49 protein-coding genes and 5 pseudogenes (1 of these 54 only partly in view) are annotated in these 55,959 nt (G+C 69.3%); 25 read left to right on the top strand and 29 right to left on the bottom strand.

Annotated elements, in window-relative coordinates:
• Positions 1-656 precede the first annotated feature (656 nt).
• Positions 657-1,313 carry a GPP34 family phosphoprotein gene (locus ACI2L1_RS37830; protein WP_404743976.1) on the bottom strand — a complete coding sequence of 219 codons (657 nt, stop codon included), beginning with the start codon at positions 1,311-1,313 and terminating at the stop codon, positions 657-659.
• A gap of 419 nt (positions 1,314-1,732) precedes the next feature.
• Here ACI2L1_RS37830 and ACI2L1_RS37835 point away from each other — a divergent pair, with 419 nt between their 5' ends.
• Complete coding sequence (locus ACI2L1_RS37835) at positions 1,733-3,625, top strand: alpha/beta fold hydrolase (RefSeq protein ID WP_404743977.1); 1,893 nt, start codon at positions 1,733-1,735, stop codon at positions 3,623-3,625.
• Positions 3,626-3,730: 105 nt separating this feature from the next.
• Here the strand turns inward: ACI2L1_RS37835 and ACI2L1_RS37840 are convergent.
• The 3 genes and pseudogenes from ACI2L1_RS37840 to ACI2L1_RS37850 form a co-directional block, all read right to left on the bottom strand.
• A pseudogene (locus tag ACI2L1_RS37840) lies at positions 3,731-4,497 on the bottom strand (MFS transporter); the annotation flags it as partial.
• A 39-nt stretch (positions 4,498-4,536) separates the two neighbouring features.
• Positions 4,537-5,160 carry a TetR/AcrR family transcriptional regulator gene (locus tag ACI2L1_RS37845; RefSeq protein ID WP_404743978.1) on the bottom strand — a complete coding sequence of 208 codons (624 nt, stop codon included), beginning with the start codon at positions 5,158-5,160 and terminating at the stop codon, positions 4,537-4,539.
• 257 nt (positions 5,161-5,417) lie between these two features.
• Positions 5,418-6,095, bottom strand: a complete 678-nt coding sequence (locus ACI2L1_RS37850; protein WP_404744032.1) for a DUF3159 domain-containing protein — start codon at positions 6,093-6,095, stop codon at positions 5,418-5,420.
• 759 nt (positions 6,096-6,854) lie between these two features.
• On the opposite strand from ACI2L1_RS37850, the gene ACI2L1_RS37855 reads away from it, so the two are divergent.
• The 5 genes from ACI2L1_RS37855 to ACI2L1_RS37875 all read left to right on the top strand — a co-directional run bounded on the left by ACI2L1_RS37855 (position 6,855) and on the right by ACI2L1_RS37875 (position 12,163).
• Positions 6,855-8,360, top strand: a complete 1,506-nt coding sequence (locus ACI2L1_RS37855; protein ID WP_404743979.1) for an amidase — start codon at positions 6,855-6,857, stop codon at positions 8,358-8,360.
• Between the two features lie 23 nt (positions 8,361-8,383).
• On the top strand, positions 8,384-8,821 hold the full coding sequence (locus ACI2L1_RS37860) for an HIT family protein (RefSeq protein ID WP_404743980.1): 438 nt from the start codon (positions 8,384-8,386) through the stop codon (positions 8,819-8,821).
• A gap of 171 nt (positions 8,822-8,992) precedes the next feature.
• The gene (locus ACI2L1_RS37865) at positions 8,993-9,745 is read left to right on the top strand and encodes a MerR family transcriptional regulator (RefSeq protein ID WP_404743981.1); all 753 of its coding nucleotides are present in this window, start codon (positions 8,993-8,995) and stop codon (positions 9,743-9,745) included.
• A 70-nt stretch (positions 9,746-9,815) separates the two neighbouring features.
• Positions 9,816-11,318, top strand: coding sequence for an FAD-binding oxidoreductase (locus ACI2L1_RS37870; protein ID WP_404743982.1), 1,503 nt, complete (start codon positions 9,816-9,818; stop codon positions 11,316-11,318).
• A 131-nt stretch (positions 11,319-11,449) separates the two neighbouring features.
• Positions 11,450-12,163: a nucleotidyltransferase domain-containing protein gene (locus tag ACI2L1_RS37875; protein ID WP_404743983.1), complete on the top strand. Its 714-nt coding sequence runs from the start codon at positions 11,450-11,452 to the stop codon at positions 12,161-12,163.
• 347 nt (positions 12,164-12,510) lie between these two features.
• On the opposite strand, the gene ACI2L1_RS37880 is transcribed toward ACI2L1_RS37875, so the two are convergent.
• Positions 12,511-13,227: a TetR/AcrR family transcriptional regulator gene (locus tag ACI2L1_RS37880; RefSeq protein ID WP_404743984.1), complete on the bottom strand. Its 717-nt coding sequence runs from the start codon at positions 13,225-13,227 to the stop codon at positions 12,511-12,513.
• 135 nt (positions 13,228-13,362) lie between these two features.
• Between ACI2L1_RS37880 and ACI2L1_RS37885 the strand changes: the two are divergent.
• The 3 genes and pseudogenes from ACI2L1_RS37885 to ACI2L1_RS37895 form a co-directional block, all read left to right on the top strand.
• Positions 13,363-13,993: pseudogene (locus tag ACI2L1_RS37885) on the top strand (IS982 family transposase); the annotation flags it as partial.
• A 195-nt stretch (positions 13,994-14,188) separates the two neighbouring features.
• Complete coding sequence (locus tag ACI2L1_RS37890; RefSeq protein WP_404743985.1) at positions 14,189-15,949, top strand: CocE/NonD family hydrolase; 1,761 nt, start codon at positions 14,189-14,191, stop codon at positions 15,947-15,949.
• Between the two features lie 133 nt (positions 15,950-16,082).
• Positions 16,083-16,391, top strand: a complete 309-nt coding sequence (locus ACI2L1_RS37895) for a VOC family protein (RefSeq protein WP_404743986.1) — start codon at positions 16,083-16,085, stop codon at positions 16,389-16,391.
• A 127-nt stretch (positions 16,392-16,518) separates the two neighbouring features.
• Here ACI2L1_RS37895 and ACI2L1_RS37900 read toward each other — a convergent pair whose 3' ends face one another.
• The gene (locus ACI2L1_RS37900; RefSeq protein ID WP_404743987.1) at positions 16,519-17,061 is read right to left on the bottom strand and encodes a TetR/AcrR family transcriptional regulator; all 543 of its coding nucleotides are present in this window, start codon (positions 17,059-17,061) and stop codon (positions 16,519-16,521) included.
• Between the two features lie 93 nt (positions 17,062-17,154).
• Here ACI2L1_RS37900 and ACI2L1_RS37905 point away from each other — a divergent pair, with 93 nt between their 5' ends.
• Positions 17,155-17,901 carry an alpha/beta fold hydrolase gene (locus tag ACI2L1_RS37905; RefSeq protein WP_404743988.1) on the top strand — a complete coding sequence of 249 codons (747 nt, stop codon included), beginning with the start codon at positions 17,155-17,157 and terminating at the stop codon, positions 17,899-17,901.
• A 258-nt stretch (positions 17,902-18,159) separates the two neighbouring features.
• On the opposite strand, the gene ACI2L1_RS37910 is transcribed toward ACI2L1_RS37905, so the two are convergent.
• From ACI2L1_RS37910 to ACI2L1_RS37940, 7 genes are read right to left on the bottom strand one after another with little or no spacing between them, the layout of a single operon-like run.
• Entirely contained in the window at positions 18,160-19,191 is a 1,032-nt protein-coding gene (locus tag ACI2L1_RS37910; RefSeq protein ID WP_404743989.1) for an amidohydrolase family protein, read from the bottom strand.
• Between the two features lie 2 nt (positions 19,192-19,193).
• Positions 19,194-19,730 carry a 3-hydroxyanthranilate 3,4-dioxygenase gene (locus tag ACI2L1_RS37915; RefSeq protein ID WP_404743990.1) on the bottom strand — a complete coding sequence of 179 codons (537 nt, stop codon included), beginning with the start codon at positions 19,728-19,730 and terminating at the stop codon, positions 19,194-19,196.
• Complete coding sequence (locus ACI2L1_RS37920) at positions 19,727-20,152, bottom strand: RidA family protein (RefSeq protein WP_404743991.1); 426 nt, start codon at positions 20,150-20,152, stop codon at positions 19,727-19,729. The genes ACI2L1_RS37915 and ACI2L1_RS37920 overlap by 4 nt, the downstream gene beginning before the upstream one ends.
• A gap of 7 nt (positions 20,153-20,159) precedes the next feature.
• Positions 20,160-20,963 carry a 2-keto-4-pentenoate hydratase gene (locus ACI2L1_RS37925; RefSeq protein ID WP_404743992.1) on the bottom strand — a complete coding sequence of 268 codons (804 nt, stop codon included), beginning with the start codon at positions 20,961-20,963 and terminating at the stop codon, positions 20,160-20,162.
• On the bottom strand, positions 20,963-22,417 hold the full coding sequence (locus tag ACI2L1_RS37930) for a 2-hydroxymuconic semialdehyde dehydrogenase (protein ID WP_404743993.1): 1,455 nt from the start codon (positions 22,415-22,417) through the stop codon (positions 20,963-20,965). Before ACI2L1_RS37930 ends, ACI2L1_RS37925 begins: the two co-directional genes overlap by 1 nt.
• A 49-nt stretch (positions 22,418-22,466) precedes the next feature.
• Positions 22,467-24,110, bottom strand: a complete 1,644-nt coding sequence (locus ACI2L1_RS37935) for a thiamine pyrophosphate-binding protein (RefSeq protein WP_404744033.1) — start codon at positions 24,108-24,110, stop codon at positions 22,467-22,469.
• A gap of 55 nt (positions 24,111-24,165) precedes the next feature.
• Positions 24,166-24,963, bottom strand: a complete 798-nt coding sequence (locus tag ACI2L1_RS37940) for a cyclase family protein (protein WP_404743994.1) — start codon at positions 24,961-24,963, stop codon at positions 24,166-24,168.
• A 117-nt stretch (positions 24,964-25,080) separates the two neighbouring features.
• Here ACI2L1_RS37940 and ACI2L1_RS37945 point away from each other — a divergent pair, with 117 nt between their 5' ends.
• The gene (locus tag ACI2L1_RS37945; RefSeq protein WP_404744034.1) at positions 25,081-26,034 is read left to right on the top strand and encodes a LysR substrate-binding domain-containing protein; all 954 of its coding nucleotides are present in this window, start codon (positions 25,081-25,083) and stop codon (positions 26,032-26,034) included.
• Positions 26,035-26,076: 42 nt separating this feature from the next.
• On the opposite strand, the gene ACI2L1_RS37950 is transcribed toward ACI2L1_RS37945, so the two are convergent.
• Positions 26,077-26,802, bottom strand: coding sequence for an IclR family transcriptional regulator (locus ACI2L1_RS37950; protein WP_404744035.1), 726 nt, complete (start codon positions 26,800-26,802; stop codon positions 26,077-26,079).
• Between the two features lie 109 nt (positions 26,803-26,911).
• On the opposite strand from ACI2L1_RS37950, the gene ACI2L1_RS37955 reads away from it, so the two are divergent.
• From ACI2L1_RS37955 to dmpG, 3 genes are read left to right on the top strand one after another with little or no spacing between them, the layout of a single operon-like run.
• Entirely contained in the window at positions 26,912-27,763 is an 852-nt protein-coding gene (locus ACI2L1_RS37955) for a 2-keto-4-pentenoate hydratase (RefSeq protein WP_404743995.1), read from the top strand.
• Positions 27,760-28,722, top strand: a complete 963-nt coding sequence (locus tag ACI2L1_RS37960) for an acetaldehyde dehydrogenase (acetylating) (protein ID WP_404743996.1) — start codon at positions 27,760-27,762, stop codon at positions 28,720-28,722. The genes ACI2L1_RS37955 and ACI2L1_RS37960 overlap by 4 nt, the downstream gene beginning before the upstream one ends.
• Complete coding sequence (gene dmpG / locus ACI2L1_RS37965; RefSeq protein ID WP_404743997.1) at positions 28,719-29,732, top strand: 4-hydroxy-2-oxovalerate aldolase; 1,014 nt, start codon at positions 28,719-28,721, stop codon at positions 29,730-29,732. The genes ACI2L1_RS37960 and dmpG overlap by 4 nt, the downstream gene beginning before the upstream one ends.
• A gap of 105 nt (positions 29,733-29,837) precedes the next feature.
• Here dmpG and ACI2L1_RS37970 read toward each other — a convergent pair whose 3' ends face one another.
• Complete coding sequence (locus tag ACI2L1_RS37970) at positions 29,838-31,316, bottom strand: purine-cytosine permease family protein (protein ID WP_404743998.1); 1,479 nt, start codon at positions 31,314-31,316, stop codon at positions 29,838-29,840.
• Between the two features lie 160 nt (positions 31,317-31,476).
• Between ACI2L1_RS37970 and ACI2L1_RS37975 the strand changes: the two genes are divergently transcribed.
• Positions 31,477-32,013, top strand: a complete 537-nt coding sequence (locus ACI2L1_RS37975; RefSeq protein ID WP_404743999.1) for a VOC family protein — start codon at positions 31,477-31,479, stop codon at positions 32,011-32,013.
• On the opposite strand, the gene ACI2L1_RS37980 is transcribed toward ACI2L1_RS37975, so the two are convergent.
• Positions 31,970-32,944 carry an AraC family transcriptional regulator gene (locus ACI2L1_RS37980; protein WP_404744000.1) on the bottom strand — a complete coding sequence of 325 codons (975 nt, stop codon included), beginning with the start codon at positions 32,942-32,944 and terminating at the stop codon, positions 31,970-31,972. The genes ACI2L1_RS37975 and ACI2L1_RS37980 overlap by 44 nt on opposite strands.
• Positions 32,945-33,545: 601 nt before the next feature.
• Between ACI2L1_RS37980 and ACI2L1_RS37985 the strand changes: the two genes are divergently transcribed.
• A complete protein-coding gene (locus ACI2L1_RS37985; protein ID WP_404744001.1) occupies positions 33,546-35,141 on the top strand; it encodes a phytoene desaturase family protein in 1,596 nt (531 codons plus the stop codon).
• 215 nt (positions 35,142-35,356) lie between these two features.
• Here the strand turns inward: ACI2L1_RS37985 and ACI2L1_RS37990 are convergent, their stop codons facing one another.
• Positions 35,357-36,499 (bottom strand): FAD-dependent oxidoreductase, encoded by a 1,143-nt coding sequence (locus tag ACI2L1_RS37990; protein ID WP_404744002.1) that lies wholly within the window; start codon positions 36,497-36,499, stop codon positions 35,357-35,359.
• Between the two features lie 226 nt (positions 36,500-36,725).
• Between ACI2L1_RS37990 and ACI2L1_RS37995 the strand changes: the two genes are divergently transcribed.
• From ACI2L1_RS37995 to ACI2L1_RS38010, 4 genes are all read left to right on the top strand, one after another.
• Positions 36,726-37,316 carry a TetR/AcrR family transcriptional regulator gene (locus ACI2L1_RS37995; RefSeq protein WP_404744003.1) on the top strand — a complete coding sequence of 197 codons (591 nt, stop codon included), beginning with the start codon at positions 36,726-36,728 and terminating at the stop codon, positions 37,314-37,316.
• A gap of 100 nt (positions 37,317-37,416) precedes the next feature.
• A complete protein-coding gene (locus ACI2L1_RS38000) occupies positions 37,417-38,031 on the top strand; it encodes a TetR/AcrR family transcriptional regulator (protein ID WP_404744004.1) in 615 nt (204 codons plus the stop codon).
• Positions 38,032-38,424: 393 nt separating this feature from the next.
• Positions 38,425-39,936, top strand: a complete 1,512-nt coding sequence (locus ACI2L1_RS38005) for an MFS transporter (protein WP_404744005.1) — start codon at positions 38,425-38,427, stop codon at positions 39,934-39,936.
• Positions 39,933-40,811 (top strand): cation:proton antiporter, encoded by an 879-nt coding sequence (locus tag ACI2L1_RS38010; RefSeq protein WP_404744006.1) that lies wholly within the window; start codon positions 39,933-39,935, stop codon positions 40,809-40,811. The genes ACI2L1_RS38005 and ACI2L1_RS38010 overlap by 4 nt, the downstream gene beginning before the upstream one ends.
• Positions 40,812-41,015: 204 nt before the next feature.
• On the opposite strand, the gene ACI2L1_RS38015 is transcribed toward ACI2L1_RS38010, so the two are convergent.
• Entirely contained in the window at positions 41,016-41,945 is a 930-nt protein-coding gene (locus ACI2L1_RS38015; protein WP_404744007.1) for a LysR substrate-binding domain-containing protein, read from the bottom strand.
• Positions 41,946-42,054: 109 nt separating this feature from the next.
• On the opposite strand from ACI2L1_RS38015, the pseudogene ACI2L1_RS38020 reads away from it, so the two are divergent.
• Together ACI2L1_RS38020 and ACI2L1_RS38025 are read left to right on the top strand one after the other, a co-directional pair.
• Positions 42,055-43,177 (top strand): annotated as a pseudogene (locus tag ACI2L1_RS38020) (diaminopropionate ammonia-lyase).
• Between the two features lie 71 nt (positions 43,178-43,248).
• A pseudogene (locus ACI2L1_RS38025) lies at positions 43,249-44,358 on the top strand (ArgE/DapE family deacylase); the annotation flags it as partial.
• Between the two features lie 34 nt (positions 44,359-44,392).
• Here the strand turns inward: ACI2L1_RS38025 and ACI2L1_RS38030 are convergent.
• On the bottom strand, positions 44,393-45,559 hold the full coding sequence (locus tag ACI2L1_RS38030; protein ID WP_404744008.1) for an MFS transporter: 1,167 nt from the start codon (positions 45,557-45,559) through the stop codon (positions 44,393-44,395).
• Positions 45,556-46,158, bottom strand: a complete 603-nt coding sequence (locus ACI2L1_RS38035) for a helix-turn-helix domain-containing protein (RefSeq protein ID WP_404744009.1) — start codon at positions 46,156-46,158, stop codon at positions 45,556-45,558. The genes ACI2L1_RS38030 and ACI2L1_RS38035 overlap by 4 nt, the downstream gene beginning before the upstream one ends.
• On the opposite strand from ACI2L1_RS38035, the gene ACI2L1_RS38040 reads away from it, so the two are divergent.
• Both ACI2L1_RS38040 and ACI2L1_RS38045 read left to right on the top strand, forming a co-directional pair.
• Positions 46,157-46,675: a GNAT family N-acetyltransferase gene (locus ACI2L1_RS38040; protein ID WP_404744010.1), complete on the top strand. Its 519-nt coding sequence runs from the start codon at positions 46,157-46,159 to the stop codon at positions 46,673-46,675. The genes ACI2L1_RS38035 and ACI2L1_RS38040 overlap by 2 nt on opposite strands.
• A gap of 198 nt (positions 46,676-46,873) precedes the next feature.
• Positions 46,874-47,449, top strand: a complete 576-nt coding sequence (locus tag ACI2L1_RS38045; protein WP_404744011.1) for a CGNR zinc finger domain-containing protein — start codon at positions 46,874-46,876, stop codon at positions 47,447-47,449.
• Between the two features lie 131 nt (positions 47,450-47,580).
• On the opposite strand, the gene ACI2L1_RS38050 is transcribed toward ACI2L1_RS38045, so the two are convergent.
• The 9 genes and pseudogenes from ACI2L1_RS38050 to ACI2L1_RS38090 all read right to left on the bottom strand — a co-directional run bounded on the left by ACI2L1_RS38050 (position 47,581) and on the right by ACI2L1_RS38090 (position 55,252).
• Positions 47,581-48,183, bottom strand: coding sequence for a TetR/AcrR family transcriptional regulator (locus ACI2L1_RS38050; protein ID WP_404744012.1), 603 nt, complete (start codon positions 48,181-48,183; stop codon positions 47,581-47,583).
• Positions 48,184-48,343: 160 nt separating this feature from the next.
• Entirely contained in the window at positions 48,344-48,916 is a 573-nt protein-coding gene (locus ACI2L1_RS38055; RefSeq protein WP_404744013.1) for a hypothetical protein, read from the bottom strand.
• A gap of 122 nt (positions 48,917-49,038) precedes the next feature.
• Positions 49,039-50,409 carry a carotenoid oxygenase family protein gene (locus ACI2L1_RS38060; RefSeq protein ID WP_404744014.1) on the bottom strand — a complete coding sequence of 457 codons (1,371 nt, stop codon included), beginning with the start codon at positions 50,407-50,409 and terminating at the stop codon, positions 49,039-49,041.
• 46 nt (positions 50,410-50,455) lie between these two features.
• On the bottom strand, positions 50,456-50,896 hold the full coding sequence (locus ACI2L1_RS38065) for an SRPBCC family protein (RefSeq protein ID WP_404744015.1): 441 nt from the start codon (positions 50,894-50,896) through the stop codon (positions 50,456-50,458).
• Positions 50,897-50,960: 64 nt separating this feature from the next.
• The gene (locus tag ACI2L1_RS38070) at positions 50,961-52,418 is read right to left on the bottom strand and encodes a DHA2 family efflux MFS transporter permease subunit (protein ID WP_404744016.1); all 1,458 of its coding nucleotides are present in this window, start codon (positions 52,416-52,418) and stop codon (positions 50,961-50,963) included.
• A 103-nt stretch (positions 52,419-52,521) separates the two neighbouring features.
• Entirely contained in the window at positions 52,522-53,088 is a 567-nt protein-coding gene (locus ACI2L1_RS38075; RefSeq protein ID WP_404744017.1) for a TetR/AcrR family transcriptional regulator, read from the bottom strand.
• Between the two features lie 79 nt (positions 53,089-53,167).
• Positions 53,168-53,557: pseudogene (locus ACI2L1_RS38080) on the bottom strand (RidA family protein); the annotation flags it as partial.
• 28 nt (positions 53,558-53,585) lie between these two features.
• A complete protein-coding gene (locus ACI2L1_RS38085; RefSeq protein ID WP_404744018.1) occupies positions 53,586-54,788 on the bottom strand; it encodes a MalY/PatB family protein in 1,203 nt (400 codons plus the stop codon).
• Positions 54,785-55,252 carry a DinB family protein gene (locus ACI2L1_RS38090; protein WP_404744019.1) on the bottom strand — a complete coding sequence of 156 codons (468 nt, stop codon included), beginning with the start codon at positions 55,250-55,252 and terminating at the stop codon, positions 54,785-54,787. Before ACI2L1_RS38090 ends, ACI2L1_RS38085 begins: the two co-directional genes overlap by 4 nt.
• Positions 55,253-55,591: 339 nt before the next feature.
• On the opposite strand from ACI2L1_RS38090, the gene ACI2L1_RS38095 reads away from it, so the two are divergent.
• Positions 55,592-55,959, top strand: partial view of a purine-cytosine permease family protein gene (locus ACI2L1_RS38095; protein ID WP_404744020.1) — the start only. It continues 1,036 nt past the right edge of the window; only the first 368 of its 1,404 coding nucleotides appear in the window; it begins with the start codon at positions 55,592-55,594; its stop codon lies off the right edge, out of view.

Below are 55,959 nucleotides of genomic sequence, written 5' to 3' on the forward strand. Positions count from 1 at the left end.
AGACCCGAAACCCTTCGTATGGACGAAGACCGCGGACGAGATCCTTGAGCGCCTCGCCGGATATCTGAACCGAATTCCAGACTCAGGACACTAGTGGAAACTGACCTACGACAGACGGCGGGTCGCCGAGGCCAAGGGCAACAGCGGTGGTCACGACCGCTGTCAGGCAGGACGATCGCCGACGTGCGCCGCGCACCTCGAAGGCCGGTCATGGCTGCCAGGCCCGCGAACACGGCGTCAGCCGTGGCGCCGTGCGCACCGCTGTGGTCGGCCTCATGCCTGACCACAGCGCGGCCGACCACCAGGCCACATCTGCCACGGAGCAGTTGTCACCCTCGATACGCCGGGCAAGCTCGCCGAATCCTCCGCGCGACCGAGCTGGACGACGCCGAGTGGGCCACACCGCCGCCGCCCCCTGCCGTGCACTGCCGTGCGTTTGACGGCCCCCAGGGCGCCCCGACCGTCTCGGGCGCAGCGCAAGGCCCGCCGGGAGTACGAGACGAACGGTTGCGGTTCCGGTGACGTCGGTCAGGCGGCCATAAAAGCTCGCTGCGGCATGGTGGGTTCCCGCTCACTGGTAGCGAATTCACCGTGGTGTCGCTCGCTTATCCTTAGGCTCACACCCTGAGGACGTGCATTTTTAGGACTTGACCTGCTCAGCTCCATCCGCCGCCGACAGCCCGACTGGAAAGCACCGAGTTTGACAGGGCTTTGCGCAGGCCCGGTATTTCTCGATCGAATTTCTTGGCGAGTTCCTCAAGCGTATTCTTGTGTTTGCGGCGCTCGGAACGGTCCAGTACGACCCCCATGGTCGCGTCGCCCTCCAGGGCAATCACGGGCAGTGCCACTTGTGCCGGGGGCAGCGTGGACGGGTCGGGAGTGGTGGTGACCCGCGTGCGCAACGCTTGCTGCACGGCTCGGGTCTCCTCTTCCCGCCGCAGGACAACCTTGCTCCCTCCAAGCAGACTCAAGGTGCGGCCGGTCTTCCCTTCGATGATCCCAGCAACCTTCAACTGGTTTTCGATCGGTTTCTCCGCCGTGTGCGCGGTGTTGTGCACTAGTGCCATCCACTTTTTCGGCCTCCTCGTATGCAGCTCTTCCCACACAGAGGCAAGAAATGGATCTGTCGGTGATTGGTCTCCAAGTGCGCGAACTCGGCGCCCGTCGGTCTCAGCCTGCCCCGACAGGACTAGCTCGGTCAGGGCGGCAGCGCGCACCCGCTGCCCGCGGAACTGCAGAAGAGTAGCCGGAAACTTATTCTTCTTGAAAGCGTAGGTGCACAGGTAGATTTGCTGCGGAAGTGTGAGATCCATGTGAACTCCTTGAATGCGTGGCAACAGGACCAGTTCCTACTGCATGGCGCGATCCGCAAGGGCCGTTGATGGCATTTTGGGTTCGCTTGCCCCGGCCGTCGGCCTGTCGGCGTAGCGCTTTTCCTGACTCGACGGGACTGCAGTCGCCCGAAGGCGCCAGGGACCCGCGACATGTCACTAACTGTAATAATGACACTTAGTGACGGCACTTGCCACCCTGCGCGCATGTGACCTGCGCCACGAGTCCACCGCGGCGCCCGCCGCACTTGCCGGTACTGTCACTTAGTGACATTGTCATTAAGTGACAGTCTTCGATCGCTGAACAGTGACCGGCTCCAGGCTGCGGCCCCACTCAGAGCCCTTCCCGACATCAGGGCCTCATCACTCGCTGTCCTGGGACAGCCACAGGAAGGACCGACATGGCATTGCCGAAGACCATCAGCGTCGAGGAGCTCTTCGCCCCTCCCGTCCGTTCGAGAGCCTCCCTCTCGCCGGACGGTGCAAAGATCGCGTACCTGGCTCCGTGGGAGAACCACCTGAACCTGTGGATCGAGAGCGTCGACGCGCCCGGGGACGCGCGGCGGGTCTCCTCCGAGGACCGCAACCTGCTGAGCTACCACTGGACCGATGATCCGAGGTGGCTGCTCTATACCCGGGACCAGGGGGGCGACGAGAACCGGCACCTGTACCGCGTCGATCTCGAAGACCCCGACGCAGCGGCTACCGACCTGACCCCCTTTCCCGGCGCACGCATCATGGATCTGCAACTGCCCGCCGCGCGGCCGGGTAAGGCGGTGTTCTCCTCGAACAGCCGGAACCCCGCTGCATTCGACCTCTTCGAACTGGACATCGCCACCGGTGACCTGCGGACCCTCGCGGAGAACACCGGAGGCGCTGCCACCACCCTTATCTATGGCGGCAGCGGAGACCCCTTCATCAACGAGGTAACCGAACAGGGCGACCTACGGCTCTCGCGCTGGAACGAGGCCACGCAGACGTGGCGCCACATCGCGCAGTTCGACGGTGCGGACTATCCGCTGGGCGTCTATCCGCTGGAGGTCACCACCGACGCCGACGGCGTGCTCTTCGGTTCGAACCGGGGCTCGGACAGACTCCGCCTGGCCCGGCTGGATACAGCAACCGGCGAGGAGACGGAGGTCGACTCCCACCCGCAGTACGACCTGGACACACGAGCCCGTGTCTTTCCCGCACTGCCCTCGCCTCTCATCTTCAGCCGGCGTACCGGCGAGCTCATCGGAGTTCGCTACCTCGGGGAACGACTGGTGATCAACGCACTGGACCCGCACTTCGCCGAGGTCTTGGAGAACCTGAGGAATCTGTCCGACGGCGACCTGGCCCACATCTCGTCCGACGAGAGCGAGCAGCGGTGGGTCGTCAGCTTCACCCACGACCGCGATCCCGGGGCCACATACTTCTACGACCACGCCTCGGGCGAGAGTCGCCTACTGTTCCGGCCCCTTGGCCACCTGGATCCCGAGCAGCTGGCACCGATGACACCGATGACGATCACCGCTCGGGACGGTCTCGCGCTCCCCTCCCACCTGACACTGCCGGTCGGGACAGAGCCGCACCGACTGCCGCTGGTCCTGCTCGTGCACGGCGGTCCCTGGGACCGGGACAGCTGGGGATTCAACCCTCTCGTCCAGCTGCTGGCCAACCGGGGCTACGCGGTGCTTCAGGTGAACTTCCGCAGCTCCACGGGGTACGGCAAGTCATTCATGAAGGCCGGCATCGGGGAGTTGGCCGGCAAAATGCACGACGACCTGATCGACGGTGTGAACTGGGCCATCGATCAGGGATACGCGGACCCGGACCGGGTGGCGATCCTGGGCGGCTCCTACGGTGGCTATGCGGCACTGGTCGGAGTCACGTTCACACCCGATGTCTTCGCCGCTGCGGTGGACATCTTCGGGGTCTCTGACCTCGCCAACTTCATGCGCAACCAGCCGGAATTCGTCCGGCCGGCCCTTGCCGCCAACTGGTTCCGCTGGGTCGGCGACCCCGCGGATCCGCAGCAGGAGGCCGACATGCTGGCCCGCTCACCGATCAGCCGGGTGGACCAGGTCCGTACACCGCTGCTCATCGCCCAAGGGGCCAACGACGCCCGGGTAGCGCAGGCAGAATCCGACAACATGGTCCAGGCCCTCCGGGCACGTGGGGTCCCCGTCGAGTACATGCTCATGGCGGACGAAGGGCACTCCATCGAGAACCCGGACAACTTGATCGCTGTGTACCGCGCCGTGGAGCGTTTCTTGGACGAGCATCTCGGACCCGGCCGAGACGCTACGTAACCGCCGTCCGGGCCTTGGCGGTCGGCGGTCGGCACAAAAAGATCCGTGAGGGGTTCCTCCACTGCCTCTGGCCGACGCCTCGGCGAGGTCGGCGCGGGGTGTGCCGGCAGGGGGTGGTAGGGCGCGGCCGCCGGCGGCGATGGCGCTCTCCCCGGCGAGTCGCCCCGTGCTGGTGGTCGTCTTGAGCGGCTTCTCCTCGATGAACAGGACGGCGATCAGCGCCAGCAGGGCGAACGGGGTGGCCCAGAGGAAGAGTTCGGCGGTGGCGACGTACTGGGCGTTCTCCACGAGCGCACGCAAGGGGGCGGGCAGGGTCGTCGCGTCGGGGACACCGTGCCCGACCCCACCTCCCGGCGTGTCACCTGCCGTCGCGCGGCCGGCGGACAGTTCGGTGGCGACGCGGTGGGCGAGGACCGCCCGATGACGCTGGTGCCGACGGTCCCGCCCATGCTGCGCGAGAAGGACAGGACGGAGGTCGCGCTGCCCAAGGTGTTGGCGGGCACGTCGTTCTGTGCGGCGAGGACCAGGTTCTGCGGCAGCATGCCGACGCCGGTCCCCAGGACGGCCATGTAGACGCTCAACAAAACGAAGGGCGTGTGGGATCCGATGGTGGACAGCAGGGCAAGACCGGCTGTCATGAGGACGGTGCCTGCCACGAGGTACCGCTTCCACCTGCCGGTCGCGCTGATCCGGTGTCCGGCGAACGTGGAGGCGGCGAGCGATCCCAGGACCAGCGGCTGGCTCATCAGACCGGCATTCGTAGGGGACTTGCCCATGAACACCTGGAAGAACTGCGAGAGGAAGACGGTGCCACCGAAGAGGCCGACACCGACCAGGAGTGAGGCCAGGGCGGTCAGCGCCACGGTGCGGTTGGTGTTTGTGCGGTCTGACGGTGTCGTCGCGTACGGATCTCAGGTCGTGGCCGCGTCTCCCACGGCGCCTCCCGTGGCGCTGCGGACCGCGTGGGCCAGGAGCTGGTGCGCATGGGCGAACTGGCGCACGTCGGCACCGCCGAGCAGGGCCTCGCTGATTTCCTCGTTGACGACCCGTAGGGCGCCCGAGGCGGCCGCCGCATGCGTCTGCACCCTGATGTCGTCGCCCGGCAGGTCGAGTCGGCCGGCAATGCTCCTGGCCAGTTCGCGTTCTACATGGTCACAGGCCATCAGCCAGGCCGTGCGGAGTGCGGGCTCCCTGGTGCTGAGCGCGATCATCCTCATCGCGAGCGCGTCGTCGGCGCGCTCCGCCCTGTCGGCGCCGCGGCCATGCCTGCTCATCTCATCGGCGAGATGGTCAGCGAGGGAGAGTTCGGGTTTCCAGCGTCGCAGGGCGGCCATCTCCCATTCGACGCCATGCAAGATGATCGGCTCGGCGCAGCTCTCCTTGCTCCGGAAGTGGCGCCAGATGGTACGCGTCGACAGGCCCACTGCTTCGCCGATCTGGTCGCCGCTGGTCGCGGCGACGCCCTGCTCCCAGAAGAGACGCGACGCCTCCCGAGAGATCTCCAACCGGATCCGGCAGCGCCGCTGTTCGCTCATCCCAGGTCCGACGCAACTGCTCACCTGCATGGGTTCACCTCGTCATTCATCCGTGGGACAAAGACGTCGCTCAGGTGCGGCTGCCGACAAAGGGCCAGGAAGTGCCCGGCCGTATGCTCGTAGCGGCGATGCGGGGGTCGGCAACCCCACAAGAGACGACGCCCGAATCGGTCCTGGTCGCTCCGCGGTGCGGACGCGTGTGCCTGGACGGGCTGTGTGGGGCCCGTCCAGCACGGACGAGGAGCGGAAGCCGTCGGTCAGCTGCGCTTGGCGGGCAGCAGCCCTACGGCCTTCAGTCGCTTGTCGGAAGCCCGGGCCGCCCAGGCGACGGCCAGGAAGCCGACGGCGAGGAGCGGGTAACCCATGGCGATCTTGGCGAAGCCCAGCGAGCCGACCTCGTCGGCCTGGTAGAGGTACTGCTGGACGGCGAACCGGGCGCCGAAGATGGCGGCCAGCACCAGGGTGGCGATGTCGTAGTAGATCCGCGAACGCTTGTCCGCCCGCCAGACGGTGCCCTTGCCGGTCGTCGAGTTCCAGATCAGGCCCGCCAGGGGCCAGCGCAGCACCACGGAGAGGACGAAGGCGACGGCGCCGACCAGGCTCGCCCAGATGCCGATGAGGAAGAAGTCCTTGGCGGATCCCGTGTACCAGGAGATGCCGGCGGCGATCGCCACGCCGAACGCGCCGCCGAGCGCGGGCTGGATCGACTCCTTGCGCATCAGCCGCTCTACCGCGATGCCACAGGCGACGAGTAGAGCGGCGAGGATGCCCACCTTCAGTCCACCGGCGTTGTTGGCGACGACGAACACCACGGCAGGCAGCGCCGAGTAGATGACCCCCTTGGTGCCGCCCGCCTGTTCGAGCGCCGACTTCTTCTTCGGATGGTCTTCTGTGTGCATGTCGGTCGCCGCCTCCTGGGGACTGGTGGTCTGCATGGTGATCAGCTCTTCCGGGTTCGTCTTGGGGATCAAGTGGTTCGTCACTAAGTGACATGTTGGCACCAAGTGACGAGCTATGCCACCTCGCGCGACGTGGCCTGAATCACACCTCGGTGAAGTCCCCGCCCAGTGAGTCGCCCGTCATCAGGTATGGCGATCACGGTCCGTACGGCGATTCGGCGATCGCTGTCGACCTGTCACGCGCCGGCGGTCTCGCTCAGTTCGTCGCCGACTTGCCGTAGAGGTTGCGGCCGTCGAGGTGGCGCGGGAGCGGGTCGTCGGACGCCGATGTCCGAGGGCCCGCGCGAGTTCGTCGCGGACGACGGTGAGGGTCAGGCGCAGGTCGGGGGCGACAAATCCGGACCGCGCGAAATGGCGCGCGTCAGCCGCAGCCCTCTGACGACGTCAACTCGGCATAGCAGAAGGCGGAGGGGCCTACGTCGGCCCGGCAGCCGGACATCCCTTCTGCCTCCGTCAGCCCGAGCTCATCGTGTGCCCGCGCCCGTTGCTGCGACCAGAACTCGGCGTGGTGTGATCCCGGTGTCCATGAGCTTGAGTGTGCCGTCGCGGCACAGTGTTGACTCAGATCAGGGCTGATCAACATCGCCACGCAGTGTCCGACACGGTCGTGACCGGTCGGCCGAGACCTGCGCGAGGTCGTGGCCGGGACGCCGATGGCCGAGGCGGCGTGACGTTGACGTGCCTCGGACCGGGCCCCTTATCGCTCTGATGGGAGCATCTGATGGGAGCACTCGTATGGGTATCACTTGGGATGAGTACCGGGAGCACGACGCCGTCGGGTTGGCCGAGCTGGTGAGGACCGGGGCGGTGAGCCCGGTTGAACTGCTCGAGGCGGCGATCGCCCGTGCCGACGCCGTCGAACCGACGATCAACGCGATCCGCCACCGACTCGACGGCGACGCTCGTGCCCGCGCTCGCAGCCCGCTGTCCGGGCCGTTCGCCGGCGTCCCGTTCCTGATCAAAGACTTGGGCCAGCATCTCGCCGGGGTTCCGACCGGCAGTGGGAATCGATCGCTGGCACGCTTCCCGCGCCCGGAGACGTCCACGGTGGTACAGCGTTGGCTCGACGCCGGTCTGGTCGTGTTCGGCCGGACCGCGACCCCCGAGTTCGGCGCCCGCGCGATAACCGAGCCGGTCGCGGGGGGTCCGACCCGCAACCCCTGGGACCCGTCTCGGACGCCCGGTGGCAGCTCCGGCGGGTCCGCGGCCGCCGTCGCGGCCGGAGTCGTCCCGGTCGCGGGCGGGAACGACGGCGGGGGCTCCATCCGGATCCCGGCTGCGGCCTGCGGGCTGTTCGGACTCAAGCCGGGGCGTGGCGTCGTCCCGTCCGGGCCGGACGTCGACGAGGTCTTCCACGGCGCCGCGGTGCAGGGCGTGCTGTCGCGCACGGTCCGTGACTCCGCCGCGATGCTCGACGTCCTGGCCGGCTCCGCACCGGAGGGCCCGTACCGGGTGGCTCCGGCGGAGCGTCCGTACGCCGACGCCGTCGTCGACGACCCACGCCCGCTGCGGATCGGGCTGACCACGGTGTCCTCGCTCGGCGGACCGGTTGACCCGCAGGCCGCCGCAGCGATTCGGGACGCGGGGGAGTTGCTCACCGGACTCGGACACGTCGTGGAGGAATCCGCCCCGGCCATCGACGGGCAGCGCCTGGCCACCGACTTCCTCACGACCTGGTTCGCGATGGTCGCCGCCGAGGTCACGGCCGCACGGGAGTTCACCGGCGGTGCCGAGGACGACTTCGAGATCGAAACCCGGATCATGGCTGCGATCGGCCGGAGCCTTTCGGCGCCGGAGTATCTGGCCACGCAGTCCCGCTGGCACCAGCACACCCGGGCGCTGGCCGCGTTCCACGAGCGCTACGACATGCTGCTCACCCCGACCACCGCCCGGCCGGCCGGGCCGATCGGCGAGTTCGATCTCGCCTTGCCGGTCCGGCTCGCCGCACGGGGGCTGCTGGCTGCCCGGATCGGCGGTGTGCTGGGCCGGATGAACCTCGTCGAGAAACTGGCCGTCGCGAACCTTGAGCCCGCGCCCTTCACCCAGCTGGCGAACGTGACAGGGCGCCCGGCGTCGTCGGTGCCGCTCTACCGGACGTCGAGTGGGCTGCCGCTCGGCATCCAGTTCGTCGGGCGCCCGGGGTCGGAGCCCGAGCTGCTGGCACTGGCCGCGCAGCTGGAGCGGGCGCGACCGTGGGCGCATCTCTGGCCGTCGTTGCCCGATACGCCGTCCGCGGCCTGACGTCTCCGAGGACAGTTACACGTATGACTACTCTGTTTGCACGCATCATCGCCGGCGAGCTGCCCGGACGCTTCGTCTGGCAGGATCCGGAAATCGTCGCGTTTCTGTCCATCGCTCCCTTGCGGCCCGGTCACACTCTTGTTGTGCCGCGGCGTGAGGTCGACCGGTGGACGGACGCTGACGGGCCCCTTCTGACGCGTTGCTTCGAGGTAGCCCAGGCCGTGGGGCAAGGGGTGCAGCGGGCTTGGGACGCTCCGCGCGCCGGCCTCGTCATCGCAGGCTTCGAGGTGCCGCATCTGCATATACATGTCGCGCCGGTCTGGGACATGTCCGACTTTGATTTCAGCAAAGCCAAGCAGGAGGAGGATCAGTCAGCTTTGGATGAAGCCGCAGCAAAGCTCCGTGCCGCCCTGCTGGAACTCGGTTATGAACAGGCACGGGACTTTGACCCCGGAGTGTGAACCGGCAGCTCGCGCGGCCGCGCACTGGCCCAGCTGCCGCGAGCCGGAAGTGGAACAGCACCAGCCCGGGCCCGATCGCGATGCCGATAGTGAGAGCCAGAGCCAGAGCCAGAGCCAAAGCCAGAGCCAGGACTTGACTGTGCCGTAGCGGCACCGTGTTGGCTGAGAACCATGAGCTGGAGTACCCGGGAGATCGCCGAGCTTGCCGGCACGAGCCTGCGGGCGGTGCGGCACTACCACGAGGTCGGGCTGCTGGCGGAGCCCGAGCGCCGCGCCAACGGCTACAAGCAGTACGGCGTTCCTCACCTGGTCCGCCTGCTGCGGATCAAGCGTCTGGTCGATCTCGGGTTCTCGCTGAACCAGATCGCGGAGACGGTGGACGAGGGTGAGCACCCCGGGCGGGCACTGCGCACGCTCGACGCGGAGCTGGCCGCGACCATCGAGCGGCTGCAGCGGGCCCGGCTCGAACTCGCGACGCTGATCGAGCAGCGCGCCCCGGCCGACCTGCCTACGGAACTCACGCCCGGCGAAGCAACGGTGCTGTCCGAGACCGACCGCTCGCTCCTGCTGGTCATGACCCGGTTGATGAACGGGGAGCAGCTGCAAGCCTACGGTGCACTGGTGCGCAATCTGCCTGCTCACCCGATCAATCGGGAGTTCGATGAACTCTCCGCTGACGCAGGCGAGCACATCCGCCAAGACCTCGTGGAGCGGATGGTGCCCTACCTGCGCCGACTGCGGCAGGACCACCCGGACCTGCCCGACCTGTACACGGACGCCCCGAAGGGAGTTCGAGAGACCATGGAGACGGTCCTGCGTGAGCTGTACAACCCGGCGCAGCTCGACGTTTTGCACCGGACCCACGTGATCGTGGACGAGTCCACCCAGCCCCGACCGGGGCGGAACGCTACCGAACGTCGTTGACCGCGCCGGTCTCCGGCTCCCGGCCGTCGCCGTCGACGGCCGCCCCCGTGAGCGACACGCAGGAGTGACCATGCAGTTCCATGCCCATGCAGATGCCCGCTGCGCAGTCAGCACTGCCTTGCTGGCTGAGCTGCGGTCCAGAATCCCTGCGGACCGTGTGCTCACCAACGGACCGGAGTACGCGAAAGCAGTGGCGTTGTTCAACGCAGCGGTCGATGTCCGTCCTTCTGTCGTCGTGCGGTGCGCGACCACCACTGACGTGCAGGCCGGGGTACGCGCGGCTCGCAACCACGGGGTGCCACTCTCGGTGCGCGGCGGGGGGCACGACTTCTGGGGACGGGCGTTGCGTCCCGGTGGACTGGTTATCGACCTGACCGACATGCGGGCAGTTCAGGTCGACGTCGGCCGCCGTTTCGCGACGGTGGGTGGCGGGGCGCTCTCGTCCGACGTCGTATCCGCAGCCGAGCGGGCGGGCCTGACGGCCGTCACCGGAACGGCGGGCGCCGTCGGCATGGTCGGACTCACGCTCGGCGGCGGATACGGCCCCCTGATCGGGCAGTTCGGGCTCGCAGCCGACAACCTGCTCGGCGCTGAAGTCGTCCTGGCCGACGGTTCACGAGTGGTCACCGACGCCGAACATCATCCGGACCTCTTCTGGGCGCTGCGCGGCGGCGGCGGCAACTTCGGTGTCGTGACCTCGGCGCGGATCCGTCTGCACCCCGTGCCCACAGTGGTGTCGGGAACCATCCTGTACCCGATCGTCCAGAGCGCCGACATTTTCGCCAACCTCGGTGGGATCGTTCAAGACTGCCCGGATGAGCTGACGGTGGACGTGGGGTTCCTTCCCGGCCCGGACGGGAAGCCGACGGTGTACGTCGCGCCGACGTGGTCGGGGGACATCGAGGTGGGGGACGCCGAGAACGGGCCGGTGCGTGCCCTGGCCAGACTCGGTACACCCGTGCTGGCCGAGATTGGACCGGTCGCCCGTTCCGCAGCGCTGGCCGCGACGGACGCCATGTTCCCACCCGGGCGGATGGGCGCGATTCGCACGCGCACCGTCCGGAGTATCTCCGGCTCCATGGCGACCGTCCTCGACCGGGCTGCACGGGAGTTCACCTCACCGTTCTCCGCGATCGTGTGGCATCAGTTCCATGGTGCCGCCGCCCGCCGACCCCTCGGCTCGACGGCTTTCAGCCGACGCGAACCGCACCTGATGGTCGAGCTGATCTCATTGTGGGAGGGCGAAAGCAAGGGCAACGCAGGAGCCGGCGATGGTAGGTCCCCGCACCTGCGCTGGCTGGAAGAGCTGCACGCGGCGCTTGAGCCGTTCTCGTTGCCGGGCGGCTACGTGAACTTCCTGGGGCCGGAGACTCCCGACCAGGTTGCGGAGTCCTACGGGCCGAACACCGAACGCTTGCTCGCCGTGAAGTCTGCGGTCGACCCGGACTGCGTCTTCGCCGCCACGCCGCTCCCCAGCGCGAGTGCCGACGCCGGTTCCAGGCCCGTTTGTGGCGTGCAGCCGGAGCGTCCCGGGGAGCCGGCGGTCCCGCCGGAGAACGGCATCGGGTCCTAGGACATTGGTCACGTTGACCTCGGGCTTTCACCGACGATCATGAACACAACTCCGACTCCGGAGATGTACGGATGCGACTCTCCATACAGGGCCGTGCCTCGGAGTCCGCGGGACCAAGGCAGAGTGTGGGCATGGATGTACTCGACCTTGCCCGTGCCCTTGTTCTGGAGCGACACCCCCACGCCCGCGCCGCATTCCTCGGCGGCAGTGTCCTGACGAGCCGACGTACCGCCTGGTCCGACCTGGACATCGTCGTGCTGCTCGACGGCCCGCCCGCCCCGTACCGGGAGAGCCTGCGGTACGGGGACTGGCCGGTGGAGTTGTTCGTGCACACCGAGGACTCCTGGCACACCTTTGTGACCCCAGAGATCGTGCAGCGGAACTCGCCCCTGTTGTGGATGTGCGCCGAGGGGGCGCTGCTGCTCGACGCCGACGGGACAGGAGCACGGATCGCCGAGACGGCGAAACGCCTCGCGGCCTCAGGCCCGCCCCCGGTCACCGACACGGCGCTCGAAGACGCCCGGTACGCGCTGACGGACCTGCTCGACGACTTTGCAGCCTGTACGGATGTGGGGGAGCGGCTGTTCGTCGTGGCCGAACTCGTCCGGCGGAGTGGCGAGCTGGCGCTGCTGACCCACGGCACGTGGCTCGGCGGTGGCAAGTGGCTGGCCCGGCGCCTCGAACCCGTCGCGCCGGACCTGGCCACGCGCCTGGACGAGACGGCGCAAGCCGCGCTGCGCGGCGCACCGGAGGGCCTCACCTCGCTGGTCACGGAGGTCCTCGACGCGGCGGGCGGCCCGGTCTGGGAGGGGTACCGCCGCAGCGGACCGCGTAAGACGGCCTGAACTCGTCGCGCCTGAGAACCCGTGTGTCGAGCGTTGCCGCGCAGGCCGCTGCCCATGATCACGCAGAAATGCTCGATCGGTGCTCATGATCACGCGGAAGTGCTCGCGAATCTGCGGAACCTCCAGCAGGGCCAGGCGCCACCGGCCGCCATAGCCGGGATGGAGGGCCCAGGCCTTCGTCGGACTGGCCGAAATGACGCCCTGGGCCACAGAGTTCATATGGGCGCTACGGCGTTGTCGTGCTCTGGGAGATCGGCGGTCGAGCGGCGTACACGGTGCGTGCGGCAGCGGCCGGGCCTCTCCTGCCTCCGTGGCTGAGCCGGTCGGGTGTCCGCTCAGGGCACCGCTTACTCCTGTCGATCGGCGGCGCCCTCGTCCGGCTCGGCGGGCGCCTCGTCGATGTGGACCGGGTCGCCCACCGCGCCCCCGGTGGCCGTGCGGACAGCGTCCGCGATGAAGGCGAAATTCTCGTCACCGAGCTTCCGCGGATCGGTGCCGTCCAGAAGGCCGGCTCCGACGTACTCGTTGATGACTCGCAGGGCGGCCGCGGCGGCCGCGGCGTGCAGACGTACCTGCAGGTCGTCGGGCTTGAGTCCGAGCCGAGTCGCGATGACCGCGGCCAGTTCGTGTTCCACCTGGTCGCAGGCCATCAGCCAGGCCGTGCGCAGGGCCGGTTCGGTCTCGGCCAATCGAATCATCTTGACGCCCAGCCCGGCATCGGCCTGCTCCGACGGGCTGATCTCGCTGACCAACCGCTTCGCCTCCGTGGCGAAGTGCTCCTCCAACGAGCGGTGCAGCGGCCAACTGCGCAGAGTGGCCAGCTCCCACTCCACGCTCTGCGCAACGATCGGCTCGGCGCAGCTCTCCTTGCTACGGAAATGACGCCAGATGGTGCGGGTCGACAGACCCACCGCCTCCGCGATCTGGTCACCGCTCGTGCCGTCGACGCCCTGCGCCCAGAACAGGCGTGCCGCCTCCCGCGAGATCTCCAGACGTACACGACGGCGCCGCTGCTCACTCATCCCGCCACGGCCGCGTCCGGTCGATGCCACGTCGTCCGTCATCTTTTCGCCACCCTCCCACCAGCACGATCACTCAGTGCCATATTGGCATTAAGTGACACGATGTGCCAGCTAGATGAATGCGTCCGGTGTCCGTGCTGGTCGCGACCGTGGCGAAGGGCGCCCGTTGGTCAGCGTGTGAAGACAAACCTGGACGCCCTGCTGGCGGCACTGTACGTGTTCATCGACGACCACGTGCACCTTGTCGCCGGATCGGGCGACCCCTGAAGCTCACGGACGCCGAGCTGCTGTGCCTGGCCGTCGCCCAGGTCCTGCTCGGCATCCCCCTCGGTCTGCCACTGGATCCGCTTCGCGCATGCCCGGCTGGGGCACCTGTTCCGCCACCTGCCCCGGCATTCCGCCTACAGCAAGCGCCTCAACGGCCGCGGGCCCGCTGATCAGCCAGGTGATCGAGGCCCTGGCCCGGCAGGTGCCGACCTGGCACGACGACCTGCGGCTGATCGACTCCACGCCACTGCCCTGCGCGGAATTACGGCTTCTGCCGCAGCCACTCCCGGCCCTTCTGGAGCTTCCGGCTCTACCTGGTCACCACCGCTGAGGGCATGCCCGTCACCTGGCGCCTGGCCAACCCGAAGATCGGTGAGCGGGAGGTGATGGCCGCGCTGCTCGAACGCGACCGCCGCCTGGTCCGCCAAGGGCGGTGATCCTCGCGGACAAGGGCTTCGCCGGGAAGGAGTTCGAGGCCTTCGTCGGCGAGCGACTCGGCGCCCATCTCGCGCGGCCGGACCGCAAGGACGAACCGGTCCGGCACGAAAAGACCGTAGACCCCCACACCGGAAGGCGGTTGTGAGTTCTCAGAGGTCACCCGAGCCCCACTTGCAACTTCTGTCACTTAGTGACACTGTCACTAAGTGACACGAGGGCTGCCGGTTCTGCGCAAGGCCGACCTGCGCAGTGAGTGATCCCCTTCCGACCCACCCCTACCCGAGCTCCGGAGTACCGCATGAGGAAACGACCAGCCGCCACCGCCGCAGCCCTGCTCACGGCCTGCGCTCTGACCTGCGGCCTCATAGGGGCAGCCGTCGCCGCGCCGGACCGGGCAACCGACGGCGGCCGAACCGAGAGGACGGCCGTCGCCACTGCTACCGATTCGATCACGCACGAGGAGAACGAGCGGGTGCCGGAAGGGGCGCGCTGGACCCAGCGCTACTTCCCCTCCTCGGACGGCTCCAAGACCGAGCTGCACGCCGATGTCCTGCTTCCGGAGAAACTCCCCCCGGGCGCGAAGGTGCCCGTCATCTTGTCGGCCGGTGCGTACTTCGGCCACTCGGGGGAGATGGAGGTCGAGGAGGAGCACGCCGGCCCCTCGGAGCGCTTCCGGGACCTCATGGAGGGGACCGACCTGTTCGACAAGGGGTACGCCTTCGTCGTGGTGGACACGCGCGGCTTCGGCGGCTCCACCGGATGTCTCGACCTCGGCGGGCCCGGAGACCAGGCCGACGTCAAGGCCGCGATCGACTGGAGCGCGACACAGCCCTGGTCCACAGGAGCGGTGGGAATGTACGGAAAATCCTTCGAGGCCTACACCGGTCTCCTCGGCAACAACGTGAAACACGACGCGCTGAAAGCCGTCGTCGCCCAGGAGCCCATCTGGGATCTGTATCAGCAGCTCCATTCCAACGGCGTGCCGCGTCCGAACAGCGTCCAACTGCCCACCAGCTACAACCGCATAGCGAGCCTGACTCAGTTGCCGGACGAGGACGAGCGGTACCGGACCAACGCCGCGTACGAGAAGAAGCACCCCGAGTGCCTGGCGCTCAACTCCTTCGGCCCTTCCATCGGTGACCTGGACGACCCCTACTGGAAGGAACGCAGCCCGGCCAGGAACGCGAAGGGCACCGCCACTCCGCTTCTGTTCACCCAAGGCACCGCCGAGACCAACACCCTCCCCGTGGGGATGGAGGAGTTCCTCGACAATCACCGCGGCCCGCAGCGGGCCTGGATCGGACCCTGGGACCACGTACGCGGCAATGAGCGCACGCAGGACGGGAAGTTCGCGATGGGCCGCACGACCTGGTTCAAGGAGACACTGTCCTTCTTCGACGAACACCTCAAGGACATCGACCCGAAGATCCAGTTCCCGAACTACGCCGTCCAGGACAACCTCGGCAACTGGCGCGCGGAGAAGGCCTGGCCCACAGCGAGCCGCTCCGCGAACCTCCGTCTCGGCAACGGCTCGTACGTGGACAGCGGAGCGGGTTCGCAGCCGACATCCCCAGAAGAGGAAGCCGGTCATGACGCCGGGAGCTTCTTCGTCTGGTCCGGGCCTCTTGAGAAGGCCACCCGGGTCACGGGCACGCCCCGGGGCACCATGACGGCCAAGGGCGAGGGCAACGTGATGGTCAAGCTGTACGACGTGGGCGCCGACGGCAACGCTGTCGCATTCGACGAGCGAGTCTCCCGGCTGGACCGGGACCGGCTGGACATCGACCTGAAGTCGACCGACTGGACCCTGCGGGCCGGCCACCGCCTCGCCGTGGAGATCGGCTCGGTGCGGACCGGCGATTGGCTCGACACCCCCTCCAAGCAAAAGATCCGGATCAGTAACGCCCGTCTCCATCTGCCCCTGGACAATCCGGCTGAAGACATCGCCACCGGTGGCGACCGAGCGCCGTGGCTCGACACCTTCATGCAGATCAACGCGGCGAAGCTGAAGCCCGGCCCAGCCGCGTTCTCGATGCCCCCGGCCCGTGCGCGGCACTGAGGACGCCACACCGCTGGACATCCTCGTCGCGTTGGCCGACAGGGTGGAGGAGAGTTCCCCGCGGCGCGTCCGACGACGGTGCCGCGGGGCTCCGGCCAGGCCGATGGGGGCCGCAAGCCCAGCGGCATCACGTGTGCTGGTCGGCTTCTCTGCCCGTTACGGCTTCATCAGGACGGGATCTTCGGAGATCGAACTGATCCAGCCGCTCGACGGCCGCTCGCCGTACACGGAGCACCTCGACCTCCACGGAGAAGGCGTCCACCACCTTGCCTACGTGGTGGGAAGCATCGACCGGTGCCTCGAATCGCTGCGAGCGACGGGAGAAGCGGCTCCTGACACCTTTGAGGCATCGGTCGCAGGGCTGACACGCTTCGTGTACCAGGATGGTCTGGCCCATGGGCCGGCCATCGAGCTGATCGAAATGATCGGCGAAGACGTCTGACCGCGACATGGTCCCGGACGGACGCGACACCGCAGCGGGCTGGTCAGGAGGGCTGCATGACGAGCGGCACGATGCAGCCTCCGGCACAGCATCCGAGTCCGGGCCTCGCCCGCACCGAGACCGGTCGTCAGGGGGCGGGTGCGAGGCCGGCCCGGAGGATGTCGAGGTAGTTGTCGATTGCAGTCCCCTGCCGCTCCGCCGGGTGTTCGCTGACGGCGTGGATCAGGCCGCACAGGAGCTTGAGCAGATTTTCGCCGGTGAGGGCAGGGGCAGGGCGGATGCGTGCGAGCAGGTCGGAGGTGACCTCGACCAGCTCTCCCTTGGCCCGGTGCAGCGACTCCGTCTCGTCGGACGCGGTGATCAGAACGTCGGTGAGGCCCGGTCGCGCCAGGGCGGTCAGCAGCGCCGTGCGGAGGAAGTCGACGAGTGCGTTGGCGGGATCGGGATATCCGCCGGCTACGGCCGCCGCATCGATGAGCTCTCGGACCGCCTCTTCCAGGACGGACTCCCGCATGGCCCGCTGCGTGGGAAAGACCCGATAAACCGTCCCGACCCCCACGCCCGCCCTGCGCGCGAGCTCGTTGAGGGTGAGCGCAGTCTCCCCGCCGATGACGGCGCCGCGAGCCTCATCGAAGATCCTCTGCCTGTTGCGTGCGGCATCCGACCTCATGATCCCTCCTTCGCACACCTATGTGGATAACCTATCAGGTGGGTGCTACGGTGAAATGGATAACTAATCCACTTCGCTGTGTCAGGAGCGGTCATGACCGTTGTGTTCATCCATGGAGTACCGGAGACGCCCTCCGTCTGGGACGACCTCCGGGGACGGATCGACCGCCCCGCCACGACCCTGCGACTGCCCGGATTCGGCAGCCCCCGCCCGGCCCACCTGGACGGCAAGGAGGCGTATGCCGGCTGGCTGGCGAACGAGCTGCGTGCCCTCGGTGGGCCCGTGGATCTCGTGGGCCACGACTGGGGCGCGCACCTGGTGATGCGGATCGTCTCCGCCTACGACGTTCCGGTACGCAGCTGGGTGTCCGACGTCGCACACGGCTGGCACCCCGACTATCAGTGGCACGAGGCAGCCACCCTCTTCCAGAAGACCCCGGAGGGCGAGGAGCTGCTCGCGTCGCTGCGCACCCAGACCCCCGGCAGCCCTAGCTTCGGCGACTTCCTCCGCCCCCGAGGGATGAGCGCCGAACTGGCGGCAGAAGTCGACACCGTCCACGACGAGGAGATGAGCACGGCCATCCTGACGCTCTACCGCTCGGCCTGGCCCAACTTCCACACCGACTGGGGCAAGGACTTCGACCGCCCCGCCCAGGCGCCGGGGCTCGTCCTGATCCCGACCGGCGATCCCATGGCACAGCCCGCGATGGACCTGGACGTGGCCGCGCGAACCGGAGCACAGGCGGTGGAACTGGACCACCTCACCCACTACTGGATGCTCCAGGACCCTGACCGGGGCGCGGAGGTACTCAACCGATTCTGGGACTCCCGGCCCGCATGACATCCGATGACATCTCGGCCGGTGAGGAGCGAGACTTCGGCGCCGGCCGCTCCCTCATGCCTGACCAGCAGAAACCTCACACGGGGTTCAAAAAGAGAACGACCTCTCACCTCGAAGTTTCATGGGAGAGTGCTCGTGCTGGTCGTGGGCAGTCTGAGGCCTTGATCGTCAGGCGGCGGTCAAGGCCGGTCTGTCCGTTTCCAGGTCGCGGAGGCGTACGGGTTCGTAGGTCCCAGGCATCAGTGCAGGTCAGGTGAGTCAGGTCGGCTTGTCGGGGGCGCTGGAGGTCGGCGTGGCCTGCCTCAGGAACTCGGCGGCGTTGCCGCCGAGCACCCGGGCCCGTTCCGCCTCGCTCAGGAAGCCGGCCTCCCGAACCACCTTGCCGGCCGGGCGCTCCCCGAGCGGGTAGGGATAGTCGCTGCCCAGGAGCACCCGTTCGGGGCCGAAGGTGTCCACCAGCAGACGCAGGGCGGTCTCGGTGAACACCACGCTGTCCACCGAGAACCGGTCCAGGTAGTGCGACGGCGGGTGTTCGGACGTGGCGATCAGGTCCGGGCGTCCATGCCAGGCGTTGTCCATCCGGCCCACCCAGAACGGGAAGGACCCGCCGCCGTGCGCGAAGCACAGCCGCAGGGTGTCCGGCACCCGGTCGAACACTCCGCCGAGTATCAGCGCGAGGACGGACAGGTGCGTCTCGGCGGGCATACCGGTCAGCCACTGGGCCATCCACCGGTTCAACCGCGGTGAGGACGGCATGTCCCAGGGGTGCACGAACACCGGCGCCCCCACCTGGGCACAGTGCTGAAGGAACGTCACGATGCCCTCGTGGTCCAGGTCGTGGTCGCCGACATGGTTGCCTATCTCAACCCCCCGGTGTCCTGCGGCCAGGCAGCGGTCCAACTCCGTGCACGCGGCGTCCGGGTCCTGCAGAGGCACCTGGCAGAACGGCACGAATCGCTCCGGCGCGGGGGCACAGATGTCCAGCGCCAGGTCGTTGAAGATCCGTGCCGCCTTCGCCGCCTGGGCGCCGGGTCTGGAGTAGGAGAAGAACACGGGCGTGGGCGAGACCACCTGCACGTCGACTCCGTCGGCGTCCATGTCGGCCAGCCGGGCCTCCGCGTCCCAGGAGGTCCGCCGGATCCTCCGGAACTCGGCAGACCCCATCATGATCGTGGCGTCGCGCTCCGATTCGATCCGCAACCAGGGCCAGTCGCTGCCGCCACCGGTCGCGCAGGCCAGATTCGGCCAGCCGCGTGGCACGTAGTGGCTGTGTACGTCGATGACGGTCACGCCTACCCCTTGCCGGGATGCAGGGCGCCGCACGCGTCACACGTTCGGGCCCTCTCGTCCTCGTAGAACGCGGTGAAGACCGGCGGGAGGTCCACCACGATGTCCCGGACCTGGAGTTCGGTCTCGTGCAGGAGCAGGTGGCACTGCGGGCAGTACCACTGGAACTTCTCCTGGGTGCCTTCCTCGCGGATCCGCTCGACCACGATGCCGATCGATCCGGCCTGGGGCCGCTGCGGCGAGTGCGGGACGTTGCCGGGGAGCAGCCAGGTCTCACCCTCGCGGATGTGGACGGTACGCTCGCCCTCGCTGGTCATGACGTTGATGTGCATGTCGCCTCTGACTTGGTGGAACCACTCCTCGTACGGATCGACGTGGAAGTCGGTGCGCTCGTTGGGGCCGCCGACCACCTGGACGACGAAGTCCTCGCCGGTGAACAGGGCCTGGTTGTTGACCGGCGGCCTGAGCTGCTGCTTGTGATCATCGACCCACGCGTCGAAGTCGACGGCCTTGAGATCGAGGGACGGCGAGACATCGGTCATGGTGCATCCTTTCGTCCGGCCCAGGCCACTGCCTGGATCTCGATGAGCAGGTGAGGGTGGGGCAGTTGATGCACCGCCACGGTGGTGCGCGTAGGGCCGCTCTCGTCGAAGTAGCGCCCGTAGACCTCGTTGTAGCCACCGAAGTCGTTCATGGACACCAGATAGGTCGTGATCTGGACCAGGTCCTTCAGGTCCGCTCCAGCGCCGCGGAGGATGTCACGGATGTTCCCGATGACGGCCTCGGTCTGGGCGCGGATGTCGAGGGTGACAGTGCCCGCCTCGTCGGCGTCGGCGCCGACGATCTCGTTCGAGGGCAGCCGGCTGCTGGTCCCCGAGACGTAGATGAGGTCGCCGGCGCGCCTCGCGTGCGGGAACCTTCCGCGCGGTCGGGCCTTGTCCGTGAGCAAGTAGGCCTTGGTCATGAGGTGTTCACGCTCCTTCCACGGTGAGGACGGCGGTGCCGAGCGACTGCACGGTCACCTCGGTACGTCCGGTGGGGAGCGGTACGGCCTCTGTGGCCGCACCGGCGAGAATGACGTCCCCCTTCGACAGGCGCAGGCCCAGGCGTGCGCCCAGCGCACCGAGACGGTCCAGGGCGTGGAGGGGATTGCCGAGGATCGCGTCCGTGGTGCCCGTGACGGCCGTGCCGTCGCCGGTGCGCATGGTGACGCTCAGACCGTCGGTGACCGTCGGGGCGAACACGTTCCAGGGCCCCAGCGCGAAGGCCGCCGCCGAGGTGTTGTCCGCCACCACGCGCGGCAGATCGAAGCGGAACCCGGCGTAGCGGGAGTCGATGACCTCCAGGGCGGCGCAGACGCCGTCCACGGCGGTGCGCAGATCGGTCGAGGCGTCCGTCAGGTCGACATCGCGGCCGACACGGAAGGCGATCTCGGGTTCGACCCGGGGATGGATCAGCCTGCCACGGTCCAGGCACCCGCCGTCGGCTACCAGCGTCGACTCCGTGAGCCGTCCGACGATGACCTCGTGGACGCCCATCTGCCGCATCTTCGCCTCGCTGGTGAACCCCAGCTTGAGCCCGACGAGCCGGTCACCGCGGTCCACCCGGCGCGCCACCGACGCGGCCTGCACGGCGTATGCCTGGTCGAGCGTCAGTTCGGGCCATCCGTCGCCGGTCCGGATCGGCCGTGCCTCGGCGCGGGCCGCATCGAGCAGGTCGAGCGCGACCTGCGTAGAGCTGATCGGGAGCCGGCCGGTCGGGAGCGGGCCGGCCATCACAGAGCCACGCAGACGTTGGTGGTCTCGGTGTAGAAGTCCAGCGAATGCCTGCCGCCCTCGCGGCCGAGTCCTGACCGGCCCATACCGCCGAACGGGGAACGCAGTTCGCGCAGGAACCAGGTGTTGACCCACGCGATCCCGGTGTTCATGCGGTGGGCGACGCGATGCCCGCGCGAGATGTCGGACGTCCACACGGAGGCGGCCAGTCCGTACTCGCTGTCGTTGGCCAGGGCGACCGCCTCGTCCTCGTCGTCGAAGGGGATGAGTGCCGCGGCGGGCCCGAAGATCTCCTCGCGCACCACCGTGTCGGCGTTGGTCAGGCCTGTCCACAGCGTGGGTTCCACCCAGAAGCCGTCGGCCAGTTCGTCGCTCACGGACGCGATGCCGCCCCCGGTCAGCACGGTGGCTCCCGCCTTCTCCGCGAGGGCGTAGGAGCGCAGTACCTTGCGCTGGTGCTCGGCCGATATCAACGGCCCCATGGTGACGGCCGGATCGTGGGGGCGGCCCAGGCGCAGGGACCGGGCGGCGGCGGTGAGCCGTTCGGCGACCTGGTCGAAGACGGGGCGCTGGACGTAGACCCGCTCGGTGCACAGGCAGACCTGCCCGGTGTTGGCGAACACCGAGCGGGTCAGACCGTCGACAGTGGCGTCGAGGTCGCAGTCGGCGAAGACGAGGGCCGGGTTCTTGCCACCGAGTTCGAAGGACACCGGTCTGACCCGGGGCGCGGCCGCCGCCATGATCGCCGTACCGGTCGCCGAGGACCCCGTGAAGGTGATCCCGTCGATGCCGGGATGCCAGGTGAGGAACTCCCCGCTCGAACCTTTCCCGAAGCCGTGGACGACGTTGACGACTCCCGGGGGAATGCCGACGTCCACGAGGATCTCCGCCAGGACCGTAGCCGATCCCGGCGTCTCCTCCGACGGCTTGACCACCACGGTGTTGCCGCAGGCCAGTGCTGGCGCCAGCTTCCAGGTGAGCAGCAGCAGCGGCAGGTTCCACGGCACGATCACCGCGACCACACCGAGCGGCTTGCGCACCGCGTAGTTGAAGGCGCGGCCGCCTTCGCCGAATTCGGTGAGGAAGGACTCCGTGCCTTCGGCGGCGGCCACATCGGCGAAAGTCCGGAAGTTCGCGGCGGCACGCGCCACGTCCAACTGCCGTGCGATCCGCTCCGGCTTGCCGGTGTCCGCCACCTCGGCGCAGAGCAGGTCCTCGGCCCGGTCCTCGATCTCGTCGGCCACGGCCCGCAACAGGCGGCACCGCTCTGCCGTCGTGGTACGGCCCCAAGGGCCTTCCAACGCCCTGCGGGCCGCGGCGACGGCGGCGTCCACGAGCGCGGCGTCGGCCTCGTGCACCTCCGCGACCGGGCTGCCGTCCACCGGGTTCACATCGAGGAAGGTCGGTGTCCCGTCGACGAAGGCGCCGTCGACGAAGTTCCGGTACTGCTTCATCGTGTCCACTTCCTTGTCGTCCGTCGCCTGGGTTCACATGTCACTCCGATCAGTGACCGAACGCTTCTCGCAGCCACCATGACCCTTCGGCTGAGGTGATCTTGGCGTCGACCACAAGGGGCCGGTCGGGATCCGACGACAGCCAGTCCTTGACGGCGGCCAGGTCTTCGGGGGTGCGCACAGTCAGGCCGTCACACCCATGGCCCCGGGCCAACGCCGCGAGGTCGCCGTCCGGGAAGGTCACATTGGCCAGGCCCGAGCTGTCCGGCCCGAAGTGGTGCGCCTCCGCGCCGTACATGGCGTCGTTGTAGACGACGACCAGCATCGGGATCCGCAGGCGTACGGCGGTTTCGAGCTCCGAGATGCCCATGAGGAAACCGCCGTCGCCCAGCGCGGCGACGGGGAGCCGGTCGGGCCGTGCGACGGCCGCGCCGATCGCCGTGGCCAGGCCGAGACCGACGGATTGGAACGCCTGCGTGAAGCAGAAGCCGTACTCGTCCGGCACATCGAGATACATGCTGGGGTAGCCGAGGAAGTTCCCGGAGTCCACCGACACGGTGCGCTCGGCGGGCAGCAGTTCGTCGAGCGCGGCCGACAGCGTGCGCGGGTCGATCCGGCCGTCGGCGGAGTCGTCTGCGAACGGGATCTGGTTCCAGCGCAGCCGCGTACGGATGCGCTTGCCGATCTCAGGACGGCGGTAGCCGGTCCTGGGTCCGTCGCCACCGGCCCTGAGCAGGTCGGCGGCAGCGCGCGCCGTCTCGGTGACACCACCACACAGACCGAGGTGAACGAACCGGTTGCGGCCGATCGCGGACGAGTCGAGGTCGATCTGGACCACCCGGGCGTCGGCGCCGATCAGTGCACCGTGGCGCATCGTCCACATGTTGAGGGCGCAGCCGAAGCCGACGATCAGATCGGCGTCCGAGATCAGTTCCGCGGTCAGTGGTGAGGCGAACCCGCCCGACACGTCGATGCTCCAGGGGTCGTCCTTGAACAGACCGCGCGAGACGGCGGACGTGGCCAGCAGGGCACCAGTCTCGGCACCCAGCTCGCGCACGGCTTCCCGGGCTCCGGCCGAGCGCCCGCCGCGGCCCACGATGAACACCGGGCGCTCGGCTCGGGTCAGCAACTCGCAGAACCGCGCGAGCGGTTCATCCGCCGGCCGCGGTCGGGCCACGGGGGCGGTCCGCCTGCTGACCGCCTGCAGCGGCAGCTCCAAGTCCTGTACGTCGATCGGGACGTTGAGCACCACGGTCCGTTGCTGGTGCAGGCAGGTCGTGAAGGCCTGGACCACGTCCTGCAGGGCGGACCGAGGTGACCGGATCCGCATAGGCACCGCTCCGACCCCGGCCGCGAGCGCGGACTGGTCGACGAAGAAGTTGGAGGTCGGCTCGGTGGCCTCGGCGGTGAGGACGAGCAGCGGGGTCCGGCTCTTCGCGGCCTCCGCGATCCCGGTGAGTGCGTTGGTGTAGCCGCAGCCCTGGTGCAGCGACAGTACGGCGACCTCGTCGGACATCCGCGCGTATGCGTCGGCCATGGTCGCCGCGCCGCCTTCGTGCCGGGCCGCGACGAAGCGGGCGCCTCCTTCCACCATGGCCTGGGTGAAGTGGTAGTTGCCGCTGCCGACGACACCGAACACGGTGCGGACGCCGAGTTCGGTGAGGCGGCGGCCGATGGCCTCCCGGACGAGCATGGTCACGGCGCTCTCCGTTCTGTGCGGGAGTCTGCAAGGCGGTCTCTGCGGGGGCTCATGCGGGGCGCTCCACGAGGGCGAGGACGCGGGCAGGGCTGCCGGAACCCCCGACGATGCGCAGCGGCGCCACGATCAGCAGGGCACCTGTGGGCGGCAGCAGATGCAGGTTCTGGAGCTGTGTGATGCCGTATTTGCCGGCACCGAGCAGATAGTGGTGTGCGGGGAACTCGGGCTCGAAGGCGAACGCCTGGCCGGCGTCGGTTCCGACGGTCTCCACACCGAGCCCCAGGACGGGAGTTTCCTCGGCGAGCCAGCGCGCGCACTCCGGGTCGAGCCCCGGCGTGTGCGGGCCGGTGTCGTCCGCGTTGAGGAACAGGTCCTGGTTGTGCGACCGGGCCGCCCAGCCGGTCCGCAGGAGCAGCCAGCCGGCCGGAAGGCCGCCGTGCTCAAGCTGCCAGGCTTCGATGTCCTCGCGCCGGAGGAGGAAGTCCGGGTCCGCCGCGCACTGCTCGGTCCGGTCGATGACGACGGCCGGGGCGACCAGGCGCGTGACCGGCACGGCGGCGACGTCCCCGTGGTCGCGACCGGTGATCCAGTGGCACGGGGCGTCGAAATGGGTGCCGACATGTTCGCCGGTGTGGATGCCGTTCTGGTACGAGGTGCTGCCCCGCTCGTCGTACTTCGCCAGCTCCTCCAGACGGAACCGTGGGATCGGTGACATGTCGGGAGGCAACGTGAGCACGGGCGTGGCGGACGAGAGGGGTGCCGTGAGGTCGATGACCGACACCGCGCCGGAGGCGAGCCCGAGCGCCAGCCCGTCCAGGGCTCCGCCGGTTCGAGGAGAGGGAGGCATGTGCCGATCGTGCGCGTTTCGGTCCGGGTTGGGCCAATACCTATTACGGTGTCGCTATGCTCATTTGGCTATAGGAAGTGAGTCTTCCATGCTCAGAGGTGTGGGGATGTGAGAGCGATGAACCCGGAACGCCTCCTTGACGGCCGCCTCAAGCTGCGCCACCTGGTGCTGGTCACCACGATCGCCGAGCAGGGCACGCTGGTCGGAGCCGCGGGCGCACTGCACGTGACACAGCCGGTGGTGACACGAGCGCTGCACGAGGCGGAGTCGGTCGTCGGGGCCGAGCTGTTCACCCGCGGACCACGGGGCGTGCGCCCGACCGCCTACGGCGAGATCCTCCTCGAACACGCCCACGCGGTGCTGGGCAACCTCCGCTCGGCCGCCGAGCGCATCGACGAACTGCGCCGGGTCGGCATCCAGCCCGTCCGCGTGGGCACCAACCTCGCGGGCGCCTTCTCGCTGCTGCCGCCCGCCGTGATCCGGCTCAAGGCAGAGCACCCCTCGCTGACGGTGACCGTCGTGGAGGGCGTGCCCGCCGACCTCGATGCCCGCCTCACACGAGGCGAGGTCGACCTGCTCGTCGGTCGACTGCAGAGCGATCACGCGGGGAAATTCCGCCATCTCGCGCTGTACGAGGAACCGGTGGGCCTCGTCGTCCGCCACGAACACCCTGCCGCCCGGCCCCCCGTGCCCGCTCTCGAAGAGTTGAGGGACTTCCCCTGGATCCTGCCGGGCCGTCCCAGTGTTCTGCGCGAAGAACTCGACGAGTTCTTCGCGCGAAGCCGGATTCCGCTGCCGCGAAACATGATCGAGTGCTCGACGATCCTCACCCTGCGCGCGATCCTGCTCCGCACGGACGCGATCGCGCCGCTTCCCCTTCTCATCGGCGCCCGCGACGAGGCACTCACGAACCTGCCGGTCGCGCTGGAGACAGTGCCGCGTGCCATCGGTATCACCACCCTCGCCGACCGGCCGCCGGCCCCCAGCGCCCGGCTGCTGATCGGGCATCTCGTCGCTGAGGCACAGGAGATCTCGGGGGAGCTGGCAGCACTCGATACGCGGTCGGGATGAGCCCACGGCAAGCCATCGCCCCCGGACCACGGAGTCCGGCGCTCAACGCGCCTGGCGCAGCACCCGGGACAGGCCGAGTGCGGTGGCGCGCACGGCCGGGGCCAGTCGGGCGGGGCGGAAGCGGGCCTGCGGGACGGCGACCGAGAGCGCGGCGACCGCCATGCCGCCTCCATCGAAGACGGGGGCGGCTATGCAGCACACGCCCAGTGCGGCCTCCTGCTCCTCGTAGGCCAGGCCGGAGACCTGGGCCTGTTCGACGGCGGTGCGCAGCAGCTCCGGGTCGGTCAGAGAGTACGGGGTCAGGCGCGGCAACGGCTCGGCGAGGATCATCTCGGTGAGGTCGGGGCCCGAGAAGGCGAGCAGTGCCTTGCCCACACCGGTGCAGCTCAGGGGGAGTCTGCCGCCCACGCGTGACGGGAGGGGCAGTGGGGCGTGGCCGTGGACGCGTTCCAGGTAGATCACGTCGCGATCGTCCCGCACGCCGAGGTGGACGGTTTCATGTGTGGCCTCGTACAGGTCCTGCACGAAGGGAAGTGCCGTTTCGCGCAGACCGTGGCGGCGGGGCACGAGCATGCCGAGTTCGAAGAGGCTGCCGCCGAGCCGGTACGCGGTGCCCGCACGTTCCAGAAGTCCCAGCCGCACGAGGTCCGCCGCCACTCGGTGGGTGGTGGTCTTGCTGAAGCCGGTGCGCTCCGCGAGTTCCGTCAGACGGTAAGAGCCGCCGTGTGGGCGGTAGCAGTCCAGGATGGATACTGCTTTGTCCAGCATGTTGCCCTGATCCGTGTTCCGTGTCACGGAACAATTGTTGCTGCTGCGTGCAGTCGCGTCTATGCAGGACCTCACCCTGTCCCGCACCTCCCCCTTGGAGAGTGGCCGCATGTCGACACCCCCCAGCACCGAATCCCCGCCCGCCGCCGTGGTCAGAGCTGCCGACGCTCTGGCTGACGCGGCCCGCACCAGGGTGCCCTGCCCGCCGGTACGGGCTCTGCTCCCCGGCGGCTGTCTCGTGGACGCGTACGCCGTGCAGCGGCTCAACGTGGAACGGGCCCTTCAGCAGCAGGACCGCCGGATCGTCGGCCGTAAGATCGGCCTCACCTCCCCGGCTGTCCAGCGGCAGCTAGGCGTCGATCAGCCGGACTTCGGCGCGCTGCTGTCCGACATGGCCGTCCCCGACGGAGGCACCGTCCCCGTTGGCCGGCTGCTCCAGCCGAAGGTGGAGGCCGAGGTCGCCCTCGTCCTGGGCGGCGACCTGCCGCACGCCGAGAGCACGGTGGCGGACGTGCTGCGTGCCGTCGATTTCGCACTGCCCGCGCTGGAGATCGTGGACAGCCGCATCGCCGGCTGGGACATCACCCTCGTGGACACGGTCGCCGACAATGCCTCCTCCGGCCTCTTCGTCCTCGGCGGCAGCCCGGTGCCGCTGACCAAAGTGGACGTTCGCCTCGTGCGGATGACGATGACCCGGAGCGGCGAGACGGTCTCCTCGGGAACCGGCGTGGACTGCCTCGGCGGCCCGCTCAACGCTGCCGTCTGGCTCGCCTCGACCCTTGCCGCGGCGGGTGATCCGCTCCGGGCGGGCGACATCGTGCTCACCGGGGCCCTCGGACCGATGGCGGTCGCCGGCCCCGGCGACGCCTTCGAAGCGCATATCTCCGGCCTGGGATCGGTACGCGTCGCATTCGCGCCGGAAGCAGCTCGACACGCTCGACACGAAGGAGGGCAGCAGTGAGCGCCACCACCCCCCAGAGCCGCACGAAGGTCGCCGTGATCGGGTCGGGCAACATCGGCACCGACCTGATGATCAAGGTGCTGCGCACCTCCGACGTCCTGGAGATGGGCGCCATGGTGGGCATCGATCCGGACTCCGACGGTCTGGCCCGCGCCCGCCGCCTCAATGTCGCCACCACCCATGAGGGCGTCGACGGGCTGGTGGAGCTCGACGAGTTCGACGGGATCGGGATCGTCTTCGACGCCACCTCGGCCGGCGCCCATCACCGCAACGACCAGGTACTGCGCGCCCTCGGGCGCCGGGTGGTGGACCTCACGCCGGCCGCCATCGGCCCGTACGTCGTGCCCTCCGTCAACCTGGACGAGCACCTGGACGCAACCAACGTCAACATGGTCACCTGCGGCGGCCAGGCCACGATCCCGATCGTCGCCGCCGTGGGCGCGGTCACCCCCGTCCACTACGGCGAGATCGTGGCGTCCATCTCCTCCCGTTCCGCCGGTCCCGGCACCCGTGCCAACATCGACGAGTTCACCGAAACGACCTCCGCGGCCATCGAGGAGGTGGGCGGGGCCGTCCGTGGCAAGGCGATCATCGTGCTCAATCCCGCGGAACCACCGCTGATCATGCGGGACACCGTGTACTGCCTGGTCGGTGACTGCGACGACGCCGCGGTGATCGCCTCGGTTGAGGCGATGGTCGGCCAAGTCCAGGCATATGTGCCCGGCTACCGGCTCAAGCAGAAGGTCCAGTTGGACCGGGTCGCCGCCGGCGACCCGCTACGCGCCCTGCTGCCCGACGGCACCCGCGGCCCGGCGGCCCGGGTGTCGGTCTTCCTGGAGGTCGAGGGCGCTGCCCACTACCTGCCGTCGTACGCCGGCAATCTCGACATCATGACGTCCGCGGCGCTGCGTACCGCGGAGCGCATGGCCACGTCTCACGTGATGGGGGCGGCCCAGTGACCGCGTTGTACGTACAGGACGTCACCCTGCGCGACGGCATGCACGCCGTCCGCCACCAATACAGCGTCGAGCAGGCCCGAACCATAGCCGCGGCCCTGGACGCGGCCGGGGCCGACGCCATCGAGATCGCGCACGGCGACGGCCTGTCCGGGTCCAGCATCACCTACGGAGTCGGCGCACACACCGACTGGGAGTGGATCGAGGCCGTCGTCGACGCCACCGGCAACGCCGTGCCGACCACACTGCTGCTGCCGGGCATCGGCACCCTCCACGACCTGAGGCAGGCGCACGCGCTCGGCATCCGCTCGGTGCGGATCGCCACCCACTGCACCGAGGCCGACATCTCGGCCCAGCACATCTCCGCCGCACGGGACCTGGGCATGGACGTCGCCGGGTTCCTCATGATGTCCCACATGGCGGAGCCTGCCGAACTGGCCCGACAGGCCAAGCTGATGGAGTCCTACGGCGCCCATTGCGTCTACGTCACGGACTCCGGCGGCCGGCTCACCATGGACGGCGTACGTGATCGCTTCCACGCCTACCGCGACGTCCTCGACCCCGCGACCGAGACCGGCATCCACGCCCACCACAACCTGGCCCTCGGCGTGGCCAACTCGGTGGTCGCCGTCGAAGGCGGTGCGACCCGCGTGGACGCGTCCCTCGCCGGGCAGGGGGCGGGCGCCGGCAACTGCCCCTTGGAGGCGTTCATCGCGGTCGCGGACCTCATGGGCTGGGAACACGGTTGCGACCTCTTCCCCCTCATGGACGCCGCGGACGACCTCGTCCGTCCATTGCAGGACCGCGATGTGCGGGTCGACCGAGAGACCCTGACCCTCGGCTACGCGGGCGTGTACTCCAGCTTCCTGCGCCACGCGGAGACGGCCGCGGCACGGTACGGCCTCGACACCCGCTCGATCCTGGTCGAGGCGGGCCGACGAAAGATGGTCGGTGGGCAGGAGGACATGATCACCGACATCGCCCTCGACCTGGCAGGACGGAACCGGAGCTGACCCGCGGGGCCACCCTGGCCCGTCCGGGCGGTCGGCAGCCCCACGGCATGCACAGGGGAGCCGGGGGCGTCACTCGACGCCCCCGGCTCCCGGCAGGCACGCCCCTCAGGCAGGGCCCGCTCCGGACGGCACCATGTCAGCGGGCCGAGCGAGTCGGCGGGGTCTCAGGACGCTGCACCGCAGTGCCGGGTACAGCACGAGGACCATGGTCAGCGACACCAGGAATCCCAGCGACGTCACACCCGTCTCCTGAAGCGTCGCGCCCGTCCCCGCCGCGGCGAGAACGGAGATCACGCCTGCCCAGTTGACCTCTTCGAGCTGGTCGGCCTCCGCGATCCGCCGGCGCCGTACGATGAAGAAGTCGGCGATGATCACTCCGGCGAGGGCGGTGGACGAGACGCCGAGGATTCCCAGCCAGCTGTTGACCAGCCCGAGGATGTCGCCGGCGACGAAGACCAGGCCGATGACGTTGCCCGCCACCACCATGACGACGCGACCGGGATTGCGTCCGGTCAGGCTGTGGGCAAGGTTGGTGAGCGCGAGGGATCCACTGTAGGTGTTCAGCACCTGTGCCTTGGCCTGCGCCGCCCACATCAGCAGGAAGCCGATGAATCCGCCCAGCACCACGAAGTAGGCACCGGAGTTGTTCATGACCATCCAGGCCACCTTGTCCGCCGTGGTGCTCCCGACCTGGCTGGCGGCGAGTCCCGGATGTGCGTGGAGGTAGTCGCCGACGACACCCGATCCGGCGTGGATGACGATGGTCCCGAGCACCACGATGAATACGTCGATCATGATCGCGCCGCCGAAAGCGAGGATGCCGACGTCCCGGCTGGAGCGCGCGTAGCGGGCGGTGTCGGCGTCGATGAGCGCGAGTGCCCCGGCGGAACCGGCGAGAATCGATAGCACCGCCGTGAACCGCTCGCCCTGCCCGCTGTACCCCGGGACCGCCGGTCCGGCCGACAGCACGTCGGAGAGGGACGTGTGCGACTTCGTCAGGGCGAGCACCGCCAGGACCACGGTGAGCACGGTGAAGGCGATGACCAGGACCATGGACGTGCGCAGGACCAGCTTCAGCCCGAACGCGGTCAGGGCGATCCAAGCGACGGTCAGCACCCCGTAGATCAGCACCGCGTTGGCAGTACTGGGCGACCAGCCGAACATGAACAGTGTGCCGTAGTAGAGCAGGGCGTTCTCAAGGCCGAGGAAGCCCAGAACGACGAAGGCGGCGATGAAAGAGGCGATGGCGGACCCGCGCCGACCGAGGCCGTAGTGCCGCGCGGTGACGGTGCTCGAGGTTCCGGACTTGTAGGAGACATGACCGACAAGCCAGCCGAGCGTGCCCCCGAACACGGCGACGACCACGCCCGCCAGGATGCCGTAGCCGACGCCGGCTATGAGGGTCACCCCTGCGCCGATGGCCAGTTGGATCAGCGTGGAGGCGATCCCGGCGGTGTTGGTCATCAGGCGCCAGCCCGAACGGCGCTCGGAGTCCGGGACCGCGGTCAGCGCGTGGTCTTCCATCCGTGCCCGGACATCGTCCGCGGAGCCGGCGGCGGACTGTTCATGCGTAGGACCGTGCATAGGACACGCACCTTTCCTGGGATATCGCCGAATTTCCCGTGAATGTATTCACGGAGAAATCGCCCCGACTATCCGCTCGACGCTGACCTCTGTCCATATTCCGCGCCACTACCCAGGCCATGCGCAACCTTCGCCGACTCGTCTTGACAGTAGCCGAACCATGGCTGTCTTCTTGGCGCATGACCCGGCTCTCTCCGACGAAAGGAACACCCAGGTGGCATTTTCCGGAGCTTTCTCGCATGTGGGCCTGACGGTGCCCGACCTGCCCAGGGCCATCGCCTGGTACCAGCAGGTCCTGGACCTTTACCTGCTCAAGGGGCCGATTGAGGTCGTCGAGGACGACACACCGCTCGGACGGGCCACCGCCAGTATCTACGGCACCGGATTCCAGCGGTTCCAGTTCGCCCATCTCTGTGCGTCCGACGGCACCGGGGTCGAACTGTTTCACTTCGAGAACCCGCCCACGACTCGTCGTGAAGACAATTTCGAATTCTGGCGTACGGGAATTCATCATTTCGCCTTGACCGCTCGGGACGTCGACGGCATGGCCGAACGCATTGCCGCCCACGGCGGCCGGGCCCGCTCGTCGACGGTGGTCGTCGACCCGGAGCGGGACTACTCGATCGTCTACTGCGAGGATCCTTGGGGGACCGTTATCGAGGTGTGCTCCCACCCGTACGCCCAGATGTGGGCATGACGGGCCACGCCGAGCCGTCCGCGCACCCGCCCCGCAGCGTGGCGGAGGGGGATTCGCCGAACTGCTTGCGGTACTCCACCGCGAACCGCCCCAGGTGGAGGAAGCCCCACCGTACGGCGACGGAGGTGACGGTGGTCGTCGCCGGATCCGCCTCCGACAGGCAGCGCCGGGCCCGCTCCAGCCGGACCTGGCGCAGCTGTTCGGTAGGGCTCAGTCCGAGGTGACGCCGGAACCCCTCCTGCAGGACACGCACGCTCACGTGCACCTCCGCGGCGAGTTCCGTCACGGTCAGCGGTTCCCCCGCGCGGGCTTCGATGATCTCCAGCGCGCGTCTGACCGTCGACGGCGGCGGGGGCAGTTCCCGGCCGTGCAGGGCGTCGCTGTGCGTGTTCGGCTGGCTGAGCAGCAGGTGCGTCAGCAGCAGATTCTGGAAGTGGGCCAGCGCCAGTGGCTCGCCCAGGATCGCTCCGTCGTTCTCCATTTCGCCGCGCAGCAGATTCACCAGCGTGAGCCAGGTCCGGCCGCCCGGGGACGTCAGGTCCATGGCCACGGAGAAACGCAGCGGCCGGTGCGGATTCCGGTTCAGAACACGGGACAGATGCGACTCGACCATGTCCCGTTCCATCCGGACGATGAGTTGCGGGCTGCCGGCGCTGCGCCGCAATTCGATGGGCTCGTTCGGCGAAAGGACCACGGCGGTGTTCCGGTCGGCGACCAGGCAATGCTTTCCGAACATGACTTCGGAGGCGTCGCCGAGCGGAATCTCGACCAGGAAGATGTCGCCCACCTCCCCGGCGGCGATGTGCACGGGAACCCCGTAGTCCATGTAGTGGAGACTGATCCCTCCGGCCTGCGCCGCATGGTGGCGGGCGTCAAGACGGCTGCCGCGCTGCACAATGCTCAGCCGGTGCGGGCAGAATATCTTTGCCACCACTTCCCGGGTCTCATCCAGATCACTGCTGCGCAACCGAAGAAATCGCGGCAGCAGAAGGGGGACCTCGGTCACGGCGCACCTCCGAAGGGAAGCTTCGCCAAGGTTTTCCTGAATCCCTTGGCAAGAGCGATGACGACACGGAGGCGACCGCCGGCTCCGTTGGCATTTCGGTCGCCTCGTAGGAAGACCTGTCACGGTGTACGACCGGTGACCGCGGCCGATCTCCGTGTGTCGAGGTCAGGTGGGCGAGCTTGGAGAAGCCGCCCGACCCATTGATCCACAGGTTAAGGCGGTTGCCGGCGGGGCGGTAGAGGTCGGACTGCAGTCTCCCGGCTCACATCTGGAGTCGCCGACAGGCTAAGCGCACCGGCCAAGCGTCGCTATCCGCCTCACGAACGGGCTTGTCCAGATCCCGCTCCCGGCGGGAGGACACCGCAGCGACCGGGCGCGAGAAGTGGACGGCACCGCGCGTTCGGCGGATAGCTCGCCACGTCGCCCGCCCATAGCTTCTTTGCAGCCTCCGACCTGCCCGTCCCGCCCGCCCGGCTCGGATGGCTCCCTCCCGCACCAACCCACCAGCGCAGTCCGAGGAGCACCCATGGCGCATACGGTCGATGTCGTCGTCGTCGGATCCGGTGTGAACGGTCTGGTGGCGGCGGCAGAACTGGCCAAGGGCGGCTGGTCGGTGGCCCTCGTGGAGCGGGGTGAACGGCTGGGCGGTTTCATCGCCACGGAGCAACGGACCCTGCCCGGTTACCTGCACGACACGTACTCCTCGTGGCATCCGCTGTTCGTCTCGGGTGCCGCCTACGCCGTGCTCGGCCAGGACCTGCACCAACACGGTCTTGATTACCGGAACACCGACGATCTGGTCACCGCCACCGTCACGGACGACGGCAGGGTGGTGCTCGCCCACCGCGATGCCGCCACCACGGCGCGGACGTTCGCCCACCCCGAGGACGGCGCCGCCTACCTCGCCATGCTGCGGCGCTTCCTCGACAATGCCGACGCCATCGGCGGCCTCATCGGCGGCGAGCCGCGCTCGCCCCGGACGCTGGGGCATGTCCTGCGCCTGCTGCGCCGGGAGCGGTTCACCGGCACCGAGACATGGCTGCGGGCTGCTCTCACCAGTGCCCGGTCGTACTGCCGGAGCACCTTCCGCGGTGACGAGCCGGACCTGCTGTGGGCGCCGTGGATGCTGCACGCCGGCCTGTCGCCGGACCACGCCTCGGGCGGCCTTATGCTGCCCGTCCTGGCCGCCACGCTGCACCGCTTCGGCCTGCCCGTGGTCGCGGGCGGAGCCGGGAACTTCGTCAGCGCCTTCCAGAAACTGCTCGGTGAGCTGGGCGTGGACGTCTGCACAGGCCGGACGGTGGAGCGGCTGCTCGTCAGCGACGGCAGGGTCCGCGGTGTCGTCTGTGGCGGTGAGACCATCCGGGCCCGCCGCGCCGTCCTCGCCTCGGTGACCCCGACCGCGTTGTACGGAGATCTGCTGCCCGCGGACGCACCTGTCCCGCCCGTGGTACGCGACCAGGCCCGGCGCTTCCGGTACGGGCGTGCGGCGATGCAGATCCACGTCGCCCTCTCCGCTCCGCTGGGCTGGCGCGACGATCGGCTGGCCGCCGTACCGCTGCTGCATCTGAGCGACGGATCGGCGAGTACCGCGATCGCCTGCGCGGAGGCCGAGGCGGGTCTGCTGCCCCGCCGGCCCACGGTGGTCGTGGGCCAGCAGCACGTCCTCGACCCCTCGCGCGTACCGGAAGGGGCCGCCGCATTGTGGCTGCAACTGCAGGAACTGCCCTACGAGCCGAAAGGCGACGCGGCGGACGAGCTGGATGTCACCGGCGGCTGGACGAAGGAGCTGACCGACGGCTACGTCCGCCGGGTGCTCGCACGCGTGGCCCGGCACGCGCCCGACCTGCCGGGCAAGACGCTCGCCTGGGATGCCGTCACCCCCGACGACCTCGCCCGGTACAACCCCAACGCGGTGGCCGGCGACCCCTACGGAGGATCCGCCGAACTCGACCAGAACCTGCTGTGGCGCCCGCTTCCCGCGGCGTCCCGACATGCGACCCCGGTGGCCGGTCTGTGGCACATCGGTGCCTCCACCCATCCCGGCCCCGGCCTCGGCGGAGCGTCGGGACACCTCGTGGCGCAGCAGCTCATGCGCGCGCGTCGGCACACCCGCGGGTGACCGGTGCGGCCTGCACAGATACGCCACTCGACCGGACCCCTCCTTGGCGGGCGCGCTGCCGGTGAACTCCCGGCTCCGGAAGACGCTCGACTTGGACATCCGGCCGAGCGCTTCACCGAGTTGCTGGGCAGCGACCCCAACGCCCCCTGCGTTGCGGCGAATTGTTGAGTCGCTCCGGGGCGCGAGGCCGTCATGGGTCCGTGCCGTGGTGGCGTTCAGACCTTGGGGCCTCCCTCACCGAACTCGGGGATCTCGGAGCTCAGCAGCATCGCGGCGCCGCCCACGAGCATCTGGGCCATCTCGGTCGCACGGGGGGACATGGCCTTTTCGTAGGTGTGGATGGCGTCGTTGACGGTGGCGGCATCGGCGAGAGCGAGGGCGAGGTCGCTGCCGTCGAGCATGGCGAGGTTGACGCCGACGCCGAGCGGCGGCATGAGGTGGGCCGCATCGCCGAGCAGGGTCACCGTGGGGTTGTGCTCCCAGGTGTGCGGGACGGGCAGGGCGAAGATCGGGCGGTCGATGTAGGGGCCGTCGTTGTCGGTGATCACCTTGCGCAGGCGGGGTGACCAGTCGGCGTAGCGCTCCAGGAGGAGCGAGCGGATGCCGTCGGTGTCCTCGGGCGTCAGGCCGCTCGCGCGGATCCAGTCGACCGGGACGCGCTGGACGAGATAGACGCGGATGTGGCCGCCGCCGTTGCGCTGCGCGAACATGCCGCGCTCGCCGTCGGCGACGTGGGCGCTGCCTTGGCCGACCAGTTCCGCGATCTCGGGGTGACGGTTGTCGACGTCGTTGAACCACGCTTCCAGGAAGCTCACGCCGCCGTAGTCGGGGGTCGCGGCGGAGACGGCCGGGCGGACCCGGGAGAAGGCGCCGTCGGCGCCGATGACCAGATCCGTCTCCACGGTGGTGCCGTCGGCGAAGTGCAGCTGCCGCGGTCCCTCGGCGGGCCCGCTGACGCGTTCCAGCGCACGGCCCCAGTGCACGGTGCCGGGCGCGAGGGAGTTGAGCAGCAGGTCTCGCAGCTGTCCGCGGTCGATCTCCGGCTTGAAGGTGTCGTCGGCCGTCGGCATCTCGTGGGCCACGATGGTGCCCGTCGGGTCCATCTGGCGCATTTCCTGGCCCTCGGGACGGGCCAGCGCGAAGAACTCGTCCAGCAGGCCGGCCGCGCGCAGGGCGATCTGGCCGTCGTCGGCGTGCAGGTCCAACGTGCCGCCCTGGTTGCGGGCGTCGGGGCCCGCGTCACGGTCGTGGACGGTGACCGTGATGCCGTGCTGTTGCAGGACCCGGGCGCAGGTCAGCCCGCCGGGGCCGGCCCCGATGATGCTGATCCGGGCATGGGAAGGGTTCGGAGACGTCATGGAAGTTCCTTTCCCCACTGAAGCCAGCGAGGGGTGTGGGAGAGCGGGGCGGCGATCGGCGAGGTGCTCGACCGCAGAGGAGGCGACAGCTCAGGCCACGTCGTCAACATTCTGGACCTTGATGCTGCACGGCAACTGAAGGCAGAGTACGCAAAAAAGTGTAGCGACACAACTTATCGATGGATACAACTAAGCTACGAATGCCGCAATCAGATAGGGTCGCCCCATGACAGAGCCCCCGCTCGGCCGCCGCGAACGCAAGAAGGCCGCCACCCGGCAGTCGATCGCCGACGCCGCACTCCACCTCTTCCTGGAGCGCGGCTATGACGCCGTGAGTATCCGGGACATCGCCGAAGCGGCTGACGTGTCGGTCACCACGGTGTTCAAGCACTTCACCGGCAAGGAAGCCCTCGTCTTCGACCGGGAGGCGAGCACGGACGCCCACCTGGTCGCCGCGGTGCGCCGGCGTGATGCCGGCCAGAGCGTCCTCGACGCCCTGCGCCAGCATGTGCTGGACACTTGGCTGCCGATCGCGGCGGATCCGCAGATGGAGGGGTTCAACCGCCTGGTGGACTCCACTCCGGCGCTGCGTGCGTACTCCGAGCGCATGTGGATCCGGCATGCCGACACTCTCAGCGCGGCCATCGCCGATGAGCTCGGCGTGGAGCGCGGCAACCTTGCCTGCGCCGTTCTCGCCCGATTCGTTCTTGACGTTCCTGGCCTTGCCCAGGGGCGGAGAGACCGCCGAGCCGCGGTCGAGGAAGTCTTCGACATCCTTGCCGACGGCTGGCAGGCACCCGGCAAGCCGACCGCATAGCACGTCGGCCGAGCAGTGGGTTGTGGCCGGGGACGACCGCGGGTTGCCGCGACCGTTCGTCGAGAGCTGAGTCACTAAACCGCTCCGGTAGGATGAAGCGGTGATCGAGCAGACGGCCGGCCGACGAGAGCGCAAGAAGGCGGCCACACGGCAGGCGCTCGCCGATGCGGCGCTGGACCTTTTCCTTGAGCGCGGCTTTGACGGCGTGGGTGTCAAGGAGATCGCCGAGGCCGCGGACGTCTCGGTGACGACGCTGTTCAAGCACTTCCCCAGCAAGGAAGCACTGGTCTTCGACCGGCAAGGCGCAAACGAAGCGGCGCTGGCCGCTGCGGTGCGCCATCGGCTCCCTGGGCAGTCCGTGCTGGACGCGCTCCATCTGCACTTGCGGAGCATGCTGCTGGGATTGCCCAACTCGACGCCCGGGTTGGCGCGTTTCCTGACGCTGGTCGACTCCACCCCGGCGCTGCGGGAGTACGCGCGGCGGATGTGGCTCGGCCAGGAGGAGGTTCTGTCGGCGGTGATCGCCGAGGAGCTGGGATGTGCGGCGGACGACATGAAGGTGCGTGCACTGGCCCGCTTCGCCCTGGAGAGCCGGCTGCTGGCACGTGACAGTGCGGACCCACTGAGTTCATTGGACGCGGTGTTCGATCTGCTCGCCCGCGGCTGGGGTGAGTTTCTGGAGCCCTCCCGCGTCGACAAGGCCGCGGGCGCGTAGCACCGGGCGAACGGCCATGGTCCGGCTCCGTCCTTCCCGCATGTCGACGTCGTCGTAGCGGCGATCCTCGCTGCCCCCTGCTGTCCCGGACATGGCTCCAGCTGTCCCGGTCGTGGCTCCGGGAGATGGAGTGCATGAATCATAAAGTTTTGTGACTTCACCCTGCTGACGCGTCGATGAGTCGCGGGCCGGATGGGTGCGGTAGGTGACGCCTGCGGCTGCCGAGCCTGGGGAGGTTGTGTGGCGAGGGGCGCCGACCTGATCGGCGGGTGCGTGGACCGAGGGGCCATGGTTTTGTCACTGTAAAAGTGAAATCACTAAACCTTTGTGTCAGTATGGGTCCGCGCCGTCCGGCGCGCCCGCTTCCCCTCGCCTCCGAAAGGGGTGATCTTCATGTCCGCGCCCTCTCCCGCCTCCGTCCCGGCCCAGGGAGCAGCACCGGCCGAAGCGCCGAGAAACGTTCGCTGGGTGCTCCTGGGTGTGATGCTCGCGATGCTGCTGGCGATGCTCGACAACACGGTCGTCGGCACCGCGATGCCCACGATCGTCGGTGACCTCGGTGGGCTCGACCACATCTCGTGGGTCGTCACCGCCTACACCCTGGCGACCGCGGTCTCCACTCCGGTCTGGGGGAAGTTCGGCGACCTCTACGGTCGTAAGCACGTCTTCCTGTCCTCGATCGTGGTCTTCATCGTCGGATCCGGTCTGTCCGGGGCCGCCCAGTCGATGTGGGAGCTGATCGGGTTCCGTGCGCTGCAGGGCATCGGTGCCGGCGGCCTCGCCGCGGGGGCGTTCGCGCTGATCGGAGCGCTCGTGCCGCCCCGCGAGCGCGGCCGGTACCAGGGCATGACCGCCTCGGTCATGGCCATCGGCACCATCGCCGGGCCGTTGGTCGGCGGTTTCATCACCGACCACCTCGGCTGGCGCTGGGCGTTCTACGTCAACCTGCCCTTGGGGGTGGTGGCGTTGGTGTGGTGCTGGGTGATGCTCAAGCTGCCCGCGGTTCGTACGAAGGCGACGATCGACTGGCTGGGCATCGCCCTGCTGACTCTTGCGATCAGCGCCATCGTGCTGGCCGCCACCTGGGCCGGCAGTACCTACCCCTGGGGCTCCTGGCAGATCCTGGCCCTGGTGCTCGCTGGCGCGGTGATCTGCGCGGCCTTCATCGCCTGGGAGCGGCACGCATCCGAGCCGCTGATGCCGCTGCGCATCTTCACCGGACACCGCAACTTCCCACTGACCATCCTGATCCTGCTGAGCGTCGGCGTCGTCATGTTCGGCTGTTCGCTGTACCTGCCCCTGTTCCAGCAGACCGTCCAGGGAGCCTCCGCCGCCAACTCCGGGCTGTTGCTGCTGCCGCTGGTGCTGCCGATTGTCGTGTCCTCGCAGATCGCCGGCAAGGTCATGTCCGCCACCGGCCGGTACAAGATCTTCCCGGTGCTGGGCGCGGTGTTCCTGATCACGGGTGCGTCGTTGATGACCTCGATGGACACCGACACCTCCCGTCTGGTCACCAGTTGCTACATGGTGCTGGTGGGCCTGGGCATGGGCTTCACCATGCAGATGGGCACGACGATCGCCCAGAACAGTGTGGAGATGCGGGACATGGGCGTGGCGTCCGCCGCCACCAACCTCTTCCGCACCCTCGGAGGTTCAGTGGGCGTCTCCGTGTTCGGCTCCTTGTTCTCCCGGGCCGTTCAGAACCACCTGCCCGCCGACGGTAAGGATGCCTACGTCGACGGCGCCGCGGTCGGAACCCAGCACATCTTCCTCACCATGGCCGCCATATGTGTGGTCGCCCTGCTCGCCGCGCTCGCCATCAAGGAAGTCCCCTTGCGCAGCAGCGAGCCGGCCAAGGAGACCGGACCCGCCACTCAGCAGGCGGCGCAGCAGAGGACGGCATGACGTGCTTCGGCGGACATTCTGTTACGGGTGAGGGGGATTCGGCGGGATACTCGCGAGGGCTGTCGACCAGATTTCTCTGGCACCGGCAGCGGGACCGGCACCGGCAGCGGGACCGGGTCGCCGACGCGACCAACTGGCGCACGCTGGCGTTCCTCCTGGAGTCGGGCCTCTTCGTCGTCATGGGTCTGAGCGTCAAGTCGCTCATCGACGAGGTCTGTTCGGAGCACCTCGGCGCTTGGCGCGCCCCGTTCGTCGGCCTGGTCGCCTCGGCACTGTTGATCGCCGTACGGATGGTGTTCGTCGCACCGCTGATCGGCTTTCTGCGACAGGAACGCCGCCGCGCAACCCGGGCAAAACCCAGGGTGGAACGACTTCGGACCACATTCGACCAGGTGGATCCGGACCCGGACGAGCGGATCCCGGACCGTCGCAAGCAGGGTGTCAGGCTCCGTGTGGCCCGCGTGCAAGCAGGTATCGATCACCTGCTCAGGGGGCACACGGTCGACTGGCGCAGCGGCGTCGTGCTGGCCTGGTCCGGAATGCGCGGTGCCATCACTCTGGCCGCGGCCCAGACCCTGCCTGAACACACGCCCTACCGGCCGCAGCTCGTTCTCATCGCGTACGTCGTCGCCCTCACGACACTGCTGCTGCAGGGGTTGACCCTGCCCGCGGTCATCCGCGCCGTCCGGGTGCCGGGTGGCGACCCGGTCCGTCTCCGCGACGACTGCACAGGTCTAATCGTCGAACTCGGTGACGCCGCGGAAAGTGTCCTCTCCGCAGCTGTCCGCGAGGACCCTCGGATCCGCGCCCGGACAAGCGCGGACAGCTTCGGTCGCCCGCTCACACGAAGACGCCGACGCCACCGCTCGCCTTGAGACCTACGGCCGGCTGGGGAGTGCCGTGATCGTCGCCCAACGTGACGCCCTGCTGGCCGCACGCTCTCGGGGGACGTATGGTGCGACGGCCATCAATCGGGCCCAGGGCATGCTGGACCTTGAGGAAGCCCGTCTCGCGCAGCTCATCGACAGAGCTTGACGGGCTACGAGGTGACGCAACCTGCTCGACTGTGCCGCACGCGCTCACGGAGCCTGAGGCGATGGCCCCCAAGCCTCGGCGGACGGCAAGGCAGCCGCGCGCAGGAGGGCGTCCCTGCAGGCCAGGATCGCGGGGTGCCGGCTGCGGCCGTGGCGTACGACGGTGAAGATGCGGCGGGTGCGCTGACCGCGGGGGAGTTCCCGCAGGGCGACGGTCGGGGGCCGTCCGTTCCAGACGAGGTCGGGCAGGAAGGCGGCCGCGTGTCCCTGTTCGACCAGGCGGAGATGGAGCAGGAGGTCGGTGGTCTCGAACCGTACGTCGGGTTCGAAGCCGGCGTTGCGGCACAAGGCCGTGGTCCAGTGGCGGGCGGGGGTGCCCTCGGGTTCCATCACCCAGGGGTGGTCGGCGAGTCGGCGCAGTGCCGCCGTCGGGCCGTCGGCCATTGCGGGCAGGGCGAGGTGCAGGGGGTCGTCGAGCAGGCCCTCCTGTTCGAGTTCGGTGGGTCGTGGGTTGGGGTTGCCGGGGTACTCCTCGGCGAGGACCAGGTCGAAGTCGCGGGCCTGCAGGGCGGGCAGGGACTTCACCGGTTCCATGTGGGTGACGTGGACGCGCAGTTGGGGGTGCCGGTCGCGCAACAGGCCGAGTGCGGGCGGGACCAGGGTCAGGGCGGCCGTCTGGAACGAGGCGATGCGCAGGGTGCCGGTCAGGTCGGTCAGGGAGGTGGCGATGTCCGCCTCCGCGCGCTCCAGACGTTCGAGGACCGCTTCGGTGTGGGCGACGAGGATCTCGGCCTGCGCGGTCAGCCGTACCCGCCGCCCGACCGGTTCCAGGAGCGGGACACCGGCCTCGGCCTCCAGCTGGGAGAGCTGCTGGGAGACAGAGGAGGGGGCGTAGGACAGGGCGGCGGCGACGGCCGCGAGCGTGCCGCGGTGCTTGAGCTCGCGCAGCAGGCGCAGTCGGTGCAGGTCGAACATCGGCTAACCGCGCTCCTTGCCGTGGACTCGATCGTTCGGTTTCACCGATGACTATAGGTCGGAAACATTCGCTGGACCGATCGTAGGTGGACGTCGGACCCTGATCGTTGTGACTGAGAACGCTTCCTCCCCCCTCCGTACGCTGCCGTGCTCTGTGCGGCCCGGCGCCCGTACTTGGCGGTGTGCACCCGCACCCGCCGAGGTGCGGGGCTTTCACGCCGCGCTGCCCGGCTACTCACCCACCCCGCTGACCGAACTCCCGCAGCTAGCGGCGGAGTTGGGGGTGGGCAGGGTCTTCGTCAAGGACGAGTCGTCCCGTCTCGGGCTGCCCGCGTTCAAGGCGCTGGGCGCCTCCTGGGCGGTCCACCGCATCCTTGCCGAGCGGGCCGCGAGCGGGGAAGAACCGGGCCCGGTCACCCTGGTGACCGCCACCGACGGCAACCACGGCCGGGCCGTGGCCCGTATGGCACGCCTGCTCGGACAGCGCGCCCACGTCTTCGTGCCGCGGGGTGTGCATCCGCAGGCCGTGGCGGCCATCACCGCCGAGGGGGCGACGGTCACCGAGGTCGCGGGGGCGTACGACGACGCTGTGCGCCTGGCGGCCGAGGCGGCTGCGGGGCCGGACGCGGTCCTCGTCCAGGACACCGCCTGGGCGGGCTACGAGCGGATCCCGGGGTGGATCGTCGAGGGCTACTCCACCCTCTGCGCCGAGATCGACGAGCAACTGGCGAAGGAAGGGGACGCCTCGGGCCCCGACCTCGTCGCCATACCCGTGGGCGTGGGCTCACTGGCCCAGGCCGTCGTCACCCACTACCGCAGCCGCCCGTCCGGGCGGACTCCGGCGCTGCTGTCGGTCGAGCCGGCGGCCGCGGCCTGCGTCCTCGAAAGCCTCAACGTCGGCGAACCCGTCAGCGTCACCACCGGCGACACCACCATGGCCGGGCTGAACTGCGGCCCCGTCCAGCATCGCCTGGCCCTTCCTGCGCGGCGGGCTGGACGCCGCGGTCGCCATCGCCGACCTCGACAGCGCGGGCGCAGCCGGCGATCTCGCCGCCCTCGGTGTCTCCTCGGGTCCTTGTGGGGCCGCGGCGCTGGCCGGTGTCCGCGCGGTGCTCGCCGGTGCGGGCGCCGAAGAACGCCGCACGGCACTGGGACTCGACGCGTCGTCGGTGGTCGTGCTGCTGAGCACCGAGGGCACGGCCGCGAACCCGCACGCCACCGCCGACCACTGAATCCGAAGAAGCGGAAGGATCACATGCTCCCCGAGCCCTTGGACCGGGATGTCGGCCGGCTGCTGGCCAAGCTGGTATCCATCGACTCCGTCAACCCGGACCTAGTTCCCGGTGGCGCGGGTGAGACCGTCATCGTCGGCTTCTGCGGCGAATGGCTGGCCGCCCACGGCTTCGAAGTCCACACCCTGGAGAAGCGCTCCGGCAGGCCCTCGCTCGTCGCTGTCGCCCGTGGCACCGGCGGCGGCCGGTCCCTGATGCTCAACGGCCACCTCGACACGGTCGGCCTCGCCGGCTACGACGGCGACCCGCTCGACCCGCAGATCCGCGACGGCAGGATGTACGGCCGCGGCACCTTCGACATGAAGGCCGGCATCGCGGCCATGATGGTGGCCGCCGCCCGCGCCACCGCCCACGGCTCCCTGCGCGGCGACGTGCTGCTCGCCTGTGTCGCCGACGAGGAGCACGGCAGCTTCGGCACCGAGGAGGTGTTGGAGTCCTTCACCGCCGACGCGGCGATCGTCACCGAGCCGAGCCATCTCGAAGTCACCCTGGCCCACAAGGGCTTCGCGTGGTTCGACGTGGAGATCGAGGGCCGTGCCGCCCATGGTTCGCGGCCCGATCTCGGCATCGATGCCATCGCCAAAGCCGGGCACTTCCTGGTCGCCCTGGAGGAACTGGGCCGGCACCTCGCGCAGGGTCCCGCGCATCCCCTCCTGGGCACCGGGACCGTACACGCCTCCGTCATCCACGGCGGCGAGGAACCGTCCACCTACCCCGCACGCTGCCGCATCACCCTGGAGCGCCGCACCGTCCCCGGTGAGAGTGCTGAGAGTGTCGAGCGGGAACTGACCGACTTCCTCGACCTCCTCGCCGTCACGGTCCCCGACATCCGCTACCGCCTGGCCCGCGGCCTGCACCGCGAACCCTTCGAAGCCGACCCCGACGCCCTGATCGTCCGCACTCTCACCCACCACGCCGAGCAGACCCTCGGCCACCCGCCGGTGATACGCGCCGAGCCCTTCTGGACGGACTGCGCCCTCCTGGACCGCGCGGGCATCCCCTGCCTGCTCTTCGGCGTCGACGGCGAGGGTGCCCACGCGGCCACCGAGTACGTCGACCTGGCCTCGCTGGACCGCCTCACCGACATTCTCACCGGCACCATCACCGACTTCTGTTCCTGAGCCGTCGGCGGACTCGGTGCGGACGTTTTTCTGCTCAGCGAGTCTGCCGGATGCCGGTGCGTCCGAGGGTGGCGGCGAGCAGCAGCATGGTGAGGGCAGTAAGGGCGGTGCCCTGCCAGCCGAGGATGTTGAGCAGGGGTGCGGCGAGGCCCGTGCCGACGGCGCCGATCGCGAAGTAGAACACGAGGTAGACGCTGCTGAGGCTGCCGGAGCGGTGGGGGTCGAGGGCGATGACACGGCTCTGGTTCGCGGCCTGGGCGGCGAAGCAGCCGGCGTCGAAGAGGGCGAGGCCGGCTGCCGCGACCGGCGGGCTGTTCAGGCCGGTGGCCAGCAGGGCGGTTCCGGCGGCGGCGGTCAGCATGGCGGCGGTGATCACGGTGGGGGAGCCGTACCGGTCGATGAGACGTCCGGTGAGCGGGAGCACGGCGAAGCCGAGGAGTCCGGCAAGGCTGTACAGGCCGATGGCGGCCGGGGCGAGGGAGTGGGGCGGCTGGGCCAGGGCGAGGACGAGGGCGACCCAGGTGAGGTTGAAGGCGAAGTACCACAGCCCGCCGGTGGCCACCGCGCGACGCAGTTGCGGGTGGAGGCGCAGGAGCGGGAGCAGTGCGGCGAGGGTGGCGCGGTAGCTGCGGCCGGAGTGCGGACGCTGCCGGGGCAGGAGCGCGGCGGCACAGAGCGCGCCGAGCAGGGCGAGGGCGGCGAAGACGAGGAGCATCCGCCGCCAGCCGAGGAGGTCGGTGAGTGCGCCGCCCGCCAGGCGGCTGAGCAGGATGCCCGCCGACATGCCGGCGGCCACGGTGGCGACGCCCCTTCCGCCGCGCCCGGGTGGGGCGTGACGGCCGGAAATGCTGCTCGCCTGGGCCGCGACGCTGGCGGCGGCGCCGATGACCAGGTAGGCGACCAGGAGCACGCCCGCGTCGGGCGCCGCTGCGGCGAGGACGAGACCGGCGGCCAGGGCGGTGAGCTGCGCGGTGACCAGGCGGTTGGGGGCGAGGTGGTCGGTGAGGGGGAGCAGGAGGGCGAAGCCGGTCATGCAGCCGGTGAGCGCGGCGGTCGGCACGAGGTCGATCAGCGGGAGAGGGACGTCCAGGTCTGCGGCGACGGAGGTGAGCGCGGGCTGGATGGCGTAGTTGTTCGCTATCGCCGTTCCGGCTATGGCGGCCAGGAGGAACGTGCCGCCGCGGGGCAGGGGGCGGGTCACGGCTGTGTGGTGCGGGTGAGGATGACGGCGTAACGGCAGTCGTCGTCGGTGGTGTTGACGAAGACGCGTGGGGTGGGATCGCCGAGTTCGACAGTGTCGCCCGCGTCGAGTTCGTGGACCGTGTCGCCGTCGTGGAAGGTCAGGTGGCCGTCGAGGACCCAGACGAGCTGTCGTACGAAGGCGAAGGCCGCGGCGGGATAGGGCACGCGGGCTCCGGCGGGCAGGTGGATCTCGGCGATCTCCGCGGGGAACTGGGGGCCGGTGATCTGGCGGCGCCGGTAGCCGGTGTCGGGGTCGCGCCACTCGGCCGCGTCGGCCTGGCGGCGCACCCCCGCGCTATCGCCCGAGTCGTCCTGTGTTCCTTCGGCTGTTCCCTCGGCGAGGGCGAGCAGGGAGGAGACGCTGAGCTGGAAGGCGGCGGACAGCTTGCCGAGGACGACCGCGGTGGGGCTGCTCTCGCCGCGCTCGATCCTGCTGATCATGGCTTGGGAGACACCGGAGGCGTCTGCGAGCTGGGCCAGCGTCCATCGGCGGCGTTCCCGCTCGGTGCGGACACGGTCCGCGATCTGCCTCACCAGAGGATCTACTATGTTGGACATGAATCCAATATACGAGAGAAGTCGGACTGTGACGGTACGCCCGGCCCGCCCCGGTGACACGGAGGCCGTCCGTGCCATCCGCAACCACGCGATCGCACATTCGACGGCCCTGTGGACGCAGACCCCGCAGTCCGCTGCCGAGGGGGCCGCCTGGCTGCGCGCTCACCTGGAGCGTGGCACGGCGTACGTGGCCGAAGCGGAGGGCGAGATAGTTGGTTTCGCGGTCTATGCGCCGTGGCGCGATCTGGACGGGTTCCGCCACACTGTGGAGGACTCGGTGTACGTCCGCGAAGGTCGGCACGGGCTCGGCATCGGCTCCGCGTTGCTGGCCGCCCTCATCGCCTCGGCGCGTGAGGCGGGCCACCACGCCGTGATCGCCGACATCGAATCCGGGAACACCGGATCCATCCGGCTGCATGAACGGTTCGGGTTCCACCATGTCGGCACGGTGCCGGAGGCGGGCACCAAGTTCGGTCGCTGGCTCGACCTCACGATCATGCGGCTGCCGCTGACCTGAGCCGCGGACGGGGAACGGAACGCACGGTCACGTGGCCGCCGACGTCCTGTCCCGTTTCACCCTTTCGTCACCTGCCAAGAGGGCTACGGCGGAAGGATTTGTCGAGCCGGGGCAGGGGCGGTGCGGGTGCCCTCCGGGCGATGACCTCGTCTGCGGCCCGGTGTCGACATGCGGGGCGTCACCTGTCAATATGGGTACGTGGCTGAGTTCGTCTTTGTGAGTGGTCGTCTGTGCCTCGACCTTGCGGGCACCCAGTTGTGGCGGCGCAGCCTCCGCACGGAACTGCTGAACTCTCCGGAGGACCTGCGGCTCTGGGTTCGCCAGGCAGACCTCGTGGACGATCCAGGCCCGATGGACGCCCGAGGATTGGAACGCGTCCGCCGGCTGCGTGAGGCCGTCTACACACTCGTCAGGGCCTGGACTCCGGGGAACCCTCCGGACGCCGACGCCAGGGACGCACTCGCCGAAGTGAACGAAGCGGCCCGGCTTCCGTTGCCGAAGCATCAACTCGACGAGACGGGTCGGCTGACGCGGACCGGCAGTACTGACGAGATCCTCGGGGCGATCGCCCGTGACGCGGTCGACCTTCTGAGCTCGGACCAGTTTCTGCGGATGAGGGAGTGCGCCAACGCCGAATGCACGCGACTCTTCGTCGATCTGTCCCGCTCCGGGGCGAGACGGTGGTGCGGGATGGCGGAGTGCGGGAACAGGTACAAGGCCGCCAGTTACCGGAAGCGGAAGAAGCAGCAGGCCGTGGCCGAAGTCGGAACGTGAGGCCTGCCCCCTGTCCCTCCCCTGCCGGTGTGCCGTCTGCTGCGGCATTGCCAAGTGACGTGACCCCGTTCCGAGTCCGAGCCCGAGCCCGAGCTACCGTCCACCGCTCTCGGTGGGCAGCTTCGTGCCGCTCACCGCACATCAGGCGGGGGCAGCAGGAGGGCCGTCATGAGGTCGACGGAGCGGCTGAAGAAAGCGCCGTCGTCGTTGTCGCGGAGATGTCCGCTGGTTTCGAGGGCGATGGCGCCGATGAGCTGGGTCCATCCGGTGAGCATGCGGGGCACCGTGTCCGCGTCCCGGTGGTCCGTGAGGATGTCGGCCAGGAGGAGCGGGATACGCGACGCGGCGGGGACGGATGAGTCGGGTCCGTCCGCTCCTGGCGCGGGTGCGTACAACAGCGCGAACTCGTGGGGGTGCTCGTGCGCCCATGCCCGGAGCGCGTGGCAGGCGGTGCGCCATCTGACGGCCGGGGTGGCGGGGACGCAGTCGGCGACCCGGTGCTCGACGAAGTCCGCCGCGTTGTGGTGGGCGTCGTTGGCCAGGGCGTTCACGAGGGCTTCGCGGCCGGGGAAGTAGCGGTAGAGCGCCGAGGACGTGACGCCGAGCTCCCGGGCCACCGCGCGCAGAGAGAGGGCCTGGAGTCCGTGCTGGGCGAGCCGGCGGCGCGCGATGTCGCGTATCTCCCGGACGAAATCGTCGCGGGCGCGCTGGCGGATGGTCCGGGCGGTGGTCATGGCGGCCTGCTCTCTGGCTGCTGCTCAGGTGCTTGTTGGGGGGCGCCCGGCCCGCGCGGGGCGCGGGCGCGGGCGGGGCACGGCGCGCTGCCCGCGGGGGATTCGGGCTGCGCGGTCCCCTCCCCGGATCGGGGTCTCCGGGCGGGGTGGTCGGTGATCGTCACGGGCCGAGGGGCCCGCCCGGTGCAGTGGGCAGCGTTTGGTGTGCGGCGGTCAGCCGTGCGGTGAGGGCGCCGACGGCGTAACCGCCGAGGAGAAGGGCCAGTGCGGGGATCAGGCCGGGTTTGGCGAGCATGACGCCGAGGACGGCGGCACCGACGCCGGTGCGGGTGAGCACGGAGGACCAGAGGCGGTGGTGGTAGATCTTGGCGGCCAGCTTGGGCGTGACGTCGTCGTCGGCTTTCCGGGCGGCCTTGGCCATCTTGCGGAGGTCCTTGCCGGTCAGTGGTTCGCCCAGGGCGACGAGCGCGGTCCAGCCGACGAGGCCGGCGATGATCCAGCCCTGCCACTCCCAGGCGTCGATGGCCAGCCACAGCCCGGTGGCCAGGACGGTGAGGCGGCCCCAGACGCCGAAAGCGGCCGACATTTCGAGGATGACGATGCCTCTGCGGGCCTGGTCGAGGGTGGTGGCGCGGCGCAGGCGTAGAACGCCGATCCAGTCGGTTGCCAGGCCGGCCAGCATCGTCAGGACCGCGAGGACGTGGACGGTAAGGAGCACGGCGTCGACCTGCATCGGGGATTCCCTTCCTGGGGTGGTCTGCGTTTCGGGTCTGCCGCCGGTTCCGGAATCCGGGTTGGGCACTGGCGGCCCGGCCGGGCCCGGGGGAGTGGAGTCCCCCGGGCCGGCGGGTGGGTTCAGTTCGTGGAAGTGTCGGCGTCGTCGCTGTCGGGGATCCAGGAGCCGTGGATGCCGCCGGTGACGCGGCGCGGGAGGTGGACGGTGGCGATGCGGTCGAGGCCCGAGGCGTCCAGGACGAGGAGCTGGGAGGCGTCCTGCTTGAGGTCGGAGATGACGGTGAGGAGGTAGCCGTCGTCTTCGCGGGTGGCGCCGGCGGCGGGGACGAAGACGGCCTCGCTGGGCAGGCGGGCGTCGCCGGCCTGGTGGATGTGGCGGGCGCCGGTGGTGCGGTCGTACTTGACGATGCCGTAGCCGCCGTAGCCGTTCTGGTCGGGGAAGGAGACCGCGTACTGGTAGCGGTTCTCGGCGCCGAGGAACTCCTCGTTGAGGGTGGGGAATTCGATGGCGAGGTCGTCGATGATCTGCTCGTCGACGCTGCCGGCGGTCAGGTCGATGACCCAACGGCGGTTGTAGGAACGGGTGTTGGGCTCGCTGCCGCGGCCGGGGGCGCCGACCCACCAGTTCCAGGAGAGCTGGAAGCCCTCGCGGTCGACGGTCGGGCCCTCCAGGACGATGCGGCCCTGGGCGTCCTCGTAGGCGTTGCCGGCGTGCAGCATGTTGCCCGGCTCGATGGAGAACCAGCGGATCTTCTCGGCGCCCTGCGGGCCGCGGGGCATCACGCCGATCCGGGCGGGCTGCGCGTCGTTCCAGCCGTAGGGGATGCCGGAGTGCTCGTTCGGGTCGAAGGTGACCGTGCCCTCGACGAAGACCACGTGGTGGCGGGTGAGGGCGAAGTCGTGCTTGAGGGAGGCGGTGGCGCCGGGGATCTCGGTGCTGTGCGTGATGTGGCCCTTGGCGTCGGCGACGTAGTACATCAGGTACGGCGGGAACGGCGAGGAGCCGAAGAAGTGCAGCTCCCCGGTGACCGGGTCGGTCTTGGGGTGGGCGGTCATCGCGCTGCGCAGCTTGCCGTCGAAGTCGTAGGCGCCGACGGTGTCGAGTTCGGGGGTGAGTTCGAAGGGGAAGTTCGCCTCGCACAGGGCGAGCAGCCTGCCGGCGTGTTCGATGACGTGGGTGCCGGCGGTGCTGGCGGTGAGGTCGATGCCCTTGTCGGTGATGTAGGGGGCGCCGTCCAGGGCGGGGGTGTGGACCCAGCGGTTGCGGTACCACTCGGCGCGGCCCTCGCGCAGGCGGATGCCGTGGACCATGCCGCTGCCCTTGAACCAGTGGGTGGGGGTGACGCCGGGCTTGGGGTTGTGGCTGTTGCGGATCAGCCGGCCGGTCAGCTCGGGGGGCAGGTTGCCCTCGACGGTGAGTTCGGTGGCGGTGATCTCGTCGACGGCGGGGGTGTAGTGGCCGGTCAGGAACGGCTTGTCGGTGGTGGTCATGGCGGGAACCTCGTTTCTGTGAAGGATGGGTTGGTGGCGGTGAGGGTCAGACGGTCTGCTCTGCGCGGGACTTGAGGGCGGTGAGCCAGGCGGTCAGGGAGGCGTTCAGGGCCTGACCGAGTTCGTCGACGGCGGCCTCGACCGGGGCGCCGCTCCAGGACTCCTCGGTGTGGACGGTGACCTGGTCGCCGGTCTGCTGGAAGGTCCACACGTGGACGCCCTCGATGCCGTTGGCGGGGCCGCCCCAGACCAGGCGTTCGCCGGGGACGATCTCGCGGACGGTGGAGGTGATGTCCAGGCCGTGGGTCTTCCAGCGGAAGGAGTTGCCGGGCAGCAGCGGGCCGTCGAGTTTCGCCTCGTCCACGTCCGCGTTCCAGTCGGTCCAGGTGTCGATGTCGGTGTGCAGGGCCCAGACCCGCTCCAGCGGGGCGTCGATCACGGTGGACAGGCGGACGATGACGGGGGCGGTCTCGTCGATGGTGAACATGGCGGTTCTTCCTTTCGGTCGGTGTGATGTCGGATGCGGTCCGCTCGGGTGGAGGGTGGCCGGCTCAGGCAGAGGGCTGTGCGGCGGTGGCCCGGGGCTCGGCATCGGTCGGCCGAGCTGTGCGGTGGCGGGTGAGGAGCAGGGCGAGGGCGGCGGCGGCCACCAGGACGGCGGCGGAGATGCCGAAGGCGGTGCGGTAGCCGGCGGTGAGCGCTTCCAGTTGCGTCTGGTGACCGGCCGCGTGGGCGGTGGTGGTACCGGCGAGGGTGGCCAGCACCGCCAGTCCGATCGCGCCGCCGACCTGCCGGGTGGTGTTGACCAGCCCGCCGGCCAGCCCCGCGTCCTGCCCGGGAACCCCCTCGACGGACAGGGCGGTCAGCTGGACGAAGGCGACGCTGAGGCCCAGGCCGATCAGGATGCTGGGGCCCAGGACGTCGACGAGGTAGCTGCCGTGGGCGCTGATCCGGGACAGCCACAGCAGTCCGGCGGCCTCCGCGAGGAGCGCGCCGGTGACGGTCGCCGTGGAGCCGGTCCGGCGTGAGATCCGCGGTGCCAGCGTCGAGCCGAGCATGATGGCGAAGGCCAGCGGGAGTTGGCCGAGCCCGGTGACCAACGGGCTCAACCCGAGAACCTGCTGTTGGTAGAGGGGCAGGAAGTAGAACAGGGCGATCCACACCGATCCCAGCAACGCCATCAGCAGGTTGCCCGCGGTGACCCGTCCGGTGCGGAACAGGCGAGGCGGCAGCAGCGGGTTCGGGTGGCGGCGCTCGACCAGGACGAACGCGGTCAGCAGTACGGCGGTCACGGCGAAGGCCCCGAGGACCGTGGTGTCCGTCCAGCCCGAGCGGCGGGCCGAGGTCAGGCCCCACACCAGGGCGGTGAGTGCCAGGGTCACGGTGGTGGTACCGAGTACGTCGAACCGTCCTCGCTCGGTGACCTTCGCCTTCGGCACGCTCGCGGCAGCGGCGGCGAGGACCGCGAACGTGCCGATGGCGACCATGTAGAAGATCCACTCCCAGCCCCATGCCTGGGTCAGGACGCCGCCGAGGAGGACGCCGGCCGCGCCTCCCGCCCCGGACACCGCTCCCCACACCCCCAGGGCCCGGCCCCGGCCAGGACCGGGCGGGAAGAGGCCCATCACCAGGGCCAACGCGGCGGGTGCGATCGCCGCGGCGCCCAGTCCCTGGACCGCCCGGGCCGCGATCAGCGCGGCGGACGAGGTGGCCAGGCCCGCCGCGAGTGAGGAGATCCCGAAGACCGCGAGTCCGGCCAGCAGCACCCTGCGGCGGCCCAGCAGGTCCGCGGCCCGGCCGCCCGCCAGCAGCAGCGCCCCGAAGGCGAGGCCGTAGGCGTTGACCACCCAGGTGGTGCCGCTGTCGGACAGGCCGACACCGTCGCGGATCCGGGGCAGGGCCACGTTCACGATCGAGGTGGCCAGCATGACGGTGAACTGCGCACCGGCCAGGGCCGCGAGGGCGGCTCCGGGGCCGCGGCGGGTGGCGGTGGCGTCGGTGGGTTTCACAGTACTCTCCCTGTGTGGTTAACCACTCACATCTGATGCCTAAGGGTGGCGGGGCTGTTCGCCCCGCCCGTGAGCCCGGTCGCGCGGTCGCGACGGGCGTCGGTCAGTAGTGCCTGATGCCCGCCGACAGTGTCCGCGTCCACGGAGCGTCCACCTCGAACGCGCCCATGGAGACAATGAGATGGCACAGCATGCCCCGCGAGAAAAACTCCTGGACCTGTGCCTCCGACCCGCCCGAGGCGCCGCGCACGTACTCCACCAGCCGGGCGTAGCCCTGGCGGACCGCCTCGCGCACGGCCGGCTCGGACACCGCCGCCGCCTGGGCATGAAGCTGGATGAGCATCAGGTCGTTGTCGCTGATCAGCTTGGCGTACGCCGCCCCCATCGCCGACAGGACCACCTCCGCCGAACTGCCCTCCGCACCGGCCGCGCCCTCCTCCAGACTGGCCCTCACCCGCACGAAGCAGTGCTCGACCACCGCCGTGAACAGCAGTTCCTTGTTCGGGAACAAGCGGTAGACGTACGCCTGCGAGATGCCCGCCGCCTTCGCCACCTCGGTCGTGGTGGTGCCCCAGTAGCCCCGGGCGGCGAAGGCGCCGATCGCGGTACGCAGCACCGTCTCGCGGCGCTCCTCGGCGGTCGACAACTGACGGGGACGTTCGCTCTTCATGTGAGTACTCAACCACTCACACTTTTCGATGTCAATCCGTTCGCGCAGGGTCAGGCCACGGGCGGTGTCACCGGCTCGGTCAGCGGTCGCCGCGGACGGCGAGCGCGTCGATCTCCACCAGCAACCCCGGTGGCAGCCCCACATAGACCGTGGTGCGAGCCGGCATGATCGTGCACCCCTGCTCGCCGAGGTAGTCACGGTAGGCGCCGTTGAACTCGTCGAAGTCGCTGGTCGCGGTGAGATAGACGCGAATCATGAGGACGTCCTCCCATCCGGTCCCGCCCTCTACGAGGATTTCTCCTACGTTGTCGAGGGCCTGCCGCGTCTGGGCGCGCACCGATGCCTCGGGGGCAGGTGCGGAACCTTCCGGCGGAGCCGGTGCGATACCGACCTGGCCGGCCACCTGCAGGAGTGGCCCGAGACGGATACCGGGCGAGAAGGGCCCGGCCGCCGTGGAACGGGAGGCGGGACGATCGGCGTTCTGGTTCCCGTACGGCTCATGAGGCGTTCCTCTTCGGGGCGAGTGCCCGGGTGACGCCGGCCAGGACGTCTTCCAGGACGGCGTGCGAGGTGGCGAAGTTCAGGCGCAGGAACCCGTCCGCGTCCGGACCGAAGGGGCTGCCGCCGTCCAGCAGGACGTTGCCGGCCTTCAGCACCCTCTCCACCGGTGGTTCGCCGAGCCCCAGTGGCCGGGTGTCGATCCAGGCCAGGTAGGTGGCCTCGGGCAGGTGATGGCGTACCTGCGGCAGTTGTGCGTGCAGCACCTGGTGGACCCGTCGGCGGTTGCGGTCCAGGACGGTCAGCAGTTCGCGTTGCCAGGCGTCGCACTCGCGCCATGCGGCCTGGGTGGCGACGACTCCGAGGGGCGACACGGTGCCGTACAGATCCGGTGGCTGAGCGTCGCGGAGGGCGAGCAGCCGGTCCGGGCCGTAGTGGGTGAGGGCGCAGCGGATGGCGGCGAGGTTGAACGCCTTGGTGGCGGACGTCAGCGTGACGGTCCGGCGCGCCGCGTCGGGGGAGAGGCTCGCGAAGGGAATGTGCCGGTGGGGAGCGTAGGTCAGTTCGGCATGGATCTCGTCGCTGATGACCAGCAGGTCGTGCCGGCGGGCGATGGCGGCGATCTCCTCCAGTTCTCCGTGGGTCAGGACGCGGCCCGTCGGGTTGTGCGGGTTCACCAGCACCAGCACCTTGCAGTGCTTCCGTGCCACCGCCGCGTCCAGCGCGGCGAGGTCCATGTGCCATCCCGTGTCGGTGTCCTGCATCGGGACGGGCACGGTCCGGCGCCCCATGGTCGACAACGTCGCCAGGAACGGAGGGTAGTTCGGGGTCTGTACGGCGACCGCGTCTCCCGGGCTGGTCGCCAGGTGCAGGACCAGCTGGAGGCACTGGATCAGGTCGGTCTGCTCGCGCACCCCTTCCGCCGGTGCCGCCCATCCGTAGCGGTCGGCCATCCGCCGTGCGAAGGCGGTGCGCAGCGGGCTGCCGTCCGGCCAGTCCGGATAGCCCAGATCGCGGCGGTCGACGGCGTCCCGCAGCGCGGCGGTGACGGCCGCAGGGACGGGGAAGTCCATGTCCGCCACCCAGGCGGGCAGTACGCCCGGTCCCGGACGGTGCCACTTCACACTGCCACGGGCCCGTAGCCAGTCCCGCTCCAGATCGTCGAAGCCCGGCACCGGCAGCGGCGGCGTTGTGGTGCTCATACGGAGCCTCCCTGCTTGAGCAGATCGCGGGTGATCTGTACTTGGCCGTGGTGCTGGGCGAGTTCCTCCAGCACGTGCAACTGGACGCCCTGCACGCTCAGCGGGCGGTCAGGTCCCTCGAAGTCGGCGGGCGGGGTGTTCAGGGGTCGCGCCGCGGGCGCCACCGAGGCGAGGTCGGCCTCCAGCTGCTCGAACAGCGCATCGACCTGCTGCCGCAGCTGCCGTCCCTGGCCCCTGGCGCTGAACTCCGAGGCGCGGTCACGGTCGACCTCACGCCCCGCGATGATGTGCCCGGTCCAGTAGTCGGCGACCGCCGCGCAGTGATACGTGATCGCGTAGACGGAGTTGGCACCGGCCAGCGGGGGGCGTGCGTTGCCCAGGTCGTCGCCCAGGTCCTCCAGCACTCCGAGCATCCCGTCGAAAGCGCGACGCAAGAAGTACAGGTACTCGTTCTGATCTTGCAAGGTGGGTTCCTCGTCCGTGGAGCAGCTCTTGGGGTCACCTGTATATCTGGTGACGCGATCAGGGTGATGCAGTGATATGGCACCTGTCAATGCGGTTACCAACCTTGGGTCGCGCCTGCGCAGAGTGGGTACGTTTCGGACATAAGCCGCTAAAGTCGTTCAGGTGGACGGGTGACTCTGCGGTGTTATCTGCAATGCGTAACCCTATTGACAGGTAACTACCTGAGTGCAACGGTGAGCCACCGCCCGGACGAGCCGGCGGTCTCGGTCATCCACCGACACCGTCGAGCGGCGCCGCGCAGGCCCCGTCATCTCCCACCACGCACCCCAGAGGACGCCATGAAGAAAGACCGTGCTGTGTCAGGCCGGACGGAAAGACCCCTCACCGAGCATCACGGGATCGACTGGGTCGACGACAGCCGTCGGCACGGCCGCGAGCGGGACCAGTTCTCGATGCGCTTCGCACCCGTCGTCTACCTGGCACCGGTGGTGCTCGGCGGTGCCGGCGTTCCGCTCGGGCTGAGCCTGGTCGGGAGCGTCACCGCGATCGCCGTCGGCAACCTCCTCGGCTCGCTGGCCACCGCCGCCTGCGCGGTGATGGGGCCGCGCCTGGGTATACCGCAGGTCACGATGACCAGGTCAGCGTTCGGCTACCGGGGGAACTACGTCCCCGCGTTCCTCGGCATCCTGCTGTTCATCGGCTACTT

It is taken from the genome of Streptomyces sp. NPDC019531 (genome assembly GCF_044903305.1).
Taxonomy (GTDB): Bacteria; Actinomycetota; Actinomycetes; order Streptomycetales; family Streptomycetaceae; genus Streptomyces.

Excerpts from the sequence above, each read along its gene's own strand:
- ACI2L1_RS37830 (WP_404743976.1), bottom strand. The coding sequence starts at position 1,313 with ATGGATCTCACACTTCCGCAGCAAATCTACCTGTGCACCTACGCTTTC.
- ACI2L1_RS37835 (WP_404743977.1), top strand. The coding sequence starts at position 1,733 with ATGGCATTGCCGAAGACCATCAGCGTCGAGGAGCTCTTCGCCCCTCCC.
- ACI2L1_RS37845 (WP_404743978.1), bottom strand. The coding sequence starts at position 5,160 with ATGAGCGAACAGCGGCGCTGCCGGATCCGGTTGGAGATCTCTCGGGAG.
- ACI2L1_RS37850 (WP_404744032.1), bottom strand. The coding sequence starts at position 6,095 with ATGCAGACCACCAGTCCCCAGGAGGCGGCGACCGACATGCACACAGAA.
- ACI2L1_RS37855 (WP_404743979.1), top strand. The coding sequence starts at position 6,855 with ATGGGTATCACTTGGGATGAGTACCGGGAGCACGACGCCGTCGGGTTG.
- ACI2L1_RS37860 (WP_404743980.1), top strand. The coding sequence starts at position 8,384 with ATGACTACTCTGTTTGCACGCATCATCGCCGGCGAGCTGCCCGGACGC.
- ACI2L1_RS37865 (WP_404743981.1), top strand. The coding sequence starts at position 8,993 with ATGAGCTGGAGTACCCGGGAGATCGCCGAGCTTGCCGGCACGAGCCTG.
- ACI2L1_RS37870 (WP_404743982.1), top strand. The coding sequence starts at position 9,816 with ATGCAGTTCCATGCCCATGCAGATGCCCGCTGCGCAGTCAGCACTGCC.
- ACI2L1_RS37875 (WP_404743983.1), top strand. The coding sequence starts at position 11,450 with ATGGATGTACTCGACCTTGCCCGTGCCCTTGTTCTGGAGCGACACCCC.
- ACI2L1_RS37880 (WP_404743984.1), bottom strand. The coding sequence starts at position 13,227 with ATGACGGACGACGTGGCATCGACCGGACGCGGCCGTGGCGGGATGAGT.
- ACI2L1_RS37890 (WP_404743985.1), top strand. The coding sequence starts at position 14,189 with ATGAGGAAACGACCAGCCGCCACCGCCGCAGCCCTGCTCACGGCCTGC.
- ACI2L1_RS37900 (WP_404743987.1), bottom strand. The coding sequence starts at position 17,061 with ATGAGGTCGGATGCCGCACGCAACAGGCAGAGGATCTTCGATGAGGCT.
- ACI2L1_RS37905 (WP_404743988.1), top strand. The coding sequence starts at position 17,155 with ATGACCGTTGTGTTCATCCATGGAGTACCGGAGACGCCCTCCGTCTGG.
- ACI2L1_RS37915 (WP_404743990.1), bottom strand. The coding sequence starts at position 19,730 with ATGACCGATGTCTCGCCGTCCCTCGATCTCAAGGCCGTCGACTTCGAC.
- ACI2L1_RS37920 (WP_404743991.1), bottom strand. The coding sequence starts at position 20,152 with ATGACCAAGGCCTACTTGCTCACGGACAAGGCCCGACCGCGCGGAAGG.
- ACI2L1_RS37925 (WP_404743992.1), bottom strand. The coding sequence starts at position 20,963 with ATGGCCGGCCCGCTCCCGACCGGCCGGCTCCCGATCAGCTCTACGCAG.
- ACI2L1_RS37930 (WP_404743993.1), bottom strand. The coding sequence starts at position 22,417 with ATGAAGCAGTACCGGAACTTCGTCGACGGCGCCTTCGTCGACGGGACA.
- ACI2L1_RS37935 (WP_404744033.1), bottom strand. The coding sequence starts at position 24,110 with ATGCTCGTCCGGGAGGCCATCGGCCGCCGCCTCACCGAACTCGGCGTC.
- ACI2L1_RS37940 (WP_404743994.1), bottom strand. The coding sequence starts at position 24,963 with ATGCCTCCCTCTCCTCGAACCGGCGGAGCCCTGGACGGGCTGGCGCTC.
- ACI2L1_RS37945 (WP_404744034.1), top strand. The coding sequence starts at position 25,081 with ATGAACCCGGAACGCCTCCTTGACGGCCGCCTCAAGCTGCGCCACCTG.
- ACI2L1_RS37950 (WP_404744035.1), bottom strand. The coding sequence starts at position 26,802 with ATGCTGGACAAAGCAGTATCCATCCTGGACTGCTACCGCCCACACGGC.
- ACI2L1_RS37955 (WP_404743995.1), top strand. The coding sequence starts at position 26,912 with ATGTCGACACCCCCCAGCACCGAATCCCCGCCCGCCGCCGTGGTCAGA.
- ACI2L1_RS37970 (WP_404743998.1), bottom strand. The coding sequence starts at position 31,316 with ATGCACGGTCCTACGCATGAACAGTCCGCCGCCGGCTCCGCGGACGAT.
- ACI2L1_RS37975 (WP_404743999.1), top strand. The coding sequence starts at position 31,477 with ATGGCTGTCTTCTTGGCGCATGACCCGGCTCTCTCCGACGAAAGGAAC.
- ACI2L1_RS37985 (WP_404744001.1), top strand. The coding sequence starts at position 33,546 with ATGGCGCATACGGTCGATGTCGTCGTCGTCGGATCCGGTGTGAACGGT.
- ACI2L1_RS37990 (WP_404744002.1), bottom strand. The coding sequence starts at position 36,499 with ATGACGTCTCCGAACCCTTCCCATGCCCGGATCAGCATCATCGGGGCC.
- ACI2L1_RS37995 (WP_404744003.1), top strand. The coding sequence starts at position 36,726 with ATGACAGAGCCCCCGCTCGGCCGCCGCGAACGCAAGAAGGCCGCCACC.
- ACI2L1_RS38005 (WP_404744005.1), top strand. The coding sequence starts at position 38,425 with ATGTCCGCGCCCTCTCCCGCCTCCGTCCCGGCCCAGGGAGCAGCACCG.
- ACI2L1_RS38010 (WP_404744006.1), top strand. The coding sequence starts at position 39,933 with ATGACGTGCTTCGGCGGACATTCTGTTACGGGTGAGGGGGATTCGGCG.
- ACI2L1_RS38015 (WP_404744007.1), bottom strand. The coding sequence starts at position 41,945 with ATGTTCGACCTGCACCGACTGCGCCTGCTGCGCGAGCTCAAGCACCGC.
- ACI2L1_RS38040 (WP_404744010.1), top strand. The coding sequence starts at position 46,157 with ATGAATCCAATATACGAGAGAAGTCGGACTGTGACGGTACGCCCGGCC.
- ACI2L1_RS38035 (WP_404744009.1), bottom strand. The coding sequence starts at position 46,158 with ATGTCCAACATAGTAGATCCTCTGGTGAGGCAGATCGCGGACCGTGTC.
- ACI2L1_RS38050 (WP_404744012.1), bottom strand. The coding sequence starts at position 48,183 with ATGACCACCGCCCGGACCATCCGCCAGCGCGCCCGCGACGATTTCGTC.
- ACI2L1_RS38055 (WP_404744013.1), bottom strand. The coding sequence starts at position 48,916 with ATGCAGGTCGACGCCGTGCTCCTTACCGTCCACGTCCTCGCGGTCCTG.
- ACI2L1_RS38060 (WP_404744014.1), bottom strand. The coding sequence starts at position 50,409 with ATGACCACCACCGACAAGCCGTTCCTGACCGGCCACTACACCCCCGCC.
- ACI2L1_RS38065 (WP_404744015.1), bottom strand. The coding sequence starts at position 50,896 with ATGTTCACCATCGACGAGACCGCCCCCGTCATCGTCCGCCTGTCCACC.
- ACI2L1_RS38075 (WP_404744017.1), bottom strand. The coding sequence starts at position 53,088 with ATGAAGAGCGAACGTCCCCGTCAGTTGTCGACCGCCGAGGAGCGCCGC.
- ACI2L1_RS38085 (WP_404744018.1), bottom strand. The coding sequence starts at position 54,788 with ATGAGCACCACAACGCCGCCGCTGCCGGTGCCGGGCTTCGACGATCTG.